The 57,671-nt window shown below is 66.2% G+C and carries 47 protein-coding genes and 1 tRNA gene (1 of these 48 running past the window's edge); 29 read left to right on the top strand and 19 right to left on the bottom strand.

The window, feature by feature from the left end; translation table 11 throughout:
- Both C8J45_RS14830 and C8J45_RS14825 read left to right on the top strand, forming a co-directional pair.
- Positions 1-1,236: the 3' portion of a PAS domain-containing protein gene (locus C8J45_RS14830; protein WP_258191476.1), read on the top strand. The gene continues 1,353 nt to the left of window position 1, outside the view; 1,236 of the gene's 2,589 nt are visible here — the last part of the coding sequence; its start codon lies beyond the left edge, outside the window; the stop codon is at positions 1,234-1,236.
- 83 nt (positions 1,237-1,319) lie between these two features.
- Positions 1,320-2,606 (top strand): isoprenylcysteine carboxylmethyltransferase family protein, encoded by a 1,287-nt coding sequence (locus C8J45_RS14825; RefSeq protein WP_107963915.1) that lies wholly within the window; start codon positions 1,320-1,322, stop codon positions 2,604-2,606.
- Positions 2,607-2,634: 28 nt separating this feature from the next.
- Here C8J45_RS14825 and C8J45_RS14820 read toward each other — a convergent pair whose 3' ends face one another.
- From C8J45_RS14820 to C8J45_RS14810, 3 genes are all read right to left on the bottom strand, one after another.
- Positions 2,635-4,008, bottom strand: a complete 1,374-nt coding sequence (locus C8J45_RS14820; protein ID WP_107963914.1) for a glutamate--cysteine ligase — start codon at positions 4,006-4,008, stop codon at positions 2,635-2,637.
- Positions 4,009-4,072: 64 nt separating this feature from the next.
- Positions 4,073-4,834 (bottom strand): 16S rRNA (uracil(1498)-N(3))-methyltransferase, encoded by a 762-nt coding sequence (locus C8J45_RS14815; protein WP_107963913.1) that lies wholly within the window; start codon positions 4,832-4,834, stop codon positions 4,073-4,075.
- Positions 4,835-4,889: 55 nt separating this feature from the next.
- Positions 4,890-5,621, bottom strand: a complete 732-nt coding sequence (locus C8J45_RS14810; protein WP_258191475.1) for a folate-binding protein YgfZ — start codon at positions 5,619-5,621, stop codon at positions 4,890-4,892.
- Between the two features lie 81 nt (positions 5,622-5,702).
- Between C8J45_RS14810 and pyrC the strand changes: the two genes are divergently transcribed.
- A complete protein-coding gene (gene pyrC, locus C8J45_RS14805; protein ID WP_107963912.1) occupies positions 5,703-6,740 on the top strand; it encodes a dihydroorotase in 1,038 nt (345 codons plus the stop codon).
- A 19-nt stretch (positions 6,741-6,759) separates the two neighbouring features.
- Here the strand turns inward: pyrC and C8J45_RS14800 are convergent, their stop codons facing one another.
- Positions 6,760-7,104 (bottom strand): hypothetical protein, encoded by a 345-nt coding sequence (locus C8J45_RS14800; RefSeq protein ID WP_107963911.1) that lies wholly within the window; start codon positions 7,102-7,104, stop codon positions 6,760-6,762.
- 181 nt (positions 7,105-7,285) lie between these two features.
- Positions 7,286-8,062: a DUF1134 domain-containing protein gene (locus C8J45_RS14795; RefSeq protein ID WP_107963910.1), complete on the bottom strand. Its 777-nt coding sequence runs from the start codon at positions 8,060-8,062 to the stop codon at positions 7,286-7,288.
- A gap of 171 nt (positions 8,063-8,233) precedes the next feature.
- Between C8J45_RS14795 and C8J45_RS14790 the strand changes: the two genes are divergently transcribed.
- The 6 genes from C8J45_RS14790 to C8J45_RS14765 all read left to right on the top strand — a co-directional run bounded on the left by C8J45_RS14790 (position 8,234) and on the right by C8J45_RS14765 (position 16,188).
- Positions 8,234-8,326, top strand: a tRNA-Ser gene (locus C8J45_RS14790).
- Between the two features lie 181 nt (positions 8,327-8,507).
- Positions 8,508-9,464 (top strand): integrase arm-type DNA-binding domain-containing protein, encoded by a 957-nt coding sequence (locus C8J45_RS14785; protein WP_107963909.1) that lies wholly within the window; start codon positions 8,508-8,510, stop codon positions 9,462-9,464.
- Positions 9,465-9,703: 239 nt separating this feature from the next.
- Positions 9,704-10,438 carry an RNA polymerase sigma factor gene (locus tag C8J45_RS14780; RefSeq protein ID WP_258191474.1) on the top strand — a complete coding sequence of 245 codons (735 nt, stop codon included), beginning with the start codon at positions 9,704-9,706 and terminating at the stop codon, positions 10,436-10,438.
- Entirely contained in the window at positions 10,435-11,421 is a 987-nt protein-coding gene (locus tag C8J45_RS14775; RefSeq protein ID WP_107963908.1) for a FecR domain-containing protein, read from the top strand. Before C8J45_RS14780 ends, C8J45_RS14775 begins: the two co-directional genes overlap by 4 nt.
- A gap of 73 nt (positions 11,422-11,494) precedes the next feature.
- Complete coding sequence (locus tag C8J45_RS14770) at positions 11,495-14,071, top strand: TonB-dependent receptor (RefSeq protein ID WP_107963907.1); 2,577 nt, start codon at positions 11,495-11,497, stop codon at positions 14,069-14,071.
- Entirely contained in the window at positions 14,065-16,188 is a 2,124-nt protein-coding gene (locus C8J45_RS14765; protein WP_107963906.1) for an Atxe2 family lasso peptide isopeptidase, read from the top strand. The genes C8J45_RS14770 and C8J45_RS14765 overlap by 7 nt, the downstream gene beginning before the upstream one ends.
- On the opposite strand, the gene C8J45_RS14760 is transcribed toward C8J45_RS14765, so the two are convergent.
- From C8J45_RS14760 to C8J45_RS14730, 7 genes are all read right to left on the bottom strand, one after another.
- Positions 16,185-17,933 (bottom strand): asparagine synthetase B family protein, encoded by a 1,749-nt coding sequence (locus C8J45_RS14760; RefSeq protein WP_107963905.1) that lies wholly within the window; start codon positions 17,931-17,933, stop codon positions 16,185-16,187. The genes C8J45_RS14765 and C8J45_RS14760 overlap by 4 nt on opposite strands.
- On the bottom strand, positions 17,933-18,595 hold the full coding sequence (locus C8J45_RS14755) for a lasso peptide biosynthesis B2 protein (protein WP_146168629.1): 663 nt from the start codon (positions 18,593-18,595) through the stop codon (positions 17,933-17,935). The genes C8J45_RS14760 and C8J45_RS14755 overlap by 1 nt, the downstream gene beginning before the upstream one ends.
- A 41-nt stretch (positions 18,596-18,636) precedes the next feature.
- On the bottom strand, positions 18,637-18,768 hold the full coding sequence (locus C8J45_RS14750; protein ID WP_107963903.1) for a benenodin family lasso peptide: 132 nt from the start codon (positions 18,766-18,768) through the stop codon (positions 18,637-18,639).
- Between the two features lie 114 nt (positions 18,769-18,882).
- On the bottom strand, positions 18,883-19,491 hold the full coding sequence (locus C8J45_RS14745; protein WP_107963902.1) for a GntR family transcriptional regulator: 609 nt from the start codon (positions 19,489-19,491) through the stop codon (positions 18,883-18,885).
- Complete coding sequence (locus tag C8J45_RS14740) at positions 19,488-20,369, bottom strand: phytanoyl-CoA dioxygenase family protein (RefSeq protein WP_107963901.1); 882 nt, start codon at positions 20,367-20,369, stop codon at positions 19,488-19,490. The genes C8J45_RS14745 and C8J45_RS14740 overlap by 4 nt, the downstream gene beginning before the upstream one ends.
- Positions 20,370-20,382: 13 nt before the next feature.
- Complete coding sequence (locus C8J45_RS14735; RefSeq protein ID WP_107963900.1) at positions 20,383-20,997, bottom strand: acyl-homoserine-lactone synthase; 615 nt, start codon at positions 20,995-20,997, stop codon at positions 20,383-20,385.
- Between the two features lie 78 nt (positions 20,998-21,075).
- The gene (locus tag C8J45_RS14730; protein WP_107963899.1) at positions 21,076-21,825 is read right to left on the bottom strand and encodes a LuxR family transcriptional regulator; all 750 of its coding nucleotides are present in this window, start codon (positions 21,823-21,825) and stop codon (positions 21,076-21,078) included.
- Between the two features lie 388 nt (positions 21,826-22,213).
- Here C8J45_RS14730 and C8J45_RS18950 point away from each other — a divergent pair, with 388 nt between their 5' ends.
- From C8J45_RS18950 to C8J45_RS14705, 5 genes are all read left to right on the top strand, one after another.
- The gene (locus C8J45_RS18950) at positions 22,214-22,630 is read left to right on the top strand and encodes a hypothetical protein (RefSeq protein ID WP_146168628.1); all 417 of its coding nucleotides are present in this window, start codon (positions 22,214-22,216) and stop codon (positions 22,628-22,630) included.
- Positions 22,631-22,821: 191 nt separating this feature from the next.
- Positions 22,822-23,460, top strand: a complete 639-nt coding sequence (locus C8J45_RS19705) for a TrbI/VirB10 family protein (RefSeq protein WP_308811354.1) — start codon at positions 22,822-22,824, stop codon at positions 23,458-23,460.
- Positions 23,454-23,690 carry a TrbI/VirB10 family protein gene (locus C8J45_RS19700; RefSeq protein WP_308811353.1) on the top strand — a complete coding sequence of 79 codons (237 nt, stop codon included), beginning with the start codon at positions 23,454-23,456 and terminating at the stop codon, positions 23,688-23,690. The genes C8J45_RS19705 and C8J45_RS19700 overlap by 7 nt, the downstream gene beginning before the upstream one ends.
- Positions 23,691-23,695: 5 nt before the next feature.
- Positions 23,696-23,926, top strand: coding sequence for a DUF2274 domain-containing protein (locus tag C8J45_RS14710; protein ID WP_107963896.1), 231 nt, complete (start codon positions 23,696-23,698; stop codon positions 23,924-23,926).
- An 18-nt stretch (positions 23,927-23,944) separates the two neighbouring features.
- On the top strand, positions 23,945-24,166 hold the full coding sequence (locus C8J45_RS14705; protein ID WP_107963895.1) for an AlpA family transcriptional regulator: 222 nt from the start codon (positions 23,945-23,947) through the stop codon (positions 24,164-24,166).
- Between the two features lie 102 nt (positions 24,167-24,268).
- Here C8J45_RS14705 and C8J45_RS14700 read toward each other — a convergent pair whose 3' ends face one another.
- Positions 24,269-25,825: a Fic family protein gene (locus tag C8J45_RS14700; RefSeq protein ID WP_181321231.1), complete on the bottom strand. Its 1,557-nt coding sequence runs from the start codon at positions 25,823-25,825 to the stop codon at positions 24,269-24,271.
- 904 nt (positions 25,826-26,729) lie between these two features.
- Here C8J45_RS14700 and C8J45_RS14695 point away from each other — a divergent pair.
- The 6 genes from C8J45_RS14695 (at position 26,730) to C8J45_RS14670 (ending at position 38,403) form a co-directional block, all read left to right on the top strand.
- Complete coding sequence (locus tag C8J45_RS14695) at positions 26,730-28,136, top strand: L-serine ammonia-lyase (protein ID WP_107963893.1); 1,407 nt, start codon at positions 26,730-26,732, stop codon at positions 28,134-28,136.
- Positions 28,137-28,146: 10 nt separating this feature from the next.
- Positions 28,147-30,183, top strand: a complete 2,037-nt coding sequence (locus C8J45_RS14690; RefSeq protein ID WP_107963892.1) for a M3 family metallopeptidase — start codon at positions 28,147-28,149, stop codon at positions 30,181-30,183.
- Entirely contained in the window at positions 30,180-31,241 is a 1,062-nt protein-coding gene (locus tag C8J45_RS14685; RefSeq protein WP_107963891.1) for a PLP-dependent cysteine synthase family protein, read from the top strand. The genes C8J45_RS14690 and C8J45_RS14685 overlap by 4 nt, the downstream gene beginning before the upstream one ends.
- A 7-nt stretch (positions 31,242-31,248) precedes the next feature.
- Positions 31,249-34,788 (top strand): hydantoinase B/oxoprolinase family protein, encoded by a 3,540-nt coding sequence (locus C8J45_RS14680; protein WP_107963890.1) that lies wholly within the window; start codon positions 31,249-31,251, stop codon positions 34,786-34,788.
- Positions 34,789-34,873: 85 nt separating this feature from the next.
- Positions 34,874-37,177, top strand: a complete 2,304-nt coding sequence (locus C8J45_RS14675; protein WP_107963889.1) for a glycoside hydrolase family 3 C-terminal domain-containing protein — start codon at positions 34,874-34,876, stop codon at positions 37,175-37,177.
- Positions 37,174-38,403, top strand: a complete 1,230-nt coding sequence (locus tag C8J45_RS14670; RefSeq protein ID WP_258191473.1) for a glycoside hydrolase family 27 protein — start codon at positions 37,174-37,176, stop codon at positions 38,401-38,403. Before C8J45_RS14675 ends, C8J45_RS14670 begins: the two co-directional genes overlap by 4 nt.
- A gap of 393 nt (positions 38,404-38,796) precedes the next feature.
- On the opposite strand, the gene C8J45_RS14665 is transcribed toward C8J45_RS14670, so the two are convergent.
- Together C8J45_RS14665 and C8J45_RS14660 are read right to left on the bottom strand one after the other, a co-directional pair.
- Positions 38,797-40,611 carry a DUF885 family protein gene (locus C8J45_RS14665; RefSeq protein ID WP_107963888.1) on the bottom strand — a complete coding sequence of 605 codons (1,815 nt, stop codon included), beginning with the start codon at positions 40,609-40,611 and terminating at the stop codon, positions 38,797-38,799.
- Positions 40,612-41,048: 437 nt separating this feature from the next.
- A complete protein-coding gene (locus C8J45_RS14660; RefSeq protein ID WP_107963887.1) occupies positions 41,049-42,137 on the bottom strand; it encodes a mannose-1-phosphate guanylyltransferase/mannose-6-phosphate isomerase in 1,089 nt (362 codons plus the stop codon).
- A 162-nt stretch (positions 42,138-42,299) separates the two neighbouring features.
- Here C8J45_RS14660 and C8J45_RS14655 point away from each other — a divergent pair, with 162 nt between their 5' ends.
- The 5 genes from C8J45_RS14655 to C8J45_RS14635 all read left to right on the top strand — a co-directional run bounded on the left by C8J45_RS14655 (position 42,300) and on the right by C8J45_RS14635 (position 49,974).
- Entirely contained in the window at positions 42,300-43,688 is a 1,389-nt protein-coding gene (locus C8J45_RS14655; RefSeq protein WP_107963886.1) for a TIGR03013 family XrtA/PEP-CTERM system glycosyltransferase, read from the top strand.
- Between the two features lie 10 nt (positions 43,689-43,698).
- On the top strand, positions 43,699-45,744 hold the full coding sequence (gene prsK / locus C8J45_RS14650; protein ID WP_107964017.1) for an XrtA/PEP-CTERM system histidine kinase PrsK: 2,046 nt from the start codon (positions 43,699-43,701) through the stop codon (positions 45,742-45,744).
- Positions 45,741-47,111, top strand: coding sequence for a PEP-CTERM-box response regulator transcription factor (gene prsR / locus C8J45_RS14645; protein ID WP_107963885.1), 1,371 nt, complete (start codon positions 45,741-45,743; stop codon positions 47,109-47,111). Before prsK ends, prsR begins: the two co-directional genes overlap by 4 nt.
- Positions 47,112-47,181: 70 nt before the next feature.
- Positions 47,182-49,131: a tetratricopeptide repeat protein gene (locus C8J45_RS14640; RefSeq protein ID WP_258191472.1), complete on the top strand. Its 1,950-nt coding sequence runs from the start codon at positions 47,182-47,184 to the stop codon at positions 49,129-49,131.
- A gap of 39 nt (positions 49,132-49,170) precedes the next feature.
- The gene (locus tag C8J45_RS14635; protein ID WP_107963883.1) at positions 49,171-49,974 is read left to right on the top strand and encodes a DUF815 domain-containing protein; all 804 of its coding nucleotides are present in this window, start codon (positions 49,171-49,173) and stop codon (positions 49,972-49,974) included.
- A gap of 77 nt (positions 49,975-50,051) precedes the next feature.
- Here the strand turns inward: C8J45_RS14635 and C8J45_RS14630 are convergent, their stop codons facing one another.
- Both C8J45_RS14630 and C8J45_RS14625 read right to left on the bottom strand, forming a co-directional pair.
- Positions 50,052-50,285, bottom strand: coding sequence for a hypothetical protein (locus C8J45_RS14630; RefSeq protein WP_107963882.1), 234 nt, complete (start codon positions 50,283-50,285; stop codon positions 50,052-50,054).
- Between the two features lie 98 nt (positions 50,286-50,383).
- Positions 50,384-52,165 (bottom strand): ABC-F family ATP-binding cassette domain-containing protein, encoded by a 1,782-nt coding sequence (locus C8J45_RS14625; protein ID WP_107963881.1) that lies wholly within the window; start codon positions 52,163-52,165, stop codon positions 50,384-50,386.
- A gap of 121 nt (positions 52,166-52,286) precedes the next feature.
- Here C8J45_RS14625 and C8J45_RS14620 point away from each other — a divergent pair, with 121 nt between their 5' ends.
- The 3 genes from C8J45_RS14620 to C8J45_RS14610 all read left to right on the top strand — a co-directional run bounded on the left by C8J45_RS14620 (position 52,287) and on the right by C8J45_RS14610 (position 54,710).
- Positions 52,287-52,613 (top strand): hypothetical protein, encoded by a 327-nt coding sequence (locus tag C8J45_RS14620; protein WP_107964016.1) that lies wholly within the window; start codon positions 52,287-52,289, stop codon positions 52,611-52,613.
- 23 nt (positions 52,614-52,636) lie between these two features.
- Positions 52,637-53,302, top strand: a complete 666-nt coding sequence (locus C8J45_RS14615; protein ID WP_056061146.1) for a response regulator transcription factor — start codon at positions 52,637-52,639, stop codon at positions 53,300-53,302.
- Between the two features lie 97 nt (positions 53,303-53,399).
- Positions 53,400-54,710, top strand: coding sequence for an ATP-binding protein (locus C8J45_RS14610; RefSeq protein WP_181321234.1), 1,311 nt, complete (start codon positions 53,400-53,402; stop codon positions 54,708-54,710).
- Between the two features lie 97 nt (positions 54,711-54,807).
- Here the strand turns inward: C8J45_RS14610 and C8J45_RS14605 are convergent, their stop codons facing one another.
- Positions 54,808-55,710, bottom strand: coding sequence for a prephenate dehydratase (locus C8J45_RS14605; protein WP_107963879.1), 903 nt, complete (start codon positions 55,708-55,710; stop codon positions 54,808-54,810).
- A gap of 104 nt (positions 55,711-55,814) precedes the next feature.
- Here C8J45_RS14605 and C8J45_RS14600 point away from each other — a divergent pair, with 104 nt between their 5' ends.
- Entirely contained in the window at positions 55,815-56,516 is a 702-nt protein-coding gene (locus C8J45_RS14600) for a cytochrome c family protein (RefSeq protein ID WP_107964015.1), read from the top strand.
- Between the two features lie 141 nt (positions 56,517-56,657).
- Here C8J45_RS14600 and C8J45_RS14595 read toward each other — a convergent pair whose 3' ends face one another.
- Positions 56,658-57,542, bottom strand: coding sequence for a TIGR00730 family Rossman fold protein (locus C8J45_RS14595; protein WP_107963878.1), 885 nt, complete (start codon positions 57,540-57,542; stop codon positions 56,658-56,660).
- Positions 57,543-57,671 lie beyond the last annotated feature (129 nt).

The raw sequence follows: 57,671 nt of genomic DNA, 5'->3' as shown, positions 1-57,671 counted from the left end.
CGCACGCGGATCGCGACCGAACGGCGCCGCGCGGAACAGGAGCTTGCCGCACTTGCCGCATCGCTCGAACAGCAGGTGACGGCGCGGACCAGCGAGCTACAGAACGCCGAAGACGCGCTGCGCCAGTCGCAGAAGATGGAGGCGGTGGGCCAGCTCACCGGCGGCGTCGCGCATGATTTCAACAATCTGCTGACCGTCATCCGGTCGGCGACCGATCTGCTCAAGCGCCCGGATCTCAGCGACGATCGGCGCGCGCGCTATATCGAGGCGATTTCGGACACCGCCGATCGCGCGGCGAAACTGACCGGCCAGTTGCTCGCCTTCGCACGCCGGCAGGCGCTCAAGCCCGAGATCATCGACGTCGGCCAGAGCCTGCGCGTGATCTCGGACATGCTGGGCACGCTGACCGGATCGCGCATCGTGATCGGCATCGACGTGCCGGACGACGCGTGTTTCACCAACGTCGATCCGAGCCAGCTCGATACCGCGCTGGTGAACATGGCGGTCAACGCGCGCGATGCGATGGCCGGGGCGGGGCGGATCGACGTCGCCGTGCGGCACGCCGCGTTCATTCCGGCGGTCCGTTCGCATCCGATAGTACGTGGGCGGTTCGTCGCGATATCGATGACCGACACGGGATCGGGCATCGAACCCGACAAGCTCGAACGCATCTTCGAACCGTTCTTCACCACCAAGGGCGTGGGGCAGGGGACCGGGCTCGGGCTCAGCCAGGTGTTCGGGTTCGCCAAGCAATCCGAGGGCGACATCACGGTCGAAAGCCAAGTCGGCGTCGGCACCACCTTCACGCTGTATCTCCCCGCAGTCGATCAGGGGGAGTCCACCGAAGCGGACGACGCTGTGGAAGATCTCGCCGACGGCCACGGCACCTGCGTCCTCGTCGTCGAGGACAATCGCGAAGTGGGCACGTTCACCACCCAGTCGCTTGCCGAACTCGGCTATGTGACGGTTTGGGCCGCCGATGCTCAGGAGGCGCTGGTCGAACTCGAGCGGGATGCATCGCGGTTCGACATCGTGTTTTCGGACGTCGTCATGCCGGGGATGAACGGCATCGAACTCGCCGAAGCGATCCGCGAGCGGTATCCCCGCCTGCCGGTGGTCCTGACATCGGGGTACAGCAACGTGCTCGCGCAGAACGGGACGCACGGCTTCGACCTGCTGCACAAGCCGTATTCGGTCGAGCAATTGTCGCGCGTGCTGCGCAAGGCGACGGGCTGAGGCTGAGGCTGAGCGGGGCGGGCAGGCGGGGCGGCGCGTCATGCTTCATGGCTTGCTTACCAATCCGCGCTACTGAGTATCCCATGCTCCAGGACGCCGCGCTTTCCGATATGGCCGAGGCCGACCCCGAGGCTGATCCACGTCCACGGTCGGCGGTCAGCCACGGTGCAGGTCTTTCCGGGTTGGCGGGCTTGCTGGCGTGGCTCGGGATCGCGCGCTGGTACGGGATGGACGGGCCGTATTCCGCGCTCATCAACGTGGTCGCGTGCGGACTGCCGATGGTGGCCTGGTCGCTGCTGGTCGACAAGGTCCACCGGAGCCCGAGCACCGGGATCGACTGGTCGACGGGCAAGCCGTGGCGCGAGACGCTCGACACCAGCCTGACCAAGCTCGCCGGCTTGTGGGCGACCTGGGCGGGGATCGCGGTCATTTACGGCGCCGGGCGGTTCTACTGGCAGGGCAATTTCGCGTTTGCGATGTGGTGCTTCACCAACGCAGCGCCGATCCTGTTCGTCGCCTCGATCCCCTATGTGCTGTGGATCGACCGGTATCTCGTCGCGCCGCGCGACGGCGCCTGGCATCTCGGCGCGTGGCTGACCGGGCAGGCGGGGGTCGACCGCGAGGCGATCTATGGCCATCTGCGCGCATGGGGGGTGAAGACGTTCTTCCTCGCCTTCATGCTGGCGATCGTGCCGCCGGGATTCGGCGATTTCGTCCGTGGCGATTTGCGCGCGGTGCTGCACGATCCGGTGTCGCTGTCGAACTGGCTGGTGACGCTGATGTTCCTGATCGACGTGGCGTTCGCGACGATCGGCTATCTGCTGACCTTCCGCCCGCTCGATTCGCACATCCGCAGCGCCAATCCCTACGCGGCGGCGTGGATGCCTGCGCTGATGTGCTATCCCCCGTTCATCCTGATGAACACCGGCGGTCCGCTCGATTACCATCCGGGCACGTCGGACTGGGCGTATTGGTTCCAGTGGCATCCGGTGCTGCTGGCGCTGATCGGGACGGTGCTGGTGGCGCTGACCGCGATCTATGCGTGGGCGACGATGGCGTTCGGCTTCCGCTTCTCGAACCTGACCAACCGCGGCATCCTGACGCACGGGCCCTACGCGGTGTCGCGGCATCCGGCGTATCTGTCGAAGAACCTGTTCTGGTGGATCTCGACGATCCCGATCCTGACGGTCGGCGGCATGGTCGATGCGGCGCGCGCGACGCTGTTGTTGGCGGCGGTCAGCGGCGTGTATTACTGGCGCGCGAAGACCGAGGAGCGCCATCTGAAGCTCGACCCCGACTACCGCGCCTATTTCGACTGGATGACGCGCAACGGCGTAGTGCCGCGGCTGTTCGCGCGACTGCGCGGCTGATCCCCTCCCGCAAGCGGAAGGGGCGTAGTCAGAAGCTGGCCTCGTCGTAGACCTTCGAAACGTCGCCGTTCCAGACGCCGTTATACCGCTCGAGCAACACTTCCGCCGGCACCTTGCCGCTTCGCACGATCTCGCGCAGCGGATCGAGGAAGCCCGTCTCGTTGTCGCCTGCGCGATTGAAGCGCGCCCGCGCCGACAGACCGGCCCCGGCGATATCGAGTACTTGCCCGGCGATGTCGCGCAGCTTCCTCCCGCCCGCGATAGGCGCGTTCAGCCCCAGCTTCGGCACCGCATCGCGGAGCGACTGGCGCTCGTCGATCGTCCAGTCCTTGACCAGGTCCCACGCCGCATCGAGCGCACCCTGATCGTACAGCAACCCGACCCACAGCGCCGGCAGCGCGCAGATCCGGTTCCACGGTCCGCCATCGGCACCGCGCATCTCGAGGAAGGTTTTCAACCGTACCTCGGGGAACGCGGTCGACAGATGATCGGTCCAGTCGTCGAGCGTCGGCTTCTCGCCCGGCAGCACCGACAATTCGCCCTTCAGGAAATCGCGGAACGACAGCCCGGCGGCGTCGATATACTTGCCCTCGCGGTAGACGAAGTACATCGGCACATCGAGCGCGTACTCGGCGTAGCGCTCGTAGCCGAAGCCATCCTCGAACACGAACGGCAGCATGCCGGTGCGGTGCGGATCGGTGTCGGACCAGATATGGCTGCGATACGACAGCATGCCGTTGGGCTTGCCCTCGGTGAAAGGCGAATTCGCGAACAGCGCGGTCGCGAGCGGCTGGAGCGCCAACCCGACGCGGAATTTCTTCACCATGTCCGCCTCGGACGCGTAATCCAGGTTCACCTGGATCGTGCAGGTCCGCAGCATCATGTCGAGCCCCATGCTGCCCACGCGTGGCATGTGGCGCAGCATGATCGCATAGCGCCCCTTGGGCATCGTCGGCAGTTCCGCACGCGTCTTGTCCGGCCACATGCCGAGCCCGAGGAAGCCGATGCCGAGCTTCTCGCCCGCCGCCTTCACCTGCTCCAGATGGCGCCCGGTCTCGGCGCAGGTCTCGTGCAGCGAGTCGAGCGGCGCGCCCGACAGCTCGAACTGGCCCGCAGGCTCCAGGCTGATGCTGCCGTCGGGCCCCGACATGGCGATGGCGTTGCCGCCTTCCATGACCGGCTTCCAGCCATATTGCTCCAGCTCGCCGAGCAACGCGCGGATGCCGCTCGGCTCGTCATAGGACGGCGCGTGGTGATCGCCGTTCGCATAGACGAACTTCTCGTGCTCGGTGCCGATCCGCCATGCGTCCTTCGGCTTTTCGCCGCCCGCGAAGCTGGCGATCAACTGGTCGCGCGACTCGATCGTCGGGCTGGTCTTTTTCGGAGCGGGAATCGTCGTCATCGCCGCGCCTTACGCGTCGATGAACGAGGGTGCTAGAGGGGATTCGGACCAATCGGTACCGATGTCATACACCCGCCCGATCGGCGCCCCAATCGCCAGCCGCAGCCATCCACAAGGCAACCGCCGCCCCCGCCGCGGTTTCGGCTCGCAGGATGCGCGGCCCCAGCCCGATGCCGACCGCATTCGGATGCGCACGGATCGCCTCCCGCTCGTCCGCATCGAAACCGCCCTCGGGCCCAATCAGGATCGCCGCCGGGCCGGGTCGCCCCCGCATCGCCTCCAGCGCAGGCACGCCGCCGGTCTCGTCCGCAAAGAACAGCGCGCGGTCCTCGGGCCAGTCGCGGAGCAACGCGGCGAGCTTCACCGGCTCGGCTACCTCGGGCAGCGCGGTGCGCCCGCATTGCTCGGCCGCCTCGATCATCTGCGTGCGGAGGCGCTCGGTATTGGGCTTGTCGACGATCGTCCGCCGCGTGACCACCGGCACCAGCCGCGCGACGCCCAGCTCGCACGCCTTCTCCGCCATCCAGTCGACCCGGCCCTTCTTGAGCGGCGCGGCGCACAGCCAAAGATCGGGCACGTCCTCGCGCGGCCGCAGCATTTCGGTCACGTCGAGCACCAGGTCGCGCTTGCCGACGCTCGCCGCGACGCCGAGCCATTCCCCGGTCCGATCGTCGAACAGCTTCACCGGATCGCCGATCTTCATCCGCATCACCCCGACGAGATAATGCGCCGCCGGCCCATCGACGTGGAGCGGACCAACCGAGAGCGGCGTATCGACGAAGAGGCGCGGCGTGGATTGCGGCGGCCAGGCGGGGGTTGCAGGCATGCACGGCCTCTAGCAAATCCTCCCGCAGACGGGGAGGGGCGGCGGCACCCGGATGCTAAGCCGTCTCGTCGTCGGCCAGAGCGGCGGCGAGCCATGTCGGGATCACCGCATCGCCGAGAGCTTCGACGCGGCGATGCTCGATCATCAGGCCAAGCTCCGGGTAGGTCGTACGCGTACGGTTGCTCGGCTCGGTGAAGGGGGCCACGACCAGGCGGCGGTTGACCTTCGACCGGTGATGCATCCGCGCGGTGTTTTCCTGGCCGACGTAACACCCCTTGGTGAAACTGACGCCGTTCAGTTCGCGAGCGTTGCATTCGAGCCAGAGCGTTTCGCCGGCGCCGAGATCCGCGATGCCTTCAGGCACCCCGAGTGACAGGCGGTGCGCGTGCCACCCGGCCGCGGGCGCTGCTTCCAGGGCGATCCAGCGATGGCCGAGGTCGGCAAGGCGAGGGTCTGGCACACCTTGGGAGCCGCCGAGCGACCAATGAACCTTCAGTGCATCGGGCTGGAACGTGATCGCGCGGCGCAGGCGGTAGAGCGATAGGCGTTTCGTCAGCGCTTCGGCCTGCGTAGCCTCGACGTCGATCAGCACGTCGTCGCCGTCCGCCCACAGGATGAAGTCGAACAGCGCCTTGCCCTGCGGCGACAGCAATGCCGCCCAGGCCGGAGTGGCGGGGGGCAGCAATGCGGTGTCGGCGGTGACCAGCCCTTGCAGGAAGCCCCGCACGTCTTCGCCCGCGACGCGGATCACGCTGCGATCGGCGAGCATCGTTCCAGGAGTGTCCATGATCACCACCTAGTGCGCCTGGCGCGATTTCCAAGCAGGCGACGTCTGGCATCCGGCGGCCCGCGCCGATAGTAAGGCCGCATGACCGAGCGCCTCACGATCCGCCGCCCCGATGACTGGCACGTCCACCTCCGCGATGGCGCAATGCTGGAGGCGGTGGCGAGCCATACCGCGCGGCAGTTCGCACGCGCGATCATCATGCCGAACCTGACCCCGCCCGTGACCTCGATCGAGGCGGCGAAGGCCTATCGCGAGCGGATCATGGCGGCCCTGGGCGAGGGGGCGAACTTCACGCCGTTGATGACGTGTTACCTCACCGACGGCACCGATCCGGCGGAGATCGAGCGCGGCCATGCCGAGGGCGTCTTCACCGCGTGCAAGCTGTACCCCGCGCATGCGACGACCAATTCGGCGCACGGCGTCACCGATATCCGCGCGCTGACCGGCGTGCTGGAGACGTTGCAGCGGATCGGGATGCCGCTGCTGATCCACGGCGAAGTGACCGACAAGTCGATCGATATCTTCGACCGCGAGTCGGTGTTCGTCGAGCGCGTGCTGACGCCGCTGGTGCGCGACTATCCCGGCCTGAAGATCGTGTTGGAGCATATCACGACCGCCGAAGCCGCGGCGTTCGTGACCGAGGCGGATCATCCGATCGCCGCGACGATCACGCCGCAGCACCTGCTGATCAACCGCAACGCGCTGTTCGACGGGGGGCTTCGTCCGCACGCCTATTGCCTGCCGGTGCTGAAGCGTGAGACGCACCGACTGGCCGTGCGCCGCGCAGCTGTGTCGGGGTCGCCGCAGTTCTTTCTCGGGACCGACAGCGCGCCGCATGTGGTGGGCGCCAAGGAATCCGGCTGCGGATGCGCGGGCATTTTTAACGCACCATTCGCGCTGGAAGCGTATCTGCGCGTATTCGACGAGGAAGGTGCGCTCGACAAGTTCGAGGGGTTCGCCTCCGAGCACGGCGCGCGCTTCTACGGGTTGCCGCTGAACGAAGGCACCGTGACGCTGGTGCGCGGCGATGCCGAGGTCCCCGCGTCGGTCGGCGCGGGGGATACAGCAGTGGTGCCGTTTCTCGCGGGGACCAATGTCGGGTGGCGGTTCGAGGGGTAGGGGCGTTCCCGAATATTCGTCAGGCTGACGAAGCCTTCAGCCGGTCGAGCCACAACCGCGCTTCCTTCTGCTCGCCGACCGCGCTGGCGCTGACCGGGCCGCGCGCGGCGAAGAAGTCGCGGTGGAGTGCGAAGGGTTCCAGCATCAGGCGGTCGCGCATCGAATCGATGTCGCCGCCCATCTCGGCGAGCGCGTCGATCGTCGGGGCGATCGCGGCGCGGATGCGGCGGTCCGCGGTGCGGTCGAACAGGCCCAGCGAACCGGACGCGGTCTTTTCGAGCGCCGCTATCAGCGTTTCGCGATATTCGGTTTCCAGGTCCTCGCGCTGGGCGTCGAGGCGGGCGAGACGGTCGGGTTTTGCCATTTTTCAGGCGTAGCGTGTGGGGTGGGGGCGTCAACTTGTGGGCGTGGCTTTGGCTTTGCGCCACGAGGGACTTCGGTGTCTGGGCGCGCGCCGTGGGCGAAGCCCACGTCGTCGGACAGGCTGAAGCCCGCCGGCCGGGCTTGCGCGAGTCAGGCGGGCGTAGCCCGCTGCCGCGCTGCGCTTAGAACGGCAGCCACCTCGATTTGTGCGTGATGTTCATATACCCGACGTTCACCCCTGCGCGCCAGCCGACGCCGAGACGGATCGGGATCAGGACGACGTTGCCGCGGCGGAGATAGGTCGCGGCGAAACCGCCGACGAGGTACAGCCGGCCTTCTACGGCCGGGAAGCGCTTGTAGAGCTCTTCGGTGTCGTAGAGGTTGTAGACCAGCACGAAGACCTTGTTCGCGTCGCCGCCGACGTCGAAGCCGACCGATGGCCCCGTCCAATAGACCGGCTGCTGGCCCTCGACCTTGTGGCTCATGATTCCCGAGCCGTAGCGGACGCCGAGGATGAACGCCCCGGACGCCTCGCGGCCGGCGATATAGGCGTTGGGCTGACCCTGGTCCTTCAGGATGTTCTCGAGGATGCCGCCAAGCCCTGCTGCACCCTTGCCGAACACCCCTTCGCCCGCGGCGAGCAGGTCGTCGCGTTCATAGGTGTCGGCGGCCTGCATCGTCGCCTCGGCCCGCGTTTCGGGACGCTGGGCGTTCGTCGCGGGCGGTGGCGCCGGTGTCGGCGTCGGTTCGGCCGGAACGTCCTGATCGGCGGGCCGCGACGGCTGCGTCGTTGTTTGCGGAACTGACTGGCCGGCGCGATATTGCGAAGGCTGCGCGGAAAGGTCGCCGTCGATCGCCTGGTTGGGATCGATCGTGCGGACCTGTGCCGCCGCGATACCCGGCGCACCGCCGCACAAGGTGGCTGCAAGGACGCCAAGGCCAAGCCAGAAGCTACGCATGATCAACTATTCCCCAGAACGCGAATGCGCCCGCTGCGGCTAGGTAACCAAGATGCGCCTTGCCGCGCAATGAACGAACCACCGGCCCGTGTCGATTTCGCGTCGGAATAGCGCATTACAGCCGTTGCCCCGCCGCCCGACCCTCGCTATAGCCCCGCATCTGCTGCAGCCGGAGACGTGGGTGAGTGGCTGAAACCAGCGGTTTGCTAAACCGCCGTACCGGGTTTACTGGTACCGAGGGTTCGAATCCCTCCGTCTCCGCCATCGGCAAGTCCACAGGGGTCCGCACAGGGCCACCGATATCGACTTTTCCTCCCAAATTACCGACGCTTAGCTGACCAGTTCGGCCACGGTCGTTCGTACCCGTCCACGCCCATCCGGCGCTTCGGAGGTACTGAAACGTGGTACGCGCGGCCAAAAAACGTGGTATTTTGGGAGACCGAAAATGCTTACAGACGCGAAGGTTCGCGCCGCCAAGCCGCGCGAAAAATCCTACAAACTCACGGACGCCAATCGCCTCCATTTGCTGGTCACTTCTAGCGGCGGAAAGCTCTGGCGCTGGAACTACGATTACGACGGCAAGCAGCGGACGATGGCGTTTGGCGCCTACCCGTTGCTGTCGCTGGCGGACGCACGGGCGAAACGCGACGAAGCCTATACGACGCTGTGCGAGGGCCATGACCCGAACGTCCTGAAGCGGCTCAAGGTCGAGGCGAACATCGAAGCCGGCCGCCAGACCTTCGAGCGCACCGCGCGTGCCTGGCACGAGAATTCGCGGTCGCAATGGGCCAAGGTCCATGCCGCCGACATCATCCGCAGCCTTGAGCGGGACGTTTTCCCATCGATCGGTGATTTGCCGATAGCCCAGCAGACTCCGCCGCTCGTGCTCGGCGTCTTGCGCGAGATCGAGGCCCGGGGTTCGATCGAGACCGCCGAGCGGGTCCGGCAGCGGATCTCGGCGGTGTTCGTCTATGCCATCGCAGAAGGCATCGCGCAGACCGATCCGGCCGAGAAGCTCGGCGCGGTGCTGAAGCCGCTGCGCAAGGGACGTCAGCCCGCGATCGTCGATCTCGTACCGCTGCGAAAGATGATCATCACCGCCGAGGACTATGCACGGCCGATCACCCGGCTCGCATTGCGCTTTCTGGCGCTAACCGCGGTGCGTCCGAGCGAATTGCGCGGTGCGGTCTGGGATGAGTTCGAGGATCTCAACGGGGCTGAGCCTTTGTGGCGTATCCCCACGTCCCGGATGAAGGGCGATCTCGAGCGCAAGGCGGAGTTGGGTGGCGATCATCTGGTGCCGCTTACGCGCCAGGCGATCGCGGTATTGCGCTCGCTCTGGCCGCTCACCGGCGGCGGCAGCCTGCTATTCCCGATAAGCAGTCGAGACTTAAGTGGTTGACCGGCCGGCATATTCAAGCGCCTCATCGTCGAGGGGGGATACGCGGTTCTAGGTACTATCGGCATCAGGCTATTACATATTTGTCAAATCGATGCTCGATGAACCACATGAGACTTGCATATTGCTTCTCTGCACTGGCAGGTTAAGCTGTACGAGCGCTGCGCAAGCGGCGCCGAGGCTTGAGAACCTCGCTTGGGATGAAATGACCCGCCATCGACGCGGCCGGGTGGCCGTTGCGTATGTCCAAGCCGCTTGCGGCCAAAGGCATCGGCGCATGTCTCAAGCATGTTCTCTACACCCGGCTCGTCGTCGGCGTCGCCTCGCGGATGGAGGCGAGGCGCGGTGCAGACATGGTCGAACCAGCAGGAAGGCAGTCCTGCTCGCCGGGCGGGGGCGAGGCGTTGAGGGGGAGCCTGCCTCCGCAGCGCGCCGTACTCGAAGGCGACCCGCTCCCGCCGGACGATCGGGTCATTCCCGCCGGCCCGTCGCCGATCGAGCTACTCTATCGCGAGCAACGCCCGAGCCTGCTGCGCTTCTTCCGCCGCCGTACGTCTCATGACGATGCGGGCGATCTCGTCCAACGGGTGTTCGCTCGCTTCGCCGGGCTCAGCCCGGAGGCACGGGCGGATATCGTCAACCCCGCCGGGTATCTGCAACGATCCGCTGCCAATCTCGCACTCGACGATGCCAAGACCGAGCTCCGACGCGCCTCTGCCCACCACGTACCCGTCGACGAGATCGACCTCTGCGCACCCGACCAGATCGCAGCTCTCGAAACGCGCGACATGCTCCGCCGTCTCGAACGCGCACTGCAGCGCCTGAAGCCGCGGACCCGAGAGATATTCCTCGCGCATCGCATCGATGGCTATTCTTATGTAGAGATCGCTCGGCGGACAGGATTGAGCGTGAAAGGCGTCGAAAAGCACATGACCCAGGCAATCGCGTTCGTCGATCGCGTCCTTGCCGCCCGATGAGTGACGGGCGCGGCGAAGCCGCGGGTGACCGCGCGCCGGCCGATGCCGAAGGCTGGTTCGCAAGGATGCGCGGACCTGACGCCTCGCAATGGGCAGACGACCTCGACGCGTGGCGAGCCTCGGATCCCGAAAACGACGCGGCCTATGCGCGGCTGCAGCTACGCTGGGATCAGAGCGCGTTCCTGACCAACACGGCGCTCGGGCGAGGACGCGACCTTCGTCGTGCCGCTATATGGTCCGGTCGCCCGGCGGTCCGCTATGCGGTGATCGCCGTTTCGCTCCTGCTCGTCGCCGCAATTGGCGTGCTAACGATGGGGCAGCTCGGGAGTCCGGGAACACCGGCGGCAATCCACGAATATGCGAGCAACGACCGGGCGGTTCGCACCGTGACGCTCGCCGACGGTGCGCGTGTCACGCTGGATGCCGGCGCGGCCATCGCGGTCACCGACGCCGAAACCGGGCTTCGGGTTCGATTGATCAAGGGGCGCGTCCGTTTCCACGTAGCACGCGGCGGCGCGGGCCTTGTCGTCGCAGCGCCGAACGGTACGCTTGTCGCCGGTGAGGGGCAATTCGATGTCGCGCAGGACGATCGATTTGTCCGTGTGGTCGCGTGGCGGGAGGACGTGGTGCTCTCAGGGCCAGATGGCGGGACAACCCGGATCGCGTCAGGGCAACAAGCTGTCTTCGACCCGACGTACGGCGTTTCGTCACTCGGACGGGCGGAGCCGGGCGAACTGGGCTGGACTCGCGGCATGCTGTCGTTCGACCGCGTGCGCCTTGCCGCCGCGATCGCCGCGATCAACCGCTACAATAGCCGCCAGATCGAATTCCCGGACCGCGAAATAGGGGAGTTCAGGATCACCGGCGCATTCCGGGTTTCCGATCCAGACGGTTTCGCCCGAGCCGTCGCCGACATGTTCTCCCTGCCGCTCATCAAGCGGCCGAGTGGCACGATCGTGCTGACCGCCGCGAAAAAAGCGTAGGGTAGGGCGCGACACCGTCGTCGTCCTCTTTGAACGGCACCGCACACTGCGGGCCGAGAAAAGGGGACCATCAATGCGACATACCGGCTTGCGCGACGCGCTTTCGCTCACGCTGGGAAGCGTGACCCTTATCGTCGCGATGGTGCCTAACGCATATGCCGGCCAACCTGAAACTGCGATCTATGCCCTGCCTGCGCAGGCGCTCGGCCAGTCGTTGCGCGCCGTCGCGCTTGCGTCTGGTCGAAACATTCTCGTGCCAGCGTCCCTCGTGCGCGGCCTACGGGCGCCCGCGCTCAAGGGAGACTATACGGTCGAGCGGGCCGTTGCCCTGCTGCTCGCTGGAACTGGTCTGCGAGCCCGCGTCAGCGGGGGGACGCTGATCGTCGAAACTGAGGACGATCCCCTTGCCGATGCTGCCAGCGACCGGGCCCGCGATGACATCGTCGTGACCGGCTCGCGTATTCGTGGTGCCCCGGTCGCCGCGCCGGTGATCGTGGTCGATCGACAGTCGATCCTCGATTCCGGGCGTGCGACGCTGCCGGATGCCCTACGTGCGCTACCGCAGAATTTCGGCGGGGGCCAGAATCCCGGTATCGGCTTCAACGTGCCGGAGGCCAATGGCGGCGACGTCGGCGGCGGCGCCTCGATCAACCTCCGCGGGCTCGGCAGCGATGCGACGCTGACCCTGCTCAACGGCCACCGCCTGTCCTACAATGCCGCCAAGCAGAGCATCGACATTTCCACCATCCCACTCGGCGCGGTCGACCGGGTCGATGTCGTGCCCGACGGCGCATCCGCGCTGTTCGGCTCGGATGCTGTCGCGGGGGTGGTCAACATCATCCTCAGGCGCGACCTCGACGGACTGGAAACCAGTGCCCGGCTCGGCGGGGCCACCGACGGCGGCGGCTTTTCGCAGCTCTATGGTGCGACGGCAGGCAAGACCTGGCGCGACGGCAACGTCCTCCTGGCATATGAACATGGCAGCAACGGCGCGATCACGGCGGGCCAGCGCGACTATGCCGCGACACGCTCCCCCGGCCTGACGCTCTTTCCCGCGCAGCGCCATCACAGCGTGATCGGTTCCGGTCGGCAGGCGATCGTGAACGATCTCACCCTCGCGGTCGACGGCATGTTCAACAAGCGCTGGACCGACCTGACCTATCCGCTGGCGATTGGCGGAAACCTGGCGGTGAGTCGCGGCACGACCTACTCGGGGGCCCAGTCTTTCGGACTGTCGCCATCCTTGTCCTGGACCCCCGCCTCGGGTTGGGACGTCATGCTGTCCGGCACCTATGGCCAGGACAAGGTCGATTATGGTGGCGAGACCGTCCAGGGCGGCGTGCGATCGGTCAACACCGGCGGCTATTACCGCAATCGTGCACGCTCGATCGAACTCTCAACCGACGGCAAGCTGCTCTCGCTGCCCGGCGGCGCGGTGAAGGTGGCGCTCGGTGCCGGCCATCGCCGGATCGACTTCCGTCGTTTTACCGGCGTCAACGGCATCCAGAATATCGACCGGTCCCAGTCCGATACCTATGGTTTCGGCGAATTGAGCCTCCCGCTGGTGGGACGCGCCAACGCAATTCCGTTCGTCGACAGCCTGACGCTGAGCGCGGCGGTCCGGTACGAGGATTATCGCCGCGTCGCGCACGTGGCGACGCCGAAGTTCGGCCTGATCTATGCGCCGACCGCCGACGTGTCGCTCAAAGGCAGCTGGGGGAAGAGCTTCCGCGCCGCGACGCTCTACCAGCAGTACCAGCCGCAGACCGTCTATCTGACCCGGACCACGACCGTGGGCGGACAGGGGTATCCGGCAACAGCGACCGCGCTCCTGACCCTCGGCGGTAACCCGGGGCTCGAGCCCGAGCGGTCGACCAACTGGTCGGCAACGATCGACCTCCATCCGCGTGGGCTCGAAGGGTTCGGCATCGAGGCCAGCTATTTCTCCGTCGACTATCGCGACCGGATCGTCACGCCGATCCCGTCGGTATCGTCGGCCCTTAGCAATCCCGCCTATGCTGGCTTCGTGACGCTCAACCCCGACGCCGCGACCCAGGCGGACGTGCTTGCGGGCGCCGGGATCTTCACCAACGTCAGCGGCGCGATCGCCTACAATCCCGCCAACGTCGTCGCGCTGGTGCGTAACAACAGCGTCAATGCCGGCCGCCAGTCGGTGCGCGGCGTCGACGTGCTGGCGCATTATGTCGGAAAGCTGGGTCTAGGCCGGATTTCGGCATCGGCGAATGCCGCCTATCTTAAGAGCGAGCGCCGGATCGGCCCGGCACTTCCCGTCACCCAGCTTGCCGGGCTCATCTTCAACCCGCCGCATTGGCGCCTGCGCGGCGATCTCGGCTGGACCGTCGGACCGATCACCGCGACCGCCAACGTCACGCATATCGGGCCGGTCACCGATAACCGCACGGCGTCGAGCCAGCGCATCGGCGGCATGACGCCGGTCGACTTTACGATTCGCTACAAGGCGGACGGCGGGGTGCTCGGCGGCCTGGATATCATCGCGTCGGTGCAGAACCTGTTCAATGCCCAGCCGGCGCCGATCGCCACCACGCTACCCTATGACACACCCTACGACTCGACCAACTATTCTCCGCTCGGACGGGTCATCAGCCTTTCGGTTTCGAAGCCATGGTGAGGGGGGCGCTGCTCCTGCTCAGCCTGACGGTGGCGACGCCGGCCTGGGCCGAATGCCGTGACCTGCTGCCGAACGCGGCGGAGGCGAGCGCCCCACGGCGGCGGATCGAGGCGCGCGACCTGATCGCGCTTCGCGACATCGGCATGCCCGACCCATCCTTCTTTGCGCTGCCGAGTCCCCTGGCGATCGCGCCCGACGGGACGTCGATTGCCTTCGTCCTCAGTCGCGGCGACATCGCCAGCAACGGCTATTGCCGGGCACTGGTCGTCCTGCCGACGCGCGGCGGCGCGGCGCGCATCATCGACCAGGGCGGCGACATGATCACGGCCAGCGACCTCAAGCGCGGGTTGTTCGTCAATACCGGCTTTCCCGACCTGGTGGTCCCGGCATGGTCGCCCGATGGTCGATGGGTCGCCTATCTGAAGCGGGTTGGCGGCGTGACGCAGATCTGGCGCGCGCGCGCCGACGGCAGCGGCGCCAATGCGATCACCCGCTCGCCCGTCGATATCGAGCGCTGGGCCTGGGCGCCCGGCGGGCAGGAGCTGGTGTTCGTGAGCCGGCCGGGCGTCGAATCCGCGCGCCGCGCCCTCGATGCCGAGGCGCGGACCGGCTACCTCTATGATGCGCGGGTGACGCCCAATGCCGGGCCGCGGCCGCAGATCCGCGAAGCCGACGTGCCCGAGACGATCTTTCGGATCGGCGTGGACGGCGGCCGGGCTCGGCCCGCCGAACCTGGGGACGCGCGGCTGTTACCGGTCGCCAGCGGCGGGAGCGCCCGTTCCGATACGGACATCCTCGCGCGGGATGGACGGACGGCGGGCACCGAGCGCGTGTCGCCCGCGCCGCTCAGTCCCTTGCGGATCTGGGTCGCCGACCGGGCGCACCGGAAACGCCCCTGTCTCGCCGACACGTGCAGCGACGGTATCGTCGATCTGTGGTGGGCCGACGATGGCGCGCTGGTCTTCCTGCGCCGCGAAGGCTGGGCCAAGGGACGGATGGCACTGTACCGCTGGCGGCCGGGGCACGGCGACCCACGGCGGATACTGGCGAGCAGCGACTGGCTCATCGGCTGCACCCATCGCGGCGGACGGCTGTTCTGCACCGCCGAGAATGCGACCACGCCGCGACGATTGGTCTCGATCGATCTCGCGACGGGCAGGGTCTCGACGCTGTTCGATCCGAATCCGGGCTTTGCCCGTCTCGAGCTCGGCACGGTCGAACGCCTGACCTGGCGCAACGATATCGGACTACCCGCTTGGGGGGATCTCGTCCTCCCGCCGGGTCATGTCCCCGGCACCACGCTGCCCTTGGTGGTCGTCCAATACCATAGCGACGGCTTTCTCCGCGGCGGGACCGGCGACGCGCATCCCATCTTCCCACTGGCGGCGCGGGGCTTTGCCGTTCTCAGCATCGAGCGGCCGCCGATCTACGGCGCCGCCTTTCCGAACCTGCGCACGATCGACGAGATCATCACCGCAATGACCAAGGATTGGGCCGAGCGTAAAAGCCTGATGTCATCGGTCCTGGCCGGCGTCGACCTTGCCGTGGCACGCGGCGGCGTCGATCCCGACCGGGTAGGGATCACGGGCCTGAGCGATGGCGTGTCGACCGTCGAATATGCGCTGATCAATTCGGATCGCTTCGCTGCCGCGTCGATCAGCACCTGCTGCGAAGATCCCAAGACGGTCATGACCTATGGCGGCATCGCCTGGGCCGACTGGAATCGCGCGGTGCGACACTATCCGCTGGCAACCGAGGAAGGCACGCGCTTCTGGAAACCGATGGCGCTGTCGCTGAACGCCGACCGGATCAAGGCGCCAATCCTGATGCAGCTCGCCGACCGCGAATATCTGCTCGGCCTGGAAGCATTCACCGCACTGCGCGAGAAGCGGAAGCCGGTCGAGATGTACGTCTATCCCGCCGAATACCACACCCGCACGCAGCCGGTACACCGACTGGCGGACTATGCGCGCGACCTCGACTGGTTCGACTTCTGGCTGCAGGGGCGCGAAGACCCCGATCCTGGCAAGACGGTGCAATATGAGCGCTGGCGCGCCCTGCGCGCCGCGCGTGCGAGCAGCGATCGGGCGACCGTTGCCGGAAGCGGTTCACCTTAAGCGGGCCAGCAGCGCGTCCATGCCTCAATATCGACCAGCCGGAGGATTCGGACATGGTCCGATCCGTGCACCGGACCCACGTCATCGAGATGCGGTGAGAGTGCATCCGTGTCGAGCAAGCCATGACGCGCGAGATTGCCGTGCAGCAATAGCGCCCGGATCTGGTCCCGATTGGCTTCGAACATCTCGACCAGGAAACTGTCGGGCGAGCCTTTCGACCGCCGCCACGCGACGTCGGGCGGCAGATCGGCTTCGAATGCGTGCCGGGCGACCGCGCGGTTGCAACCGCGATCGAACCACATCCAGGACGGGATGCGCAGGCACAGCTCGACGACGGGCTGGGAAATCAATGGAGAGAGCAGGCGGCGGTCCGCCTGCGGGTCGCTGTCCTCGGTAAGGTGCTGCGTGCCCAGCAGCAGCGATACGTGTGCGGCCTTTCCGGGCAGGACCGTCTTCGGCGGTCGCAACCAGGGATGCCGCGGCAACGTCGCGGCCTGCTCGCGGGCCGCCGCCGACAGGAAACGCAGGTCGACATCGGTCGGGATCGGACGGCGCTTCTTCCAGGAGCGACGCCATGCACGGCGCACGACGGTCACAAGGCTCGCATCGCAAAATTCCGAAATCTCGCGCGCGACACGCCAGAATTCCCGGCGGTCGGGGAACGAGGCCAGACAATCGAGCAGCGGCGTAACCGACTGCAGCGAGCAGAAGATGTTGTCACCGCCGCCGCCGGTCAGCACGAGATCGGCGCCGACTTCGGCAGCGACGGCGTACGCTTGGCGCCGGGCCTCGTATTCGAACGCGCGCGTTACCGGGCGCGGCAGCGCCGCGGCGGCCGATCGAGCGAGATCGATGCCATCCAGCGCGAAGGCGCGTTCCTCCAACGCAAACCCGAGGTGATCGCATACCGAGCGCGCATAGCGACGCTCGTCGCCGCCGGGATCGTTCGTGCGGACATTGACGCAACGCAGCGCCACGCCGTCTTGCGCTGCAGCGCAGGCAGCAACCGACGAGTCGAGGCCTCCCGACAACATCAGGACGCTGCGCTTGGCGGTCGAGCCGCGCGTGGCGATCGCCGAGACGATGTCTGCGCGCAGGCGACGGGCTGCCTCGACCGGATCGAGCAGCTGCCGATCGGTCGCGGCAAACGTCCATGGCGACCACAGGCACGCCGTGGTGGCGGCGGGCCCGGCGACAGTGAGGCGATCGCCACCGCGCACTTCCTGGAGCCCGCGCAGACAGGTTTCGCTGCTGCGAAGCGTCGGGGCGCAAAGGAATCGGGCCAACGCCGCCCAGTCGAGCGAGGGCTGGAACCCACCGTATCGTGCGAGCAATGCCACGTCGGACGCGATGATCCACCGCGATCCGGTGCGTGCATAGAAGCACGGCAGTTCGCCGAACGGCGCGCGCAGTACATCGACCGAGTCTTGTCCCACAGCCGGCAGGATCGCGACATACCCGCCCCAATAGGCACGCGTCAGGTGATGGCCCGCACTTGCCGTGACCGCCGCCGCCTCATTCGCGCTGAGCGCGTGCTGCTGTCCACGCCGCCCGACGGCGAACAGCGGGCCGATCACGACGCCGCGATCATCGACGGGAACGACCGATGCGCCGCGCTCCACCACCACCAGGCAGCCGCGCTGCGCGTAGGCGATATGCAGGAGTGGGGCGCGGGCCACCGTCGCCGCGATCGCGGCGTGCTCGTCGGATCCGCCGCCGATCAGCGCAAAGAAGCGATCGGTCATCAGACCACCAGGATCGGCGTGAAGTCGCGCACCACGTCGACGCGATCGTTGAGCACGCGATCGCCTGCTTGGACCCAGGCATGGGCAGCGAAAGGCCGCAGCTGGACGCCGAGCACCAGTTCGGCGGACAGCCCTTGGGCGTACAGCCGGCTCGCCAGCGCGATCGACCGCGTCAGGCACCGATCATGCGCGGTCGCCACGTAGCGCAGCTGTGCGAATGCCGCGGCGGTTGCGGTTAACTCGCGATCATGGGGCTCGGGGATTGTCGCCTGCGCCTTGCGGGCCTGCAGCGCGCGTATCACGCCCGTCAGTCCGAACAGTCGCAAGCGCAGCGGGGCGAGCGCCAGACTGCCGGCCGCGAGTAAGAGTTGCGCAGGGCGGAGCGGTATGGCGAGGCCAGGCGGAGCCGTTCGCGTTGCGACCGTGGCAAGGCAGGGCACGAGCGGACCTCCGTGGCTACCATCGGTCAGCGGTCCATGTCGCGCGAGACTGGCGAGAATGATCTCGTCCTCCTCAGTAGTCGGCGCCCCGTCGATCAGACGCGCGAAACTTTGCTCCGCGGTCGAAGAGAGGCAGAAATATCGATCGGCTTTGATGTCGAGAAACATCATCCGATCGGATACGCGGCAGAAGCTGACGCCGGGCGCGAGTGTGTAACCCATGGCCGAAAGGCGCGCGGCCGGATCGGCCGCGCGCCCGTCGCTCAATCGTTGCTGAGTCCAGCGACCAGCTGGCCCTCCAGTATATCGGGGAATTCCCCCCTCGGGCCCTTGGTCACGGTGCTGGCCGCGCCGAGATCGATCAGGTCGGCGCAGGGTTCGTCATTGCGTTCCATTTCACTTCTCCTTGTTCGCTGCACATCCGCAGCACGAAACAGGCTAGAAGCGACGTAACGCTATACGAACTTTATACGGATTCTATCTCGAGATTGTTTGAAGGGCGCACGCGATCATTCGGATCGGTAGACCGTGCGCACGATCTCGGCCGCTAGCCGGCGGCGTCGGCGATGATAGGCGGTAACGAGACGGCGAAGAGCGTCGCGTTCGCCGCCTGTTGCTGCGGCTTCGATCGCGGCAAGCTCCTCGTCGGTATGCTCGAGCACGAGCGGCTCGACCGTTCGTACCGCGTGCAGTCGGGCGTTGAGTCGACCGATTGCCAGGACATGCTCGCGATTCGACGACTGGCGGACGATCTCCCGGAAAATGTCGCCGACGCGATCGGCGATCGGACGATGCTCTATCTCGCGTCCCACCGGTTTTGCGAAGGCGATCTTTGGCCAGGACCGAATGGCCAGCACCAGCAGTTCCGCCGCCCAATCGTACAGGTCCTTCAGCCCTGGCTCATCGAGTGCGGGAACGTGGAAGCCGCCGCTGGTGCGCGTCTCGACCAGGCCTTCACCGGTCAGCAGGTGCAGCGCATCCCGGACCGGGGTGACGCTTGCCGACAAGGGCGCTGCGAGAACCGCCGGATCGAGCCGGTCGCCCGGCCGGAACTCGCGGCTCAGGATCCGCGCTCTGAGGATGTCGTGGACGCGTTCGACCGTAGGACCGGAATTCATGAGGCCTGTCTCCGTTCCTGCGCATAGGCATCGACCAGCGCCTGCTGGTCCGGCCGCAGCGCGTCGATCGCCCCGAGCGGACGGTCTGCATCGCCGTCGAGCAGCACCGAAGGGCACTGCCCTTCGTAATTGCCGAGATTGGGACGATGCTGGCGGTATCCCACGAGCGCCGCCAGGTCCGACGGGAAGTGGCGGGCAACGGCAGGCGGGTAGGCCAGCCATTGATTCTCATGGGGTTTGAGCCAACCGAGCGAATAGCCGACCACCAGACCGCGCCGTATCGTGTCGCTCAGGTTCGCGCCGGCGCCGTGCAGCGTCGACCCGAGGAAGAGCAGGGCCGCCCCCGGGGCCATCTCTGCAGCTACAGACTCACCGCCCAGGTCCGCATCGAGGGCCCGTCTACCGTGGCTGTGAGGCCAGACCAGCGTTGCGCCATTGTCGTGCGTGAACGGCGTCAGCGGCAACATCACGTTGACGAGATATTCGATCTCGCCGACCGGGCCGCGCCACATGTCCTGGTCGCGGTGCGGCAACTGCGCGGGTGCGCCGGGGTGCACCGCGATCGCCTGGGTCGTGTTAAGCTGGATGCAGTCGCACCACGGCGACAGCACCGTCTCGACGATGCCGAGGATCAGCCGGTGCTGGACAAGCGCGACGGCTACGGGCGAGCGTACCAGGAGTCGCCCGAACCGCTTGGTGGTGCTGCCGTAGAAGCTGCCCTGGCCGAACGGTGTCCGGGCGAAATCCTCTGCGAGAACCGCATCGAGCGCGGCGACGATGTCGGGGGGGAGCGCATCGGGAATGATGCAGAAGCCCTGCGCGGCGAGTTCGGCGGTGTGGTGCGAGATCGCGTCGGTGAGGACGGTCGTGTTCGACATGGTTCTTCTCCCGTCAGGCCGCGAGACGTTCGTCGCGAGGGGCGGGCGGCACGGTAATGCCGGCTCTCGCGAGCAACGCGGGCGTTTCGGTCGTCACGTCGATTTTCAGCGCAACGAGCATCGCCCCGTCGACCATCTGCGGCAGGCCCAGCGGGGCGCAGTGCCAGCCGAAGGCGAGGATCTGCTGGAACCAGCCGATCTCGGCGATCGCCGTGTAGGCCCGGATTCCGTGTGCCAGCGCGTGCTCGACCAAGGTGGTCACCAGCGTGTCGCGTACGGCACGGCGCTCGCGTGCGGTCATCCGCCGGTCGAGGCAAAACCGGGTGATATCGAAAATGTCGACGGCGCGCGGCGGCGCCTCCTCGCAGAGCATGGCGTACAGACTGTCGAGAATGTGCGGTCGCGTCGTCTGCAGCAGCCGCGTCGATCCGAGATGCGTGCCGTCCGGCTCGGCTAGGATCAGATAGGTGGCGTGGACGTCGTCGAACTGGTCGACCTCATAGGCGTCGTCGAGGACCGGAACGTCCCATTTCAGCAGATCGACGAAGACCGATTTTCGCGCCGCGAACATCGCGCGCAGCGCATCGTCGGACGCGGGGCCGCCAGTGGACTGGAGAATGTGCAGCATCGTGGGTCTCCCTGGTCGTGTGATCGAGCCAGGGTCGGGCAAAAGCTGCTGCTGCCGCCATACCGGGAAAGGGGTATATCAGCGGCCGACCAGATCGGTGAAGGTCAGCGTTCCGTCGAACAGCGTCCGGATCACCAGCAATGTCCGCTTGTTCACTTCATAGCGCTCGCAGGCATTCCTGACATGGCGCGCGACCGTTTCCTCGCTGATGCCGAGGATGCAGCCCACCTCCCAGTCGCCCTTGCCGCGCGCAATCCATAGCACGCAGTCGCGCTGGCGGTCGGTCAGCAGCGGGCGCGGCAGCGATCGATGCCCGCGGGCGGTCCAGAGCCGGCGTGCCGCCTCGAACGCGAAGTTGCCGGCGAGTTGCGCCAGCGGCAGCATGTGCATCGGCATCGGCCGCCCCGCGCGGTTCGCGAACGAGCACGATCCGCGTGCCTCGCCTGGGACGTGTGCCGGAACCGTGAAGCCGTCGCCGATCCCCTGATCACGCCCGAGCGCCAGCATGCGCTGGTCGCTAGCGGTGAGCGGGATCATGTTTGGCATGTTGGACCAGCAGAAGCCCGAGCTCGTGACATGGCTGGCGCGATGCACCGGATCGGTCACGCTCAAGGCGTTGCGCTCATAATAGTTTGCCCATCGTTCGGGGTAATCGTGCAACCGGACTGCGTTGCCGCGCGCCGCATCGATGTCGGTGTGGTGCGACAACGCATAATGCTCGAATCCCAGAAGGGGCGTTATCATCTCCATCGCGATCGCAAGTTCGTCGGCGCTTGCCACCGACTCGACGACATTCCTGAAATGCGTCGCTACTGTATCGAAACGCATTGCGCTGTGTTGCGACACCCGGCGGCGTCTCAAGCCCCCGTGACCCCGGTGCTCGCCCTTTCCCCCTTGCTAGCGCCAGGCGGCGGTTTCTCAGGCCGCCGCGCGGCGAGACCACTAGCAGATAAGTATCACAGACAATTCGGAGACAAAAGTGGTGGTCCGACAGGTGCGACGCGGACGCCTATCACTGCCATGTCGATCAGAGGGTCGGCTATTGGCATCATGTCTGTCGGCGTGGTTGCGCTTGGGGCGGACAGAAGGTGAGCGCTTCTGATGCGGAGGGCGGACCTCCGGATTGGCGCAGCGCGTCCGACTATGCGCGGTTGCGGGACATCGATCGCGCAGGATTGATGTGGGAGTGGCTGCGTCGCGATCCCGATTACGTTGCTTGGCGCGCGCGCGCGCGCGACGCGTGGCGCCCAGCCCGCCCCGCGCCTGGATCCGCTGCAGTGGGGGCTTCACTTTCGCCGAGCATCCGAGCCGCGCCGCGCCAGCGGCCCGGATCATCTGGCATGCCGATTTCGATCCAGGGACGATTGCGGTTGCCGCTATGCCTGCCGATCCTTCTCACCCCGATAGTCTGCGCCTTGATCGAATTGCTCCTTGGCTCGCCGTTGCCGTGGACGAAGCCGGGCGCGAGCATGTCGTTCTATCGGACGGCTGGCATCACATCCGGCTGGACGTTGAGGAAGGCAGGCTGACCGGGGAGGAAGCGGTGCTCCTTCATTATCGCCTGCGCGGGCTCGTCTCCGCCGAGGACCGGCTGCTGCCGCTACGCCGGCTTCTCTCGCTTCGGCCAGTCTGATCGCAACGGCGTGGGTCGCGCTCCGCCCAGGCGGGCTCCACCTGGCGGGCCGGCCCGACGATCAGACCGTCGTCGCCAAACCGCCGACCGACGCGCTGAGCGCCCTGCCCGCGAGCTATGGAGAGGCGCCGAAGCTTGGTCCGCCGCTGCCGGGCGATCTCGGACGTCCTATCCTCGAGCATCGACGGGCGATGGCAACCGAGTCGGTTGCAACGCCGGGCCAGCGTGCGGACCAAGCCGCGGCCACCGAGCGCGACCGGCGCGCGTCGGAATTGCGCGCCGCACGGGAATCTACTGTGTTGGTGCAAGCCGGCAACCGTTCTGTTCCCTCGGTTGCGGCGGAGTCACCGCAGGCCGAGCCGAGCATTCCTCCGGCCGACGGGGCGAAGCTGGCCATCGATTCCGATCGGGATCCGAACACCCAGCAGCGCAAGGCGGACTTCGTCGCCAGCAAGGATACGGGCGGCGACGTCAACAGACATCGGCTGGCCGCGCCTGCATCGCCAGACATGCTGTCGGCGGGCAGCATCATCGCTGCCAGTCTGATCACCGGGCTGCGGTCGGATTTGCCGGCGCTCGTCACGGCGCAGGTCACCGAACGCGTCTACGATAGCGCGACCGGATCGATCCTGCTTATCCCGCAAGGTGCGCGTCTGATCGGCAGCTACGACAGCGTCGTCGCCTTCGGCCAACGCCGTGCGCTGATCGCATGGCAGCGGATCATATTGCCCGACGGCAGCTCGATCCGGCTCGACAACGTGCCCGCCACCGATCCGTCGGGCTATGCTGGGCTCGCGGATAAGGTGAATTTCATACCTGGTCGTTGCTGAAAGGGGTTGCAATCTCGACGCTGCTCGGGGTTGGCGCGAACGTGACCTTCTCGGGCGAAAGCGATCTCGTCCAGGCGATCCGCGAGTCTACGCAGCAGAATGCATCACGCGCCGGGGACCAGATCACCTCGCGCAATCTGCAGGTTCAGCCGACGATCACGATCCGGCCCGGTGCTCCGGTCCGGCTCATCGTCCATCGCGATCTCATTCTCGCACCATGGAAAGGATAGGGAGCATGACCGAGCTCAAGCTTGCATGCCTGCCGGATCGGACCCCGGGCAGAGTGGCGATCAGCGTCGCGCCGGAATTGCATAAGGCGTTGGCGGACTATGCCGCGATCTACCAGCAGACCTATGGTGAAGACCAATCGATCGCCGACCTCATCCCGCACATGCTTGCGGCTTTCCTCGCTAGCGACCGCGGATTTGCCAAGGCGGGCGAGGGGCTCGCCGAGTGGCGCCGGTAAGCGACGCTGGGGTCGATCATGAGCGACGAAGCACCAATCCCGAATCGATTCGTGAAACTCGATGAGGTCAAGCGCCGCGTCGGCCTCGGCAAGTCGATGATCTACCGATTGATCGGTGAAGGGAAGTTTCCCGCGCCTTACAAGCCGTCGCCCTGCGCGGCGCGATGGAGCAACCATGAGATCGTCGCCTGGATCGATGACGTGAAGGATGGCTTCGAGGGGAAGAAGCGGAAGGTTTAGACTAAGTCCGGAAGCACCGCCCTCGTCTTCATTGCGCGCGCCAACTCTCGATAGATCGGATTGAGGCCACCTTGGGTTCCGGCGGATCAGAGTGGCCGGTAATCATGCTGTCGGGAGCCGGGCAACCGTTTCTCCCCTCAGTTCGCGGTCCAGCAGTCGCGCCAGGAACTCCGTGAAGGGGCGAATGTTCTGCCGGCCACTGGCTTCTTCAAGCGCGGCCATATAGTCGGCGCGCTGCTCCACGGGTACGACCGTCCAGGGATAGCCACCAGCCGCGAGCATGACATTCATCAGGAAGCGGCCAGTTCTCCCGTTCCCGTCCATATAGGGATGGATGTAGACGAAGATGAAGTGACCAAGAACGACGCGGACCGCTGGCTCGGTTTCCTGACTTAGCAGTTCGAAGAACACCGGCATCGCATCGCGGACTGCATCGCGGTTGAGCGGCACGTGCATCGAGCCACGCAGGTAGACCTGACCGTTGCGATAGCCAGCGAGGTCGCTCGCGCTGATCAGTCCTGCGGTGACACTCGGCGCGAACATCTCGCGATACCAGTCGCCATGCTCCTCGTCAGCGACGAGACCCGGGTTTTCGTTGGTCAGGACGCGATTCAGGCTTTTGAGAACCGCTTGATAGGCAAGCCAGTAGCCGCGTGCAGCCAGTCCATCCTTGTATTCGCGATCCTGCTCGTCGACTTCCGGATTCCACGTACCGCTGCGGACGCGCTCGATCAGTTCCGGGCTGACGCGATAGCCCTCAATGGACAGGGAATGATAGGCGTCGGTGACATAGCTATCCTGCACGCGCTTGAGATAGGCGCCGATATCGGCGGGGCGGCCCGGCGGCGGTGGGAATCGCTCAAGGATCGCTCCACGCATCTCCTGCCACATCAGGCGGATGCGGCCCGCATAGGGGGAGCGCTCACGCGCCGGCAGGAGAGTCTCGAGCTTAGCCATGAAAGGATCCTGCTCGCGCACGGTATAGCCTGCCGATCGCATCGCCTTCAAAATGTCGTCGGCAATGCGTTCACGCCCGATGTTGCGGAACGCGCCGGCCAGGCGGCCGGCGATCGCGCTGTGCCCCCCTTCGAGCAACTGCCCCAACAACTCGGATGCGTCCCGCACAGTCGCCAATGCGGCTCGGGCGTCGATCGCACCGTTTTCATATAGGCCGGGAGCACTTGCAATGAGGGCAGCGGGGATCGAGAAGAGACGCAATCCGTCCTGTAGCGCGACATCTTCGGGCGCCGGAATTGCCGCACGGACGTCGAACAGAGAAGTGCCCAAGGGCAGTGCCGTCGCCTTGTTGCCGCCTTTCGATGCGCGCACGAGGAGTTGCCTGGGAACCGTGCGATTCCCCGTTTGCAGGGCGATCGAAATTTCGGGGGATAGAGACCAATCTTCACCGAAGCGTTCGTTCAGATAGGCGCTGCAAAAGCCCCAATAGGAGGTGTACCAAGCCGTGCTTTCCCCAGGACCGGCTTCGGGCCGTGCCGGCATATACCAGCCCTTCATGACTTCCTGCAGGAAGCCATGCTTCAAGAGCAGTTCGCGCTGGGGCCGACTGAGATCGATGCTGCGGATGGCGACGAGGTCGCGGTCCTGAAGCGTGCGGAGCGTATCGAGCGCGTCTGCGAGCTTTTGCTGGGGAGTGGCCACGGCGTTCACCCGAGAATGCGCAACCGTTAGGTTTTCATGTTGCGCGGTTATTAGGTTTTCATGCTGTTCTACTTTTAGGTTATTATGTCGAGCGAAAATTAGGTTTTCGTGCTAATTATTAGAATCGATAGCGTATATTCCAGCTGACGGCATGGTGCTCGCATTTAGGTCGAGAAGGGCTGTCGCAGCGTGTTGAAGTCCTCCGCGCTGAAACCGAGCAATTCCATGCTGACGCGATCGCACATGGACTTTGACGTCGTTTCGGTCCGGGCCGCACTGTCAGAAATATGTCAACATGATTCGAACTGCTGGGTTGAAATTTGCCGCCTTATGGCGCGTCTGACTTGACCCAATACCGTGGGTTCGATTACTATCGACGAAGTCGAACTGGCGACGCAAAGCGTTGTTTTTTGGCCGAAAAGTCACCGTGGTATTTTCCGTGGTACGCGGATCGGAAGTTCGAATCGCTTTTTGCGACAGATCAATAGTTTGTCGGAACAGTTCGAATCCCTCCGTCTCCGCCAACATCCGTTAGAGTGATATTTCCTTTAACCGCATGCGATAACCCTCCGCGGGCATGCAGCGCAGCCTCATCTTGGAACGGGAGCTCCCTTGCACGGGCGCTTCCGAACGCCGCTGTTGCCGAGCGCGTTGATATTGACGCGGGCAACCTGCAAGCGGGCTTTGTCCACCATGCTCCGCTCACTTCGGATGGACGACGGGGGGCATCGTCTCGTACTGTGATGTCGACCGTGGCTACGGTGGGGCTGGCCGGCCGTCGTGACCGGCTGGCGAGTCAGGGGTTGAAGGATGCCAAGGACGATGGACGTTTCCGCCAAGTTTGCCGCGCCGGTCGAGGGTCGCGCGCCGTACGTCGTCGCCGATCCCGCCTGAGCATCTCGGCATGAACCCGTTGACCGTCGATTGCCCGGATGAACACGCCCGCGCTCGTCCCGATTGCCACCAGGCGATCAGCATCCACGACCTGTTCACGATCGGGATCGGGCCGTCGAGTTCGCATACCGTCGGGCCGATGCGTGCGGCATGGTTGTTCGCGGATCTGGTCGCGGACGAGCAGCCGGTGGCGGTGCGCGTCGATCTGTACGGCTCGCTCGCGCTGACCGGGCGGGGGCATGCGACCGACAGCGCGGTGATGCTGGGCTTGAGTGGTGCGCAGCCCGAGACGATCGATCCTGACCTGATCCCGGTGCGGCTGGCGGCGATCCGGTCGAGCGGGCGACTGATGCTGGGGGAGCGGGTCGAGATCGGGTTCGAGGAGAGCCAACATCTGCTGTTCCACGCGCAGACTTTCCTGCCGGGGCATCCCAATGCGGTGACGTTCACTGCCTCGTTCGGTGATGGGCGCAGTGTCGAGCGGACCTATTTCTCGATCGGTGGTGGCGCGATCGTCGAGGCAGGGTCGGGGCCGGTCAAGGCGAACATCCTGTTGCCGCGGCCGTTCTCGTCGGGCGCGGAACTGCTCGCGACCGGCGATGCGACGGGGATGACGATCGCCGACATCGTCCGCGAGAACGAGATCGCCTGGCGGCCGGAGAGCGAGACTGATGCGTTCCTCGATGCCGTCCGTGGCGCCATGTTCGCGTCGATCGATCGCGGGTGTCGGCAGGGCGGCATCCTGCCGGGCGGGCTTAAGGTGCCGCGTCGCGCGAAGGCGTTGTTCGAGGGGTTGCAGGCGCGCGATACCGCGGCGGATCCCTCCGCGGTGTTCGAATGGGTGAGCCTGTATGCGCTCGCGGTGAACGAGGAGAATGCCGCCGGGGGCCGCGTCGTCACCGCGCCGACCAATGGCGCGGCGGGCGTGCTGCCAGCGGTGCTGCGCTTCTACGAGACGTTCACCAAGGACCCGACGCCGAAGGGCGCGCACGATTTCCTGCTGACCGCGGCGGCGATCGGCTTTCTCTACAAGAAGCGCGCGTCGATCTCGGCGGCGGAGATGGGGTGCCAGGGCGAGGTCGGCGTCGCGTGCTCGATGGCGGCGGGCGCGCTGGTCGCGGCGCTCGGCGGGACCAACGAACAGATCGAGAATGCCGCCGAGATCGGCATGGAGCACAACCTCGGCCTGACCTGCGATCCGATCGGCGGGCTGGTCCAGATCCCGTGCATCGAGCGCAACACGATGGGTGCGATCAAGGCGATCAACGCCGCGTATCTGGCGCTGCGGGGGGACGGTTGCCATATCGTCAGCCTCGATGCGGTGATCGAGACGATGCGCCAGACCGGTGAGGACATGCGCTCGCAATATAAGGAGACGTCGCTTGGTGGCCTGGCCGTCAACGTCGTCGAATGCTGAAGGATTTCCCATGACTGCCCCGACGAACCCGCTTCTCGATACGCTGTCGCTGCCCCGTTTCGCCGAACTGTCGCCCGACCAGATCGCGCCTGCGCTGGACGAGGCGATCGCGCGGCATGAGACAATGGTCGAGGCGCTGACGACCGCGCGGCCGACCGATTTCGCGGGCGCGTGGCTGCCATACGAGCGCGCAAATACCGAGATCGGCGCGATCTGGTCGGCGGTGTCGCACCTGCACGGTGTCGCGGACACGCCCGAACTGCGCGCGGCGTATTCGGAGGGGCAGAAGCGGCTCGTCGAGAACGACATGAAGGTCGGGCAGAACCGTGACCTGTACGAGGTGTTCGTGGCGCTGAGCGTGTCGCCGGAGTTTGCCGACTTGGCCGTCGAGGACCGGGTCGCGGTCGAGCAGGCGATCCGCGACTTCACGCTGTCGGGCGTGGCGCTGGAACCCGAGGCACGTGACCGGTTCAGCGAGATTTCGGTTGAGCTGTCGGGGTTGTCGAACGAGTTCGGCAGCGCGGTGCTCGACGCGACCGATGCGTGGTCAGAACTGGTGACGGACGAGGCGGATCTCGCGGGGATTTCGGACGCGGACAAGGCGATGTTCGCGGATGCCGCCAAGGCGAAGGGGCAGGCGGGCTGGCTGGTCACGCTGCAACAGCCGAGCGTCAACGCGGTGCTGACCTTCGCCGAAAACCGCGAGCTGCGCGCGCGCATGTACCGCGCGTTCGCGACGCGCGCGTCGGACCAGGGGCCGAACGCGGGCGAGTTCGACAACAGTGCCCGAATCGCGCGTATCCTCGAGCTGCGGCATGAGGGCGCCAAGCTCCTCGGGTTCACCGATCCGGTCACGTGGTCGCTGGAGACCAAGATGGCTCCGAACGGCGCCGAAGTGATCGCGTTCCTGCGCGATCTGGCGCGGCGCGCGAAGCCGGCGGCGGAGTGCGACCTTGCCGAGCTGAAGACGTTTGCCGCCGAGCAACTCGGGATCGCCGATTGCGAGCCGTGGGATGCGGGCTTCGTGTCGAACCGGTTGCGGCAGGATCGCTATGCGGTCGATGCGCAGGTGGTGAAGGCGTATTTCCCGGTCGAGCGCGTGATGGAGGGCTGGCAGACGCTGATGCAGCGGCTGTTCGGGATCAAGCTGGTCGAGCGCGACGACGTGTCGCTGTACCATGACGACGCACGGTTCTTCGACGTGGTGGACGAAAGTGGGACGGTGTTCGCGGGTCTCTACCTCGACCTGCACGCACGCACTGGCAAGCGTGGTGGCGCCTGGATGGCGCAGGCACGGCCGCGGCTGCACGACGGCAATACCGTGACGGTGCCGGTCGCGTATCTCGTCTGCAACTTTGCACCCGATGGGGGTGAGACGCCGTCGTTGCTGAGCCACAACGACGTCACCACGCTGCTGCACGAGACCGGCCACTGCATCCACCTGCTCTTCACCAAGGTGAACCGGCCGAGCATCGCCGGCACCAACGGTTTCGAATGGGACGCGATCGAGCTGCCGAGCCAGCTGATGGAGGATTTCGCCTGGGACAAGGACGTGCTGACTGGCATGTCCGGCCACTACAAGACCGGCGAGACGCTGCCCGCCGACCTGTTCGAGCGGATGGTGAAGGCGCGGCATTTCCAGGCGGGGATGTTCATCCTGCGCCAGGTCGAGTTCGCGCTGTTCGACCTGTTGCTGCATCTCGGCACGATGGGCAGCGATCCGATCGAGGTGATCGAGGCGGTGCGCGACGAGGTGGCGGTGATCCGCCCGCCCGCATGGCACCGCTTCCCGCACGCGTTCAGCCACATTTTCGCGGGCGGCTATGCGTCGGGCTATTACAGCTATCTCTATGCCGAATTGCTGGCGGCGGATGGTTTTGAGGCGTTCGCGGAAGCGGGCCTGGTCGATCGCAAGACCGGCGACCGGTTCCGTGAGGAAGTGCTCGCGCGCGGGGCCACGCGGCCCGCGGCGGAGAGCTTCCGTGCATTCCGCGGGCGTGATCCCGAGCCGACCGCGATGCTGGTCCGCCACGGGCTGCAAGGGTGACGAAGCGCGTCGACCGGCGCTGGTTGTCGGAGGCGGTGCGGCGGATCGAGGCGGACTATAACCGGTCCGCCGACACGCATCTGATCCGGGTGGATTTGCCGCGGTATCCCGGCATCGTGCTGTACCTGAAGGACGAGAGCTCGCACCCGACCGGCAGCCTCAAGCACCGGCTCGCGCGGTCGCTATTCCTGTACGCGCTGTGCAACGAATGGATCGGGCCCGAGACGACGGTGATCGAATCCTCGTCGGGATCGACCGCGGTGTCGGAGGCGTATTTCGCGAAAATGCTCGGGCTGCCCTTCATCGCGGTGGTCCCCGCGACGACGGCGAAGCCCAAGCTCGACGCGATCCGCTTTCACGGCGGCGAGATCCACATGGTCGACGATCCGCGCACCGTCTACGCGGTCTCGCACCGGCTCGCGGCGGAAACCGGTGGGCATTATCTCGACCAGTTCACCTATGCCGAGCGCGCGACCGACTGGCGCGGCAACAACAACATCGCCGAGAGCATCTTCGCGCAGATGGCCGAGGAGGAGCATCCGTGCCCGTCCTGGATAGTCTGCGGCGCGGGGACCGGCGGCACGTCGGCGACGATAGGGCGCTTCATCCGCTATTGCCGCCACAACACGAAACTGTGCGTCGCGGACCCGGTGCACTCGGTGTTTCACCGCCATTTCGAGGACCGCTCGGTGGTCGCGTTACCCGAAGGGTGCGCGTCGCGGATAGAAGGCATTGGCCGCCCGCGCGTCGAGCCCAGCTTCGTGCCGAGCGTCATCGACCGGATGATCGCGGTCGAGGATGCCGACAGCATCGGTGCGATGCGCGCGCTGTCCGACCGGCTCGGCCGGCGCGTCGGCGGCTCGACCGGGACCAACCTCTGGGCGTGCGCGCAAATCGTCGAGGAAATGGCGGCGGCGGGCGAGACGGGCAGCATCGTCACGCTGTTGTGCGATGGCGGCGACCGCTATGGCTGCACCTATTACGACGATTCATGGCTCGGCGATCGCGGGGTCGCGTGGACCGATCCCGCGGCGCGGATGACGCAATTTCTGGGCTGAGTAACCGATGACCACATGGCAGTTCTGGATCGACCGCGGCGGCACGTTCACCGATGTCGTCGCGCGGCAACCGGACGGGCGGATCGTCACCGCCAAGCTGCTGTCGGAAGATCCCGAGCGCTATGATGACGCCGCGGTCGAGGCGATCCGGCGGCTGACCGACGGGGCGGACGTCCCGCTCGAACTGCGGATCGGGACGACGGTCGCGACCAACGCTTTGCTCGAGCGCAAGGGCGAGCCGACGTGTCTCGCGATCACGCGCGGGTTTGGCGATGCGCTGCTGATCGGTCACCAGGAACGGTCCGATATTTTCGCACGCGACGTGAACCGCCCGCCGCCGCTGTTCGCGCATGTCGTGGAGATCGATGAGCGGGTCGGCGCGGACGGCGACGTGCTCCGTCCGCTCGACGTCGACGCGGCGCGCGCGGGCTTGCAGGCTGCGTTTGATAGCGGTTTGCGCGCCGTCGCGATCGTTCTCGTGCACGGCTATCGCTTCACCGCACACGAGGAAGCGCTGGCGGCAATCGCCGCCGAGATCGGCTTCACCCAAATCTCGGTCAGCCACCGCGTCGCGCCGCTGATCAAGCTGATCGGGCGCGGTGATACGACCGTCGTCGACGCCTATCTGTCGCCGGTCGTCGATCGCTATGTCGCGGGCCTGAGCGACGCGCTGGGGCAGGGCGCGCTGTTCATGCAGTCGTCGGGCGGACTGGTCGATGGCGCAGGCTTTCGCGGCAAGGACGCGATCCTGTCGGGGCCGGCGGGCGGCATCGTCGGCATGGCCGCAACCGCGCGCGAGGCCGGGTTCGAACACATCATCGGCTTCGACATGGGCGGCACCTCGACCGACGTGTCGCACTACGCCGGGACGTACGAACGCGACACCGAGACGCTGATCGCCGGCGCTCGCATCCGCGCGCCGATGCTGCGGATCCACACGGTGGCCGCAGGCGGTGGCTCGATCTGTCGGTTCGATGGCGAGCGGTTGATCGTGGGGCCCGAGAGCGCGGGCGCTGTGCCGGGGCCGGCATGTTATCGTCGCGGCGGACCGCTGACCGTCACTGACTGCAACGTGATGCTCGGCAAAGTCCGCCCCGAATTCTTTCCCGCGCTGTTCGGACCGGCAGGCGATGCGCCGCTCGATGCCGAGGCGGTGGCCGCCCGGTTCGCGGAACTGCCGCTCGATCCGCAGGTTGCAGCCGAAGGGTTCGTCGCGGTTGCGGTGGCGAACATGGCGAATGCGATCCGGACGATTTCCGTAGCGCGCGGGCATGACGTGACGCGCTACACGCTGGCGTGCTTCGGTGGAGCCGGGGGGCAGCATGCGTGTCTCGTCGCCGACGCGCTGGCGATGGACCGGGTGATGATCCATCCGCTGGCCGGCGTGCTGTCGGCGTACGGCATGGGGCTCGCCGATCGTCGCGTGCTCCGCGAGGCGACCTCGGGTGCTGCGTTCGCGAATTACGCTGAGATCGCCGCTGCGTTGGACGAGCTAGCGGAGGCTGCCCGTGAAGCACTGGTCGCGCAGGGTGTCCCGACGGACGACGTCAGGATCGAACGCCGCGTGCATCTGCGTCGAGGCCAGACCGACCACACCATCGAACTCGATCTCGCCGAACCGCCAGCGATGATCGCCGCGTTCGACGCCGCGCACGTCGCGCAGTTCGGTTTCGCCAGCGAAGCGCCGCTGATCGCCGACCGGATCGTCGCCGAGGCGATCGCCGAGAGCCCGCCGATCGACGCGGCGCTGGTCGCGTTCCCCGACGAGGCCGATGCGCCGCTCTCGATTGCCCCCGTCTACATGGCCGGCGCATGGCACGACACGCCGGTCCTCGCCCGCGTCGGCCTCCCCGCCGGACATGCCATCGGTGGTCCGGCGCTCATTCTCGACAGCGTCTCGACCACCATCGTAGAGCCCGGCTGGCGCGCGCGCGTCGATCCGATCGGCAATCTGATCCTCGACCGGATCGCACCTCGCGTCGGCGCCAGCATCGGCACCGAGTCCGATCCGGTACGCCTCGCGATCTTCGCCGGCCTGTTCATGAGCATCGCCGAGGAGATGGGCGCCGCGCTTCAGCGCTCCGCCGCGTCGGTCAACATCCGCGAGCGGCTCGATTTCAGTTGCGCACTGTTCGACGCGCACGGCAACCTCGTCGCGAACGCGCCGCACATCCCGGTTCACCTCGGCTCGATGGGCGAGAGCATCCGCACGATCATCGACGCACGGGGCGGCGGCGCAGACGGCCGCGGTATCCGCCGCGGTGACGCCTACGCGCTGAACGCCCCCTATCGCGGCGGCACGCACCTGCCCGACATCACCGTCCTCATGCCGGTCTTCGCAGATGACGGCGATGCGCCCGCGTTCTTCGTAGCGGCCCGCGGGCATCACGCAGACGTCGGCGGGATCACCCCTGGATCGATGCCGCCCGAAAGCCGCTCGGTCGAGGAAGAAGGCGTGCTGCTCGACGACGTGCTGGTGGTCGACGAAGGGCGTTTTCTCGAAGCCGAACTGCGCGAAGTGTTCGCGAGCGGCCGCTATCCCGCGCGCAACATCGACCAGAACATCGCCGATCTCGCCGCGCAATTAGCCGCCTGCACGCGCGGCGCGACTGGTCTCACACGACTCGCGAACGAGTACGGCACCGACGTCGTCGCGGCCTACATGGAGCACGTCCAGGCCAATGCCGACGCCGCCGTCCGCCGCCTGATCGCAACGCTCGACGATGGCGTGTTCGCCTACGAAATGGACAACGGCGCCGTCGTCCGCGTGGCGGTCCGCGTCGACCGGGAAGCTGCGACGATGGAGGTCGACTTCGCCGGTACCAGCGAGCAGCGCCCGACCAATTTCAACGCCCCCGTCTCGATCGTCCGCGCCGCCGTCCTCTACGTCGTCCGCGCGCTGATCGACGAGGCCGTGCCGCTTAACGACGGCTGCCTGCGCGGCGTGACGATCCGCGTGGCCGAAGGCTCGATGCTTAACCCGCGCTATCCGGCTGCGGTCGTCGCCGGCAACGTCGAGACCAGCCAGGTCGTCACCGACGCGCTGTTCGGCGCGCTGGGCGCGATGGCTGCGAGCCAGGGGACGATGAACAACTTCACCTTCGGCAACGACACGCACCAATATTACGAGACGATCGCCGGCGGTGCAGGCGCAGGCCCCGGCTTCGATGGCGCGTCGGTGATCCAGACGCACATGACCAACAGCCGGCTGACCGACCCGGAAATCTTCGAGACGCGCTTTCCGGTGCTGCTGGAGGAATTCTCGATCCGCGCCGGCTCGGGCGGGGCGGGCGCACACCATGGCGGCGACGGGGCGACGCGGCGCGTGCGCTTCCTCGAGGACATGACCGCCTGCATCCTCGCCAACCGCCGCCGCGTGGCCCCTTTCGGTATGGCGGGCGGCGAACCGGGCGGGCTGGGCTCGGCAACCATCGAGCGCGCGGATGGCGGCATCGAGCACCTAGGCTCCACCGCCAAGGTCGACATGGCGCCGGGCGACGTATTCGTGATCGAGACGCCTGGCGGCGGGGGTTTTGGCAAGGCGTGACCGGGCACGCGCCGCGCGACGTCTGGTTGCGGTAACGCGACGAACGCGGCACACACGGCATTCGATCAGCCTGAAAGTGAAGCCCATGACCGCATCCCGTTCCCGCGCCCTGTTCGTCCGATTGCTCGCGGGTTCGGTGCTGGCAATCGCAGCGCCAGCCGTCGCGCAGACGACCAACAACGCGCCCGGCGCGGCGGCGGCGCGGACCGAGGCCCCCAAGGCGCGGCCGTGGATGAACACCGCGCTGAGCGCCGATGCGCGTGTCGACCTGCTCCTCAAGGAGATGACGCTCGACGAGAAGCTGCAACTCACCTTCGGCTATTTCGCGACCACCGCCGACTGGCAGAAGACGCCGATCAAGAATTTCGTCTATCCCAAGGACGGCCTGCCCGCGTCCGCTGGGATCGTGCCGGGCATCCCGCGCCTCGGCATCCCGAACCAGTGGCAGACCGATGCCGGCGTCGGTGTCGCCAGCCAGCGCGGGCCGACGCCGCGGCTGCGCACCTCCCTGCCGTCGGGGATCGCGACCGCATCGACTTGGAACCCGGACCTCGCACAGGCGGGCGGCGCGATGATCGGCAACGAGGCGTTCCTGTCGGGCTTCAACGTCCAGCTCGCCGGCGGGATGAACCTGACGCGCGAACCGCGCAACGGGCGCAATTTCGAATATGGCGGCGAGGATCCGTTGCTGGCCGGAATCATCACCGGGCACGAGATCAAGGGAATCCAGTCGCAGCACGTCGTCTCGACGATGAAGCACTACGCCTTCAACGGGCAGGAGACGAACCGCTTCACGATGGACCACAGGATCGGCGAACAGGCCGCGCGCCAGTCCGACCTGCTCGCGTTCGAGATCGCCAACGAGGTCGGCCAGCCTGGCTCCGTCATGTGCTCGTACAACCGCGTGAACGGCCATTATGCGTGCGAGAACGACTGGCTGCTCAACACCGTGCTGAAGCGCGACTGGGGTTTCAAGGGCTATGTCATGTCTGACTGGGGCGCGACGCATTCGACCAGCGAGGCGGCTAATGCCGGGCTCGATCAGCAGTCAGGCTGGGCGTTCGATCGCTCGGCGTACTTCGCGGATGCGCTGCGTGAGGCGGTCAACAACGGCCATGTCAGCGAAGCGCGCGCGACCGACATGGCGCGGCGCGTGCTGTGGGGAATGGTCTCCGTAGGCGCGTTCGACACGGTCGTCGCGGGCGACCGCGCGACGACGATCGATTACGCCGCTCATGCAGCAGTGACACGCGCGGATGCGGAGGAGGGCATCATCCTCCTCAAGAACACCGCCGGGCTCTTGCCTCTGGCCAAGACCGCCAAGTCGATCCTGCTGATCGGCGCGCATGCGGATGTCGGCGTGCTGTCGGGTGGTGGTTCGAGCCAGGTCTATTCGCCGAACGCGCCGACCAATGGCCTGATCGTGGCGGATGGGTTCCCGAGCGGCTTCCCCGGCCCCAAGACCTATCACGCGTCGTCGCCGATGAAGGCGTTGCAGGCACGGACCGGCGCGACGGTGACCTATCTTGACGGCAAGGACGTCAAGGCGGCCGCCGCGGCGGCGCGGAAAGCGGATGTCGTCGTCGTGTTCGGCGAGCAGTGGACCGGCGAGTCGATCGACGCGCCCGATCTGAATCTGCCCGACAACCAGAACGCGCTGATCGATGCGGTCGCGCGCGCGAACACCAAGACGGTTGTCGTGCTCGAAACCGGTGGCCCGGTGGTGATGCCGTGGCTGGGCAAGGTCGGCGCGGTGCTGGAGGCATGGTATCCCGGCACGGCGGGCGGCGAGGCGATCGCGCGCGTGCTGACCGGCGAGGTCAACCCGTCGGGGCATCTGCCCGCGACCTTCCCCGCGTCGCTCGCGCAGACCCCGCGGCCCGTGTTGGAGGGCGATCCGAAGCTCGACCGCGATGCGCATCCGATGGGCAATTACGACATCGAGGGCGCGGCGGTCGGCTATAAATGGTTCGACAAGACCGGCGCCAAGCCGCTGTTCCCGTTCGGCTACGGACTGTCCTATACGAATTTCGCCATGAGCGGTCTGACCGCCGCGCCCGAGGACAAGGGCATCAAGGCCGGCTTCTCGGTGAAGAACACCGGCGCCGTACAGGGCAAGGCGGTCGCGCAGGTCTATGTGTCGGGCGCAGGCTGGGAAGCGCCCAAGCGGCTCGGGGCTTTCCGCAAAGTCGACCTCGCGCCCGGCAGCGATCAATCGGTGTCGGTGACGATCGATCCGCGCCTGCTTGCGACGTTCGACACGACGACCGGCGGCTGGAAGATCGCGGGCGGCGACTACAAGGTGATGCTCGCCACCTCGGCCACTGACATCGTCCAGACGGTGACGGTGCGCGTGGCCGCGCAGACGCTCGATCGCAGCGGCAAGTGAGCCGTCGTTTCGTGCGACTGCTGCTCGCGCTGTGTGCGGCGATGTCGAGCACGCTCGCGGCGGCGCAGGACCAGCTCGTCGATCCCAACACCGTGCGCCCATCGCGCGAGGCCGGGCGGACCGCCAACGGCCTCGCGATGACGCCGCCGATGGGGTGGAACAGCTGGAACAAACACGGCTGCAAGGTCACCGAACAGGTGATCCGCGACACCGCCGACGCGATCGTCGCGAACGGCATGAAGGCGGCGGGATACGGCTATGTCGTGATCGACGATTGCTGGCATGGCGATCGTGACAAAGACGGCTTCATCACCGCCGACGCCAGCAAGTTCCCGTCGGGGATCAAGGCGCTGGCGGATTACGTCCATGCGAAGGGCCTCAAGTTCGGGATCTACTCCGATGCCGGGCGAAAGACTTGCGGCGGGCGTCCCGGCAGCCAGGGACACGAGTATCAGGACGCGCTGACTTATGCGCGCTGGGGCGTCGATTATCTTAAATACGACTGGTGCTCGACTGGCGTGCGCAATGCCGAAGAGGCCTATGCGCTGATGTCGGACGCGATCCGCGCAACCGGCCGCCCGATGCTGCTTTCGATCTGCGAATGGGGCAACAACCGCCCGTGGGAATGGGGCGCGAAGATCGGCAACATGTGGCGTACTACCGGCGACATCCGCGATGCGTGGGCGGGGCCGGTGACCTATTCGCTCGGCATGATGGACATCGTCGACAAGAACGAGCCGCTCTATCCGTTCGCGGGGCCGGGCCACTGGAACGATCCGGACATGCTCGAGGTCGGCAATGGCGGGATGACCGACACCGAATATCGCGCGCATTTCAGCCTGTGGGCGATGATGGCGGCACCGCTGATCGCGGGCAACGACGTCGCGAAGATGGACGGCCCGACGCGCGCGATCCTGCTGAATGCGGACGTGATCGCGGTCGATCAGGATACGCTCGGGATGCAGGGGCGGCGGGTCCGCGACGATGGCGATCACGAGGTCTGGGCGCGACCGTTGGCGGACGGAAGCCGGGCGGTGCTGTTGCTGAACCGGGGAACGACGCCGGCCGAGATCGCGGTAGCATGGCCGGAGATTGGTTACACGGCCGGGATGGCGTCTGACGTGCGCGATTTGTGGTCGGGGACGACACGGCGCCTGCGGGAGGGACGGTTCTCGGCGATGGTCCCGCCGCACGGCGTGGTGATGGTAAAGGTGACGCCGAATTAGTTTGTGGAAGTAGGGGGCCGTGAACTTGCTCCAATCCCGTTCGTTCCGAGTAGCGATCGCATAGCTCTGCAGGGGCGTATCGAGACGGCGTATCGAAGGACAGTTGGCGCGCGGAACGTGTACCTCGATACGCGATCTCGATACGCTGCTGGCGCAGCTACTCGGTCTCTACTCGGCACGAGCGGGACGCGGTTAGCGACAAACGGACGCGAGGGCAGGGCGGCTTCGCACGCGTCGGACTGCGCGTCGGATTTAAACGATCCTCCCCCGCCAGGGGGAGGTGGCTGGCTTTAGCCAGACGGAGGGGGAGGTAAGGAACAACCCCGGTTCCGTGTCCTCCCCCTCCGTCACCTTCGGCGCCACCTCCCCCTTGCGGGGGAGGATAGCCAAGTCTCAGCCCTTGGCCTTCATCGCCGCGATCCGTTCGTCGACCCGGCGTTCCAGGATCGTCAGTGGCATCGCACCTTCCTTCAGGATGTCGTGAAACTGCTTCAGGTCGAACGTGTCGCCCAATGCGGCCTTCGCCTTCACCCGCGCCCGCGTCCATGCCATGTGGCCGACCTTGTAGCTGCAAGCCTGACCCGCCTGCGTGTAATAGCGCTCGACCTCGCGCTGCGTCCGCGGTCGCGCAAAGCCGGTCGTCGCGACCATATAGTCGGTCGCCTTCTCGCGGCTCCAGCGTTTCGCGTGAATGCCGGTATCGACCACCAGACGCGTCGCGCGGAACAGGAACGACTGGAGATAGCCTGCGCGCTCCAGCGGCGATGCATACGCCCCGAGCTCGTCGGCCAGCTGCTCCGCATACAGCGCCCAGCCCTCCGAATAGGCCGAGAAGAAGCCGATCTTGCGCAGCGTCGGAATGTCCTTCGATTCCTGCGCAAGGCTGATCTGGAGGTGATGCCCCGGCACACCCTCGTGATAGGTGAGCGACGGCAGCGTGTATTTCGGCCAGTCGCCGACGTCCTTCAGATTGACGAAGTAGATTGCCGGGCGGCTGCCATCGAGCGAGGCGCGGTTGTAATAGCCGTTCGAGGCGCCGTCCTGGATCTCGACCGGCACCGCGCGGATCTCGAGCGGCTGCGTCGGCACTTCGGAGAAGGCCTGGGGCAGCTTGGCGTACATCGCCTTGATGCCGTCGTTCAGGCCGGCGATCAGCTCGGTGCGCCCCTCCGCGGTGTTCGCGTAAAGCTGGTCCGGAGTCACGTTGAGCTTCGCCAGCCGCTCGCCGACCGTGCCGGTCGTGAAGCCCTGCGATTTCAGGATCGTGTCGAGCTGCGCGGTGATCTCGGCTACCTGTGCGAGGCCGATGCGGTGGACCTCGTCGGGGCTCATCGTTGTCGTCGTGGCCTGGTTCAGCGCCATCGCATAGATCGCGTCGCCGTTCGGCACGCGCCATATCCCGTCGCCGGGCTTGGTGGTCGGCTTCAACCGCTCGATCAGCGCGATCTGGCGGTCGAGCGCGGGATAGACCTTGCCCTCGACGATCTTCGAAGCGCGCGCCTGCCAGTCGCCGGCAAGACCCTTGGCCGCCGCACGCTTCACCAATGACTGGACGATGCTCGACGTCGCCGCCGGCTGGCTGCGCAGTTTCCGCATCTGTCCCAGCGTCAGGTCGAGCGACCAGCCGGGTGCGAGCAGGCCACGTGCCGCCTCGGCCTGCTGCATCGCGCTTTCCTGGTCGAGCACCGTGCCGAACTGATCGAGCCGCGACAGATACGCCTCCGCATCCGGGGTGGCGTTGATGGTGTGCGCGGTGTTGAGGAAATCGGGCACCTGAAAATAGGCGCCGCCCTGCTGGAAGATCCGGTAGGGGCGGATCGGGCTGTCCATGCCGAATTTCTCGGGCGCGGCGATCTGTGTGGCGAGCGAATAGCGCACGACTTCGAGGTTCAGCTTGGCGGCAGGCGACAGGCCCGCGCCGTCGTAGCGGGCCAGGCTGGCGAGCGCGACTTTGGTCTCGCTCACGTCGCGTGCGCGCTTTTCCGGCGTGCGCGGCGATAGCTGGCTCTTCAGGCTCGCGAGCGGTCCCTTGTCGAGGCCAAGCGACGTCGCGAGTTCTGGCGACCGGGCGACGCTCGCCTGGAAGATCCGCTCGAAATCGGCGTTGAGCGCGGTGTCGCCGCTCGACTGCGCAAAAGCCAATGAGGGCAGCAGCGTGGTGGCAAGCGCGGCGACGCCGCCCGATGCGAGGAACTGGCGACGATCCATGACGAACTCTCCCGTGAACTTTCGCGCATCTAAGCCGATCGCCGCGCGGACCGCCAGCGCTTCGGGATCGGAATTTCGGCGCGTCTGCGACCGGAACCGGCGTGGAAGATGCGTCCGTCGCGAAACCGCCGGAACAAGCGCGGATATCGTCGGTTTGACCCGAGAGCCCGGCGGTGTCCTTACCCCCCCGAAGGATGCCGTCGGGTGTATGCGTAGGTGAGGTAGACGTGCGAAACGAGACATCCAGGCGTGAAGCCGGCGCACGATTGCACGATGTCGGCGAAACGTTGCGTTCGTCTTGGCAGACGCCGACGGACACGATGATCACCGAAGACATTCCGACATTGCTGACGCGCCTGTCTCAGGTGCCGAAGACCCGCAAGAAACCGTAATTCGACCGGCCCGGCGTGCAGCCGGACCGATCGTGCATCCCGACTTCAGCTCGTCGGCGCTGCCTTCTTCGCTGGGTCCTTCATGGACTCGATCAGCTTTTTCACTTCCTGGCTGCGGCCGCGTGGCATGATCAGGACGTCGTTACCGCTCGCGACCACGATCAGATCCTCGACCCCGACCAGCGAGACGCGAACGCCGTCGCTGCGGACGAAGCAGTTCTTCGTATCGATTGCGAGCACGTCACCATCGCCGTGGCTGCGGTGCGCGTTGCCGTCGCTGTCGGTGTCGCTGATCGCGTGGAGTGCGTCCCAGCTGCCGACGTCGTTCCAGCCCATCGCGACCGGCACGACCGCGACACGGTCGGCCTTTTCCATCACCGCATAATCGATCGAATCGTCGGGCGAGGCTGCGAAGGCGACCGCGTCGGGGTAGATGCGGGTCCCTTCGGTACGCGCCTTGTCCATCGCCTCCTGCGTGGCGGTCAGGATGCCCGGATCGAACTGTGCGAGCGCTTCGAGGTAGGCGTCGGCAAGGAACAGGAATATGCCGCCGTTCCAGGCATGATCGCCGCTCGCCAGCATCGACTGCGCCTTGTCGAGCGGGGGCTTCTCGACGAACCGCGCGACGCGGTTGACGCCGGGCTGGAGTTCGTCGCCGATCTGGATCCAGCCATAGCCGGTCTCGGGCGCGTCGGGTGCGATGCCGAACGTGACCAGCCACCCTTGCGTGACGAGCGGCATCGCCGCCTCGATCGCCGCGTGGAATGCCGCGACATCGCCGATAACGTGGTCCGACGGCATAACCAGTAACGCGTCGCCGCCCCCCCCCGCCGCAATAGCCGCCAGCGCGATGGCGGGCGCGGTGTTGCGACCGGTGGGCTCCAGGATCAGCGCCTGCGGTGTTGCGCCAGCTTCTGCAAGCTGCTGCTCGACCAGATCGGCGTGGCGCGCGTTGGCAACCACGATCGGCGCGGCAAATCGCTCGCCGAACGCCCGCCCTGCCGTTAGTTGCAGCATCGTCTCATCCGCCGTCAGCGCGAGCATCTGCTTGGGCATTTCAGGGCGGGACATCGGCCAAAGGCGCGTGCCCGATCCGCCTGACAAGATAACGGGAACGATTTTGCGTGCGGTCATGAATCCTCCGAGTGGCGCTGAGCTATAGCGGAGCGGCCACCGGTGCCAATCGCCGAATGTATCGATTGGATGCGCGGTCTTCAGGCTTTTTTCGTGTTTTCCTGCGAAACCAAGCGTTCAGGTGTCGGTAGCATTTACAAATAACCTGTCGGGAAGCGTTGCATGATACGGCTCTTCAAGCATTACGTGCCGCATACCGTGCTTCTGCTCGGGCTGGTCGACATGATCCTGCTGATCGTTTCGGCAGAGCTGGGCTGGGTCGTTCGCGCGCATCAGATCGGGATGGTGGTCGAGCCGATCGCCACCAGGATCGCGCAGTTGCTGACGTTTGCGATCGCGTTGCAGGTCTCGCTGGTCGCGGTCGGGGCGTACGGCGTCGCTTCGTTCCTGTCGCTCCGGTTCGCCGCCGCGCGTCTGGCCGTGGCGCTCGCGCTCGGCGTCATCTTCTTGTCGTTCATCTTCTTTCTGGTTCCCGCACTTACCTTCTGGCGATCGAACCTGTTGTACTCCACCATCATCGCGACCGTGCTGCTCGTCACCGTGCGGGCGTTGCTCGGGAAGACGCTCGGCGGCGAGACGTTCAAGCGTCGCATCATCGTGCTGGGCGCCGGCAAGCGTGCGGCGCAGATTCTCGGATTGTCCGAACAGCCCGGCATTAATTTCGTCGTCGCGGCTTTCGTCTCCATGGGGGAGGCGGATCCCGTCGTTGCGACCGTCACGCCGCGCGCCGACATTCCGAACCTGGCGGCGTACATCGTCGATCAGAATGCCAGCGAAGTCGTCCTCGCGCTCGACGAGCGACGCAACGCCTTGCCGATGAAGGATCTGTTGCGGGTCCGCACGACCGGCGTCCAGGTCAGCGAGATTTCGAGCTTTCTCGAACGTGAAACGGGGCGCATCGACCTGAAGAGCGTCAATCCGTCCTGGCTGATCTTCTCCGACGGCTTCGCATCGAGTCGCATGCTGTCGAGCGTCTTCAAGCGTGCGTTCGACATCATCGCGAGCGGGCTGTTGCTGATCGTGACGCTGCCGATCATCCTGCTCACCGCAATCGCCATCAAACTCGAATCGAAGGGCCCGGCCTTCTACCGCCAGCGACGAGTCGGGCTCTACAACGAGGGCTTCGACATCCTGAAGCTGCGTTCGATGCGGCAGGATGCCGAGGTCGCGGGGACGGCGGTCTGGGCGGCGGAGGACGATCCCCGCATCACCCGGGTCGGTCGTTTCATCCGTAAGGTCCGGATCGACGAACTGCCGCAGACCTGGACCGTGTTGAAGGGCGAGATGAGCTTCGTCGGGCCACGCCCCGAACGCCCGCAGTTCGTCGAACAGCTCGAGGATCAACTGCCCTTCTATGCCGAGCGGCACATGGTGAAGCCCGGCATCACCGGTTGGGCGCAGATCAACTATCCGTATGGCGCGTCGATCGAGGATGCCCGGCACAAGCTGGAATACGACCTCTATTACGCGAAGAACTACTCGCCGTTCCTCGACATGCTGATCCTGTTGCAGACGTTGCGCGTGGTGCTGTGGCCGGTCGGCGCACGCTGAACACGGCATGATGGCGACGCTCATCCTCTGGAGCCATGCGCTCGCCGCCCTCGTGTTCGGGGGGCTGGGCGTAGCGCAACTCCGCGGCGGTGCTGGGCATTGGCCGCACGGCGCGTTCGTCACGGCCTTGTTCGCGACGAGCCTCTGGGCATTGGCGGTGGCGGGGATCGATGCCGGCCATGTCGCACCACGCATCGCGGAAAGCGTCCGCAATATTGCGTGGCTCGGTTTCATGCTGGCGCTGGTCCGGCGGGATCGGACAGGGAATTTCGCGTTGGGGGCGGTCTATCTGCTGGTCGTCGCGATCGCGGTGATGAGTGCCTTGATGGCAATAGCGGAAATGGCGCCGATTGACCGCGAGGCCGTGGTGGCGGTCGGCACCGCGCGGCTGGTCTTCCGCATGATGACCGCGGTCAGCGCACTGGTGCTGGTCCACCATCTCTATCAGGCGGCTCCGGCTTCGCGCGGCGGGATCAGGCTGGTCATGCTGGCGCTGGGGGCGATGTGGGGCGCTGACCTCGTGCTGCTCACGCTGTATTATTTTCAGGCCGACTGGGTGTCATGGCTGTCTGCGGTGCGCGGCATGACGATGGTGGGCGTGGCAGCGGTGTTGATGATCGCGGTGCATCGCAGTGGAGACTGGACGCTCGCGCTGTCGCGGCCGGTGACGATACGGGCGCTCACGGCGATCGGAATCGTGCTGTACGTGGGCATCGTCGCGCTCGCGACCAGCCTCGCCGGTAGCTATGCCGGGCCTTATTCCCGCATTGCACAAACCGCGATCGTGTTCGGCGCGACCGCGACCCTCATGACGATGCTGTCGACGCCGTGGCTGCGCGCGTGGACCAAGGTGAAGATCGCAAAGCACCTGTTCCGTCATCGCTATGATTACCGTGCCGAATGGCAGCGCTTTACCGATACGCTGGGCATGTCGGGCACGCAGTTCGATGGTCATCCCGAACCACTGGGAACACGGGTCGTGAAGGCAGTGGCAGATCTGACCGATTCGCCCGGCGGCCTGTTGCTGGTGCCGGATGGCGCATCGCTTGAGGTGAGCACGACGTGGAACTGGCGCGACACGACCGAGAGCGGCGGCGAAGCGTTGGCGCGCTATCTCGGCAATGGCGCCCGTATTATCGAACTCGATCCGGTCCGCACGGGCGATGCGCTCCACGAAGAACGGGCGAGCGTTCCGACGTGGCTGTCCGACTGTCACGAAGCCTGGGCGATTGTGCCGCTGCTGCACGGCGGCAACCTGGTCGGTGCGATCGTTCTCGCTCGCCCGCCGGTCGACCGTGCGCTGGACTGGGAGGATTTCGATCTGCTCCGCGTCGCCGGGCGGCAGGCGGCGAGTTATCTGGCGGAGGATCGCGCGCATACCGCACTGGCGGACGCGGCGCGCTTCGACGAGTTCAACCGCCGCTTCGCGTTCATCCTGCATGACATCAAGAACCTCGTCAGCCAGCTGACACTGGTTGCGCGCAATGCCGAACGCCACGCCGACAATCCCGATTTCCGCGTCGACATGATCGCCACCCTCAAGGACTCCTCCGATCGCATGAACGCGCTGCTCGCACGCCTGTCGCAGCATAATGCCGCGCCCAGCGAACCGCTCCAGCCGGTCGATGTCGGTGCGCTGGTCGAACGCATCGTAGCCGCGCGGAAGAGCCAGCATCCGATCGCGGCACGGGTCGTACCGGCGCTCGCGCTTGGCCATGCGACGCGGCTCGAACAGGTGCTGGGGCACCTCGTCCAGAACGGCATCGAGGCAAGCAGCGTCGACGATCCGATCACGCTGTCGATCGACGCGCAGGGCGATCGCGTGGCGATCGACGTGATCGACCAGGGCTGCGGCATGACGCCGGGGTTCGTACGCGACCAGCTCTTCCGCCCGTTCGTATCGTCCAAGCCGGCCGGGTTCGGCATCGGCGCGTTCGAGGCGCGGCAGCTCGTCCAGGCGATGGGCGGTACGCTGGAGGTCACGAGTCGCGAGGGGCAGGGAACGCGCTTTCGGATAACGTTGCCTGCCGCGACCGTGATGGAGGCGGCGGCATGAGCGGGGCCACGACCGAAAGGGGCCGGCCCGTCCTGTTGATCGTCGAGGACGACGCCGGGCTACAGCGGCAGCTTCGCTGGGCCTATGAAGGGTATGAGATCGTCGTCGCGAGCGATCGCACGCAGGCGCTGGACGCGGTGCGCGCGCATGAGCCGGCGGTCGTGACGCTCGATCTCGGCCTGCCGCCCGACCCCGACGGCGTGAGCGAGGGCTTTGCGACGCTGCGCGACATCCTGGCGATGAAGCCCGACACCAAGGTGATCGTCGCATCCGGGCACGGTGCCCGCGAAAGCGCGTTGCAGGCGATCGCCGATGGTGCCTGGGATTTCTACGCCAAGCCGATCGACATCGACGCGCTGGGCATGATCGTCGGCCGCGCCTTCCACGTCCATGCGCTCGAAGCCGAAAACAGCCGGCTTGCCGCACGCGTCGAGGCAGGCGGGTTCGGTGGTCTCATCAGCGCGTCCCCCGAAATGGCGGTGGTTACGCGGACGCTGGAGCGGGTCGCCCCCGCGAACGTGTCGGTGATGCTGCTCGGTGCCAGCGGCACCGGCAAGGAGTTGCTTGCACGGGGGCTGCACGCCGCATCGCCGCGATCGCGGGGAAGTTTCGTCGCGATCAACTGCGCGGCGATCCCGGAAACCCTGCTCGAAAGCGAATTGTTCGGACACGAGAAGGGCGCGTTCACCGGCGCGATCAAGACCGTCCAGGGCAAGATCGAACAGGCGGCCGGCGGCACGCTGTTCCTCGACGAGATCGGCGACGTGCCTCTCGCGCTGCAGGTCAAGCTGTTGCGGTTCCTCCAGGAGCGCGTGATCGAGCGCGTCGGCGGGCGCAAGGCGATCCCTGTCGACACGCGGATCGTGTGTGCGACTCATCAGAATGTCGACGCGATGGTCGCCGACGGACGCCTCCGCGAAGACCTGTATTACCGGCTTGCGGAGATCGTCGTGCGCATTCCTCGGCTGGCCGACCGGACCGGCGACGCGGTATTGCTCGCACGCCACTTCGTGACGCGCTACGCCGTGGCCATGAACCCCGTCGTCACCGGCCTTGCTCCCGACGCGCGCGCTGCGATCGATGGCTGGGGCTGGCCGGGCAACGTCCGCGAACTTGAGAACCGGATCAAGCGCGCGGTAATCATGGCGGACGGAAAGCTGGTCACCGCGACCGATCTCGACCTCGACGGCAAGGCGGAGGAGGCTACCGCGCTGAACCTGCGCGCCGCCCGCGAGCTCGCCGATCGCAAGGCCATCCGTCAGGCACTGGTCCGCGCCGACGGCAACATTTCCGGCGCGTCGCGTCTGCTGGGAATCAGCCGGCCGACGCTGTACGATCTGCTCAAGAGCTATGATCTTCATGTCTGAGGCCGTGTCTGGATCGGGCTCGCGGGCAAGTCGCTATCCGCTGCTGCGTCGCAAGCGGCGGCGGCGGAGCGTGAAGTTGCCCGCCATCCTGACGGGCAATCGCGCAAGGATCCTCGCGATCGCCCTCCTGAGTCTGGCGCTCGTCGCCGTCGCGATCGCTCTCGCTTTGCGTCCGCCGCCGCCCAATGCGCGCCGGTTGCTCATCGACAGCCTGAACACGCTGAATGCCGGGAATTACAGCGCTGCCCGCACCAACGCGCAGCACGCGATTGCCGCCGAACCCAGGCTTGCCCTTGCGCATGCCGTGCTCGCCCGCGCCTATCTCGAGCTCGGTGACGGTCTGGCCGCGGAAGCCGAACTGGCGCGCGCGACGGATGCCGGGCTGTCCGCCGATCGTCTTCATCAGCTGTTGGGGCATGCACGGCTGCTGCAAGGCGATGCCGACGGCGCACTCGACGAAGCCGCTGAGGCGCTGCCGCGCTATGCCGGTTATGCCGCAAGGATCCAGGCGCGTGCGCTCGCGTCGCAAGGCGATGGCGTCCAGGCGCAGGCGGCGCTTCGCGCGCTGCTCGATCGCGCGCCGAACGATGCGGCGGCATGGACCGATCTCGGGCGTATCCGGCTGACCGCCGGCGATGTCGGCGGCGCGTCGGTCGCGGCGGCGCGTGCAGCGACGCTCGCCCCGCGCGAGCCCGCCGCACTGACCTTGCAGGGCGAGGTCGTACGTAGCCGTTACGGGCTGGTCGCCGCGCTGCCTTGGTTCGCAGCGGCGTTGCGGAGCGATGCCTATTATCACCCCGCCCTGATCGAATATGCCGCGACGCTGGGCGAACTGGGTCGCAACACCGAGATGCTGGGCGCCACCCGCAATGCGCTGCTGGCGCGGCCGGGCAGCCCGCAGGCGCTGTATCTCCAGGCGGTGCTCGCCGCGCGTGCCGGGCGGACCGCATTGGCGCGCACATTGCTGCAACGGACCGGGGGCGCGATTGCGGGCTTGCCGGGTTCGCTCCTGCTGTCGGGCAGTCTGGACTATGCGGAGGGCAAGCCCGAGCAGGCGGTCGCCGCGTGGCGGCGGCTGGTCGCGGTGCAGCCCTTGAACGTCACCGCACGGCAGTTGCTCGGCGCGGCATTGCTCCGCTCGGGCAACCCCCGCGAGGCGCTCGATGCGTTGCGACCGATCGGAATGCGTGCCGACGCGGACAGCTATTCGCTGACGCTGATCGCGCGCGGGTTCGAAGCGGTCGGCGATCAGGCGTCCACTGCGCAGTACCTCGATCGGGCGGCGACGGGGCCGATCGCGCCGGCTGCGACATTTGTCACCGACGATGCGGTCGGTGCGCTGATGGCGGACGCCGACGGCGCCGCCGGCGACCCGACCTATGTGTTGGGCGTGATCCGCGGTCTAGTCACGCGTGGCGACTTTGGCGGGGCCGTAGCGCGCGCGCGGGCGCTGACCGTATCGACGCCTGGCGCGCCCGCGGCGCAACTGGCGCTGGGGGATTCACTGGCCGCCGGGGGACGCTACGGCGAAGCGGCCGGCGTGTACGCCCGCGCGGCCGACCTGTCGTTCGACGAACCAACCATGCTGCGTCTGGTCGACGCGCTCGGCCGTGCCGGGCGGGCGGAAGATGCGAGCGCGGCACTCGCGCGGTATCTGTCGCAGAATCCGCAAAGCCTGGCGGGGCTGCGGCTGCTCGGACACTGGCAGGTCGCGTCCGGCGACTGGGACGCTGCGATCGAAACGCTCGAAGGGGTACGGCGACGCGTCGGCAATCGTGACGGTGGCGTGCTGGTCGATCTCGCGCTGGCCTATGCCGGCAGCGACGACGGCGCGATCGCGGTGCGATACGGGCGAGCCGCCTACGGACTGTCGCCGATGAGCGCGGCGGCGGCGGATGCTTATGGGGTCGCTCTGGCCGCAGACGGCAATCTCGACGGCGCACGGCAATTGCTGGTCAAGGCGACTCGACTGGCACCGGGCAATGCCGCGATTGCGGATCATCTTCGCCAGCTCCGCTGAACGCTTGCCTGACGGGCATCGCGTCGCCAGAAGCCGCGTATGACCGATCCTCTGGACCGCATCGCTGGCGCACTGGAGCGCCTGTCTCCACCGCCACCGCCCGCCGCCGATCCGCTGGCGCATCCCGCTTATCTCTGGCGCGGTAATGCGCTCCAGCCGGCGCGTGCGTTCGCGCCGTTGCCGCTCGCCATGCTGATCGGGGTCGAACGGCAAAAGACATCGCTGGTCGCCAACCTGCGCCATCTTGCCGACCGGCACGCGGCGCAGGATGTCTTGCTCTGGGGTGCACGCGGCACCGGCAAGTCCGCGCTCGTCAAGAGCGCCGTGGCATTCTTGCAGGCCGAAGGCGGCGATATCGCGCTGGTCGAAGTCTCGGAGCTCGCAGGACTCCCAGCGCTGTTCGCCTTGCTTGGGCCGGTCGATCGCGCCTTCGTGCTGTTTGTCGACGATCTGGGATTCGACGTCCCGGCCGAGGCGCGGACGCTGCGATCGATGCTGGAGGGTGGGGCGGAACCACGGCCAGCCATCGTCCGGCTGGTGGTAACGGCCAATCGTCGCCACCTGGCACCACGCGACATCGCCGAGCAGGAGAGCGCGATCAATCCCCGGGATTCGGTCGACGACCATCTTGCACTGGCAGACCGATTCGGTCTCAGCCTTGGTTTTCATGCGCTGGATCAGGAGGGGTATCTGGCGATCGTCGCGGCATATGCGAAGGCGAACGATCTGTCGTTTGAGCCTGGCGATGCGATCGGCTGGGCGACACGTCGAGGAAGTCGATCGGGTCGGGTAGCGTGGCAGTTCATCGTCGATCTGGCGGGCAATGCGGGAAAGCCGCTCTAGCCAAGATTCGAACCGGTAACGTTATGAGCGTACCGGGAAACGAGTGGGCCGACGCGATTGGCGTCGGCCCGAAACGCTTAGTTGCTGTCCGAATCGTCATCCTTGACGATTGCGACAACACCGATGGCAACAACGCCAGCAGCGATCAGGGCAGCGATGATACCGCCGCCAGCTGCTTCGCTCTTGCCCTTTGCAACCGTGCCAGCGCGAACGTTCGCGACCGACAGGCTTGCAGGTGCTGCGGTTGCCGCAACCGAGGTGGACAGCATTGCGACAGCAAGTGCGCTGCCGGTAAGGGCCTTGAGCTTCATAAAAATCTCCAAAAACAAGTCGTGGCAATATGATGCAACGCAATATTTGTCAATGCGTTCCAACCGGTTTTGAACCCGGCTAAACGTTAGTACAAATATCAGGCAGTGCCGTCGACTTGCTCCGCAAGTTCCAACCAGCGCAATTCCGCTGCTTCCTTTTCCGCACGTGCCTTCTCGATCGCGGCCGTCAATTTCGCGAACGTCGCATGGTCGCGCATGTAGAGATCGGGCTTGGCGAGCTTGACCGCATCGACCGCCATCTGCGCGTCGAGTTCTTCGATTCGCTTCGGCAGCAGCTCATAGTCGCGTTGGTCCTTGTAGGTCAGTTTCGCGCGAGGCGCCGCTACTGCGGGAGCGGTCGCGGCGACCTTCTTCGACGCACGCTTGCCGGTGGTCGTCGAGACGCGACGCTTTTCCCAATCCTCGTAGCCGCCGGCGACGACATCGACCGTACCCGAGCCGTCGAGCCCGAGCGTGATCGTCACGGTGCGGTCGAGGAAGTCGCGGTCATGGCTGACGATCAGGACGGTGCCGTCGTAATCGCCGATTACCTCCTGCAACAGGTCGAGCGTCTCGAGATCGAGATCGTTGGTCGGCTCGTCGAGCACGAGAAGGTTCGACGGCTTGGCAAACTCACGCGCCAGCAACAGCCGCGAGCGTTCGCCACCCGACAGCGAGCCAATCTTCGCGTCGACCATGTTCGGGTCGAACAGGAAGTCCTTCAGATAGCCGTGGATATGCTTCCGAACGCCGAGCACGTCGATCCATTCGCCGCCATCGACGACGACTTCGCGGACCGTCTTCTCAGGCGCCATCAGGCTGCGCTGCTGGTCGATCACCACCGCGTCGAGAGTCTGCGCCAGCTTGATCGTGCCGCTGTCCGGTTGGATCTCTCCCGTCAGCAGCTTGAGCAAGGTCGACTTGCCAGCGCCGTTGCGGCCGACGATGCCTATGCGATCGCCGCGCGTGACCCTCAACGTCAAGTCGCCGATGATCGTGCGGTCGCCGTACACCTTGGTGACGTTCTTCGCGTCGATCACGACCTTCGACTTGGTGTCGTCGCTCGCGGTGGTCAGGTTCGCCGAGCCCTGCGGTCCGATCATCGACGCGCGTTCGGCGCGCATCTCGTGCAGCTTGGTGAGACGCCCCTGGTTGCGCTTGCGCCGCCCGGTGACGCCGCGCAGCAGCCAATGCTCCTCGAGCTTGAGCCGCGCATCGAGCTTCTCGGCCTGGCGCTGTTCCTCGGCATAAACCTGCTCGGTCCACGCCTCGAACCCGCCAAAGCCGATCTCCGCGCGTCGGATCGCACCGCGATCGAGCCACAGCGTCTGCTTGGTGAGGCGAGTCAGGAAGGTACGGTCATGGCTGATCACGACGAACGCGCCGCGGAAGCGCTTGAGCCAGTCCTCGATCCACTCGATCGCGCCGATATCGAGATGGTTGGTCGGCTCGTCGAGTAGCAGCACGTCGGGGTCCTGCGACAGCGCACGGACGATCGCAGCGCGACGCCGCTCGCCGCCCGACGCCGACGCCGCCTCGCGCGAAAGGTCGATGCCAAGCTGATCGGCGATCGAATCCGCCTCGTAGTTCACCGGCGCATCGTCGCCCGCCATCACGTAATCGCGCAGCGTCGCGAAGCCGCGCAGATCGGGCTCCTGCTCCAGGATCACGACGCGGGTGCCGGGGACGATCGTCCTGCGTCCCTCGTCCGCCTGGACGCTGCCGCCGAGCAGTTTGAGCAAGGTCGTCTTGCCGGCGCCGTTGCGGCCGATCAGCGCGAGCCGGTCGCGCGGTCCGATATGGATGTCGAGATTGCGAAAGAGCCATCCCGAGCCCTGGACGAGTCCGAGGCCTTCGAATGCTAAGATTGGTGCTGCCATGTTCGCGCCACGTAGGGGTGCGAAGTGATGCAGGCAAGTTACACCGCGCGGGCTTCGTGCTGTCGGCGGCCTGTCGCGATCATTCACAGGCTGTTCAATGCGGGAGGCCTATGCCACCGCCATGAAGATGCTGCTTTTCCCATCAACCTTGCTGGCAACCCTGGCCGCTGCGCCGTTCCTGATGGGTGCCGCCCCCATGCTGGCGGGCGAGCCTCCGCAGCGCCGCAGCGACCAGATGTCGGCGTTGCAGGCGCGCAAGACCGGAGCGCCGTCGTTGCGCGAGATAGAGTCCCGCGTGATCCCGACGATGCGGGGCGCGCAGTATCTCGGCTCGGACTATGATTCGGGCAGCGCCATTTACACGCTGAAATTCCTGCGCGATGGAACCGTCATCTGGGTCGACGTCGATGGCCGTAATGGCCAGATCGTCGGCCGCACGGGTCGCTGAACACTGTAATCGAGAGGATTGTCATGCGCGTTCTGATCGTCGAGGACGAGCCGAATCTCGGCCAGCAACTGAAGAACACCCTGGAAGGAGCCGGCTACGCGATCGACCTCGCGGTCGATGGCGAGGAAGGGCATTTCCTCGGCTCGACCGAGAATTACGACGCGGTCGTGCTCGATCTCGGCCTGCCCGAAATCGACGGGCTGACGGTTCTCGATCGCTGGCGGAAAGAGGGCAAGACGATGCCCGTGCTGGTGCTGACCGCGCGCGACAGCTGGTCGGACAAGGTCGCAGGGCTCGATGCGGGCGCCGATGACTATGTGGCGAAACCGTTCCAGAGCGAAGAGCTGATCGCGCGTCTGCGGGCGCTGATCCGCCGTGCGTCGGGCAACGCCTCGTCCGAGCTGACGGCGGGCGACATCCGCCTCGACACGCGCAGCGGCAAGGTCACGCGCGCCGGCGAGCCGGTCAAGCTGACCGCGCAGGAATACAAGCTGCTCAGCTACCTGCTGCATCACAAGGGCAAGGTCGTCAGCCGGACCGAGCTGATTGAACATATCTACGACCAGGATTTTGATCGCGATTCGAACACGATCGAGGTGTTCGTGACGCGCATCCGCAAGAAGCTCGGCCAGGACGTGATCACGACGATCCGCGGGCTTGGCTACAGCCTCGAAGATCCGGACGCCTGATCGGCTTCTGATGGACAGCGCGCCGATATCCGCCTCACTCAAAGCCGAGGCGCCCATTCGCGTACCGGCCGCGGTCAAGGGTTCGCTGTCGCGGCGGATGATCCTGATCGCGGCTGTGTGGATTGTCGTGCTACTCAGCGGCGGTGGGTTTGCTCTCGACAGCGTGTTGTCGACGGCGGTGACGCGCAATTTCGATGATCAGCTCGAATATGTGCTGCGATCGCTGCTCAATTCGTCCGAGATTGGCCCAGAGGGCGAGGTCATCTTCACGCGCGAGGCTGTCGCCGACCAGCGTTTCCTGGAGCCGTATTCGGGGCTCTATTATCAGGTGTCCTCCAAGGGGCAGGATGACCTTTTGTCGCGTTCGCTGTGGGATCGAAAGTTAGCTTTCGGCAGCTCGCACGATGATCGAACGGCACATTTTTACGACAGCACGCAGTTTCCCGACGAAAAGCTGCGGATCGTCGAGCGCGATGCGGTAATTCCCGGATCGAAGGTGCATTGGCGCTTTCAGGTGGCGCAGAGCCGCGACGGGCTCGACGCGCAGATCACGACGTTGCGGCGGACGCTCGTGCGCAGCTTCGCGCTGCTCGCGCTCGGGCTGATCGTGATGGCCGCGCTACAGACCTTCTACGGGCTCTGGCCGCTGCGCCGGGTACGTGAGGAGATCGCGCGGATGCGGGCGGGTCAGTCGAACCGTGTGTCGAGCGCCATGCCGGTCGAGGTCGCGCCAATGGTCGAGGAACTGAACGCACTGATCGAGCATAACGAGCGACAGGCAGAGGAGGCTCGGCGCCATGCTGGCAACCTTGCGCATGCGCTGAAGACGCCGCTGACGGTGATCATGAACGCGGCGACGGCGCAGTCGGACGATCTGGCCGACACGGTGATCCGCGAGGCGCGGACGATGCGGCGGCAGGTCGACCATCACCTCGCGCGGGCGCGGGCTGTCGGGCGGCGTGGGTCTGCGCATAGTCGTGCGGATGTTTGGCCGAGCCTTGAGTCGGTCGAGCGGGCTGTCGGCCGGCTGTACCGGCATGTTCGCATCGACGTGACCGGGCCGCGTGGGTTGCAGGTTCATGTCGAGCGGCAGGATCTCGACGAGATGCTCGGTAACCTGATTGAGAACGCCGCGAAATATGGTGGCGGCAGCGTGTTCGTGACGGTCGGCGCGCAGTCGGGGTTCGTCGAGTTCCTGGTCGAGGACGACGGGGTCGGCATTCCGGAAGAGGAGCGGGTGCGAATCTTTGATCGGGGTGTGCGGTTGGATACGGGCAAGCCGGGGACGGGGCTCGGGCTGGCGATCGTGCGTGATGTGGCGGAGATTTACGAGGGGACGGTCGCGCTGGAGGAGAGTGAGGATCTTGGTGGTTTGCTCGTGCGGCTGAGGTTGCCTGCAGCGAATTAGCACTTATTCCCGTTTTCCTGCGAACGCAGGAATCCAGGGTCGAGAGCGTCGGCGCTTGTGACCCTGGGCTCCTGCGTCCGCAGGAGAACGGCACGGACTACCCCCGCGAGCGCGCCTGCCGATACGTCCCCAGAACGCGCAGCCACTTCGAATGGAACCCCAGTTCCTCCAGCGCATGGTCGAGGTTCGCGTCGCCGGGCTTCCCCACCACGTCCGCATAGAATTCCGTCGCGGAGAAGCTGCCGTTGCGCTGGTAGCTCTCCAGCTTGGTGATGTTCACCCCGTTGGTCGCGAACCCGCCGACCGCCTTGTACAGCGCGGCGGGGACGTTCCGCACTTCGAAGATCAGCGTCGTCATCCACTCGCCGCCGACCGGCTCCTGCGCGGCGGGAGGCTTGCCGCCGCGCGCCAGCACCACGAACCGCGTCGTGTTGTGGTCCGCATCGGCGATGTCGGTCGCGAGTAGATCCAGCCCGTACAGCCCCGCAGCAGCGGGCGGCGCAAGCGCGGCGATCGTCGGGTCGCCCAACTCCGCCACCACCGCTGCCGCGCCGGCGGTGTCGGGATAGCTCACCGGCTCGATCCCGTGCGCCTTGAGCCAATGGCGGCATTGGCCGAGTGCCTGCGGATGGCTCATCGCCTTGCGGATGCCGTCGCGCGGGCCGCACGCCATCAGCGCGTGGCGGATCGGCAGGAAATGCTCGCCGGTGATGACCAGACCCGATTCGGGGAGCAGGAAATGGATGTCCGCCACGCGGCCGTGGAGCGAATTCTCGATCGGGATGATCGCGCAATCGGCGCGGCCGTCCTTCACCGCGTCGATCGCGTCGGAGAAATCGAAGCAGGGCAGGGGCAGGCCGTCGGGGAACGCCTCGACCGCGGCGACATGGCTGTTCGCGCCCGGCGCGCCTTGGAACGCAACCGCGCGCGCAGGGTCGGCGGCGGCGGCGTCGGTCATCCGCGCGACGATCGGGCGGGCGGGTGCGGCGAAGTTTTCCATGCGCTGGCCGAGTAGAGAGCCGCCGCCCACCAGACAAGCGCGGCTTGCGGTGCGCGCCTGCGTTTTCTATGGCTATTCCAAACAGAACAGGGCGGATGCACAAGATGGACAATCGGACCAATACGATCGCCGGCTGGGTGCTCGCAGGCTGTGGTGCGGCGCTCGGGCTGTCGATCGTCGGCGGGATGATGTTCCACGGCGAGCGCCCCGAGAAGATGGGCTATGCGATCGAGGGTGTCGTCGCCGAGGGCGGCGAAGGCGCCGCCGCCGACGTGCCGATCGCCTCGTTGCTGCCTACCGCCGACGCCGCCAAGGGCGCCGAAGTGTTCAAGAAGTGCGCCGCCTGCCATACCATCAACCAGGGCGGCGCGAACGGCGTCGGCCCGAATCTGTACGGCACGGTCGGCGAGGAAATCGCTAAGGGCAAGAACGGCTTCGCCTTCTCGTCGGCGCTGGCCGGGATCGGCGGCAAGTGGGACTTCGACAAGATGAACGCGTGGCTGACCTCGCCGCGCAAGTTCGCGCCGGGGACGAAGATGACCTTCGCAGGTCTCGGCAATGCGCAGGACCGCGCGAACGTGATCCTGTATCTCAACCAGCAGGGCTCGAACGTGCCGTTGCCGGCGGCACCTGCGGCTGGCAAGGATGCCGCGGCGAAGGATCAGCCGGCGACGGCGAATGCAGCGGAAGCTGCGGTAACAGAGGGCGCGCCGACTGCGGACATCGCGAATACCGGAACGCCGGCCTCCGGTGCACCATCGGTCGATCCAGAAGCAGCCCGCAAGGGCGCTCGCTCGGAGAAGTAACCTTCCTACTCCCTCTCCCCTGCGGGGAGAGGGCTGGGGTGAGGGGCAGCCAAGCAGTGCGGCGCCTAGAACAGCCCCTCACCCCAGCCCTCTCCCCGGAAGGGGGAGAGGGAGCAGAAGGGGCGCCCCCCCGAGTAAGGCTCAGCCCTCAGCGGCTTCCTTCTCGGCACGCTCGCGATAGAACGACTGCACCGCGTCCCATGCCTCGTCCGCGGTCTCGACGTAGCGGAAGATCCCCAGGTCCTTCTCGCTGACGACGCCTTCCTCGACCAGCGCGTCGAAGTTCACGACCCGCTCCCAGAACTGGCGCCCGAACAGCAACACGGGAATCGGCTGGATCTTGCCCGTCTGGATCAGCGTCAGCAGCTCGAACAGTTCGTCGAACGTCCCGAACCCGCCCGGAAACGCCGCCAGCGCGCGGGCGTGGAGCAGGAAGTGCATTTTCCGCAGCGCGAAATAGTGGAACTGCACCGACAGCGACGGCGTGACGTACGGGTTCGGTGCCTGCTCGTGCGGCAAGACGATGTTCAGCCCGATCGACTCGGCGCCGACGTCGTCCGCGCCGCGGTTGGCCGCTTCCATGATCGACGGGCCGCCGCCCGAACACACCACGAACTGCCGCCAGCCACGCTCGTCGCGCGGCAGGACGCTGACCTTGGCGGCCAGTTCACGCGCGACGTCGTAGTATTTCGACTTCTCGACCAGCCGCTCGGCGATCTTCTTCGACTTCTCGTCGGTCGCGAGCTTCAGCAGCGCCTGCGCCTTCGACGGCTCGGGAATGCGCGCGGAGCCGTAGAACACGAAGGTCGATCCGATCTTCGCCTCGTCGAGGACGAGTTCGGTCTTCAGCAGTTCGAGCTGGAACCGCACCGGCCGCAGGTCTTCGCGCAACAGGAAATCCATGTCTTGGAAGGCGAGCCGGTAATGCGGGTGCTGCGTCTGGGGGGTGGAAACGGAGTCGCGGGCGGACTCGGCATCCTGGCTGGCGTTCGCGAAAACGCGCGCGGGTACTCGTGTATCTGTCATTCAGGCGGGATTAGAGGAAACGCGTGGGCAGGGCTAGAGTATCCGTTGTGATCAAGCGGGCTTCTCGATCCATTTGCGGTCGGCTTTGAGCAACGTATTTGCCAGGATGATGAGCTTGCGCATTATTGC

The sequence above is a fragment of the Sphingomonas sp. PP-CE-3G-477 genome, from assembly GCF_003050745.1.
Taxonomy (GTDB): domain Bacteria; phylum Pseudomonadota; class Alphaproteobacteria; order Sphingomonadales; family Sphingomonadaceae; genus Sphingomonas.
The sequence above is the reverse complement of the archived record's forward strand: the minus strand, read 5'-3'. Positions and strand labels throughout refer to the sequence as shown.

Bases quoted from the DNA above. Each gene is read 5' to 3' on its own strand.
- C8J45_RS14825 (WP_107963915.1), top strand. From the start codon at position 1,320: ATGCTCCAGGACGCCGCGCTTTCCGATATGGCCGAGGCCGACCCCGAG.
- C8J45_RS14820 (WP_107963914.1), bottom strand. From the start codon at position 4,008: ATGACGACGATTCCCGCTCCGAAAAAGACCAGCCCGACGATCGAGTCG.
- C8J45_RS14815 (WP_107963913.1), bottom strand. From the start codon at position 4,834: ATGCCTGCAACCCCCGCCTGGCCGCCGCAATCCACGCCGCGCCTCTTC.
- C8J45_RS14810 (WP_258191475.1), bottom strand. From the start codon at position 5,621: ATGGACACTCCTGGAACGATGCTCGCCGATCGCAGCGTGATCCGCGTC.
- pyrC (WP_107963912.1), top strand. From the start codon at position 5,703: ATGACCGAGCGCCTCACGATCCGCCGCCCCGATGACTGGCACGTCCAC.
- C8J45_RS14800 (WP_107963911.1), bottom strand. From the start codon at position 7,104: ATGGCAAAACCCGACCGTCTCGCCCGCCTCGACGCCCAGCGCGAGGAC.
- C8J45_RS14795 (WP_107963910.1), bottom strand. From the start codon at position 8,062: ATGCGTAGCTTCTGGCTTGGCCTTGGCGTCCTTGCAGCCACCTTGTGC.
- C8J45_RS14785 (WP_107963909.1), top strand. From the start codon at position 8,508: ATGCTTACAGACGCGAAGGTTCGCGCCGCCAAGCCGCGCGAAAAATCC.
- C8J45_RS14780 (WP_258191474.1), top strand. From the start codon at position 9,704: ATGTCCAAGCCGCTTGCGGCCAAAGGCATCGGCGCATGTCTCAAGCAT.
- C8J45_RS14775 (WP_107963908.1), top strand. From the start codon at position 10,435: ATGAGTGACGGGCGCGGCGAAGCCGCGGGTGACCGCGCGCCGGCCGAT.
- C8J45_RS14770 (WP_107963907.1), top strand. From the start codon at position 11,495: ATGCGACATACCGGCTTGCGCGACGCGCTTTCGCTCACGCTGGGAAGC.
- C8J45_RS14765 (WP_107963906.1), top strand. From the start codon at position 14,065: ATGGTGAGGGGGGCGCTGCTCCTGCTCAGCCTGACGGTGGCGACGCCG.
- C8J45_RS14760 (WP_107963905.1), bottom strand. From the start codon at position 17,933: ATGACCGATCGCTTCTTTGCGCTGATCGGCGGCGGATCCGACGAGCAC.
- C8J45_RS14755 (WP_146168629.1), bottom strand. From the start codon at position 18,595: ATGGGTTACACACTCGCGCCCGGCGTCAGCTTCTGCCGCGTATCCGAT.
- C8J45_RS14750 (WP_107963903.1), bottom strand. From the start codon at position 18,768: ATGGAACGCAATGACGAACCCTGCGCCGACCTGATCGATCTCGGCGCG.
- C8J45_RS14745 (WP_107963902.1), bottom strand. From the start codon at position 19,491: ATGAATTCCGGTCCTACGGTCGAACGCGTCCACGACATCCTCAGAGCG.
- C8J45_RS14740 (WP_107963901.1), bottom strand. From the start codon at position 20,369: ATGTCGAACACGACCGTCCTCACCGACGCGATCTCGCACCACACCGCC.
- C8J45_RS14735 (WP_107963900.1), bottom strand. From the start codon at position 20,997: ATGCTGCACATTCTCCAGTCCACTGGCGGCCCCGCGTCCGACGATGCG.
- C8J45_RS14730 (WP_107963899.1), bottom strand. From the start codon at position 21,825: ATGCGTTTCGATACAGTAGCGACGCATTTCAGGAATGTCGTCGAGTCG.
- C8J45_RS19705 (WP_308811354.1), top strand. From the start codon at position 22,822: ATGGCAACCGAGTCGGTTGCAACGCCGGGCCAGCGTGCGGACCAAGCC.
- C8J45_RS14710 (WP_107963896.1), top strand. From the start codon at position 23,696: ATGACCGAGCTCAAGCTTGCATGCCTGCCGGATCGGACCCCGGGCAGA.
- C8J45_RS14705 (WP_107963895.1), top strand. From the start codon at position 23,945: ATGAGCGACGAAGCACCAATCCCGAATCGATTCGTGAAACTCGATGAG.
- C8J45_RS14695 (WP_107963893.1), top strand. From the start codon at position 26,730: ATGAACCCGTTGACCGTCGATTGCCCGGATGAACACGCCCGCGCTCGT.
- C8J45_RS14690 (WP_107963892.1), top strand. From the start codon at position 28,147: ATGACTGCCCCGACGAACCCGCTTCTCGATACGCTGTCGCTGCCCCGT.
- C8J45_RS14680 (WP_107963890.1), top strand. From the start codon at position 31,249: ATGACCACATGGCAGTTCTGGATCGACCGCGGCGGCACGTTCACCGAT.
- C8J45_RS14675 (WP_107963889.1), top strand. From the start codon at position 34,874: ATGACCGCATCCCGTTCCCGCGCCCTGTTCGTCCGATTGCTCGCGGGT.
- C8J45_RS14665 (WP_107963888.1), bottom strand. From the start codon at position 40,611: ATGGATCGTCGCCAGTTCCTCGCATCGGGCGGCGTCGCCGCGCTTGCC.
- C8J45_RS14660 (WP_107963887.1), bottom strand. From the start codon at position 42,137: ATGACCGCACGCAAAATCGTTCCCGTTATCTTGTCAGGCGGATCGGGC.
- C8J45_RS14655 (WP_107963886.1), top strand. From the start codon at position 42,300: ATGATACGGCTCTTCAAGCATTACGTGCCGCATACCGTGCTTCTGCTC.
- prsK (WP_107964017.1), top strand. From the start codon at position 43,699: ATGGCGACGCTCATCCTCTGGAGCCATGCGCTCGCCGCCCTCGTGTTC.
- prsR (WP_107963885.1), top strand. From the start codon at position 45,741: ATGAGCGGGGCCACGACCGAAAGGGGCCGGCCCGTCCTGTTGATCGTC.
- C8J45_RS14635 (WP_107963883.1), top strand. From the start codon at position 49,171: ATGACCGATCCTCTGGACCGCATCGCTGGCGCACTGGAGCGCCTGTCT.
- C8J45_RS14630 (WP_107963882.1), bottom strand. From the start codon at position 50,285: ATGAAGCTCAAGGCCCTTACCGGCAGCGCACTTGCTGTCGCAATGCTG.
- C8J45_RS14625 (WP_107963881.1), bottom strand. From the start codon at position 52,165: ATGGCAGCACCAATCTTAGCATTCGAAGGCCTCGGACTCGTCCAGGGC.
- C8J45_RS14620 (WP_107964016.1), top strand. From the start codon at position 52,287: ATGAAGATGCTGCTTTTCCCATCAACCTTGCTGGCAACCCTGGCCGCT.
- C8J45_RS14615 (WP_056061146.1), top strand. From the start codon at position 52,637: ATGCGCGTTCTGATCGTCGAGGACGAGCCGAATCTCGGCCAGCAACTG.
- C8J45_RS14610 (WP_181321234.1), top strand. From the start codon at position 53,400: ATGATCCTGATCGCGGCTGTGTGGATTGTCGTGCTACTCAGCGGCGGT.
- C8J45_RS14605 (WP_107963879.1), bottom strand. From the start codon at position 55,710: ATGGAAAACTTCGCCGCACCCGCCCGCCCGATCGTCGCGCGGATGACC.
- C8J45_RS14600 (WP_107964015.1), top strand. From the start codon at position 55,815: ATGGACAATCGGACCAATACGATCGCCGGCTGGGTGCTCGCAGGCTGT.
- C8J45_RS14595 (WP_107963878.1), bottom strand. From the start codon at position 57,542: ATGACAGATACACGAGTACCCGCGCGCGTTTTCGCGAACGCCAGCCAG.